The organism is Aliifodinibius sp. S!AR15-10 (assembly GCF_031569985.1).
Lineage (GTDB): Bacteria > Bacteroidota > Rhodothermia > Balneolales > Balneolaceae > JAMQKA01.
Genome location: NZ_JAMQKA010000018.1, coordinates 1 through 57671, shown reverse-complemented (window position 1 = coordinate 57671; position 57671 = coordinate 1). Strand labels below are relative to the sequence as shown.

The 57671-nt window shown below is 45.6% G+C and carries 51 protein-coding genes and 3 tRNA genes (1 of these 54 running past the window's edge); 26 read left to right on the top strand and 28 right to left on the bottom strand.

The window, feature by feature from the left end; all coding sequences use genetic code 11:
- Positions 1-1284, top strand: partial view of a CHAT domain-containing protein gene (locus tag NC796_RS13335; RefSeq protein WP_310685063.1) — the final stretch only. The gene continues 1959 nt to the left of window position 1, outside the view; 1284 of the gene's 3243 nt are visible here — the last part of the coding sequence; its start codon lies off the left edge, out of view; the stop codon is at positions 1282-1284.
- A 61-nt stretch (positions 1285-1345) separates the two neighbouring features.
- On the opposite strand, the gene NC796_RS13330 is transcribed toward NC796_RS13335, so the two are convergent.
- Positions 1346-2077, bottom strand: coding sequence for a tetratricopeptide repeat protein (locus NC796_RS13330; RefSeq protein WP_310685062.1), 732 nt, complete (start codon positions 2075-2077; stop codon positions 1346-1348).
- Positions 2078-2510: 433 nt separating this feature from the next.
- Between NC796_RS13330 and NC796_RS13325 the strand changes: the two genes are divergently transcribed.
- The 3 genes from NC796_RS13325 to NC796_RS13315 all read left to right on the top strand — a co-directional run bounded on the left by NC796_RS13325 (position 2511) and on the right by NC796_RS13315 (position 5796).
- Positions 2511-3956, top strand: coding sequence for a TlpA disulfide reductase family protein (locus NC796_RS13325; protein WP_310685061.1), 1446 nt, complete (start codon positions 2511-2513; stop codon positions 3954-3956).
- A 59-nt stretch (positions 3957-4015) separates the two neighbouring features.
- Complete coding sequence (locus NC796_RS13320) at positions 4016-5119, top strand: glycoside hydrolase family 3 N-terminal domain-containing protein (protein WP_310685059.1); 1104 nt, start codon at positions 4016-4018, stop codon at positions 5117-5119.
- A gap of 92 nt (positions 5120-5211) precedes the next feature.
- The gene (locus tag NC796_RS13315; RefSeq protein ID WP_310685057.1) at positions 5212-5796 is read left to right on the top strand and encodes a DinB family protein; all 585 of its coding nucleotides are present in this window, start codon (positions 5212-5214) and stop codon (positions 5794-5796) included.
- A 19-nt stretch (positions 5797-5815) separates the two neighbouring features.
- On the opposite strand, the gene NC796_RS13310 is transcribed toward NC796_RS13315, so the two are convergent.
- Positions 5816-6775: a N(4)-(beta-N-acetylglucosaminyl)-L-asparaginase gene (locus NC796_RS13310; protein ID WP_310685055.1), complete on the bottom strand. Its 960-nt coding sequence runs from the start codon at positions 6773-6775 to the stop codon at positions 5816-5818.
- Positions 6776-7004: 229 nt separating this feature from the next.
- Positions 7005-7463 (bottom strand): sterol desaturase family protein, encoded by a 459-nt coding sequence (locus NC796_RS13305; protein ID WP_310685054.1) that lies wholly within the window; start codon positions 7461-7463, stop codon positions 7005-7007.
- A gap of 204 nt (positions 7464-7667) precedes the next feature.
- On the opposite strand from NC796_RS13305, the gene NC796_RS13300 reads away from it, so the two are divergent.
- Together NC796_RS13300 and NC796_RS13295 are read left to right on the top strand one after the other, a co-directional pair.
- Positions 7668-8366 carry a TetR/AcrR family transcriptional regulator gene (locus NC796_RS13300; protein ID WP_310685053.1) on the top strand — a complete coding sequence of 233 codons (699 nt, stop codon included), beginning with the start codon at positions 7668-7670 and terminating at the stop codon, positions 8364-8366.
- Positions 8366-9688, top strand: coding sequence for an AarF/ABC1/UbiB kinase family protein (locus NC796_RS13295; RefSeq protein ID WP_310685052.1), 1323 nt, complete (start codon positions 8366-8368; stop codon positions 9686-9688). The genes NC796_RS13300 and NC796_RS13295 overlap by 1 nt, the downstream gene beginning before the upstream one ends.
- Positions 9689-10518: 830 nt before the next feature.
- Here the strand turns inward: NC796_RS13295 and hflC are convergent.
- From hflC to NC796_RS13270, 5 genes are all read right to left on the bottom strand, one after another.
- Entirely contained in the window at positions 10519-11466 is a 948-nt protein-coding gene (gene hflC / locus NC796_RS13290) for a protease modulator HflC (protein ID WP_310685051.1), read from the bottom strand.
- 18 nt (positions 11467-11484) lie between these two features.
- Complete coding sequence (hflK, locus tag NC796_RS13285) at positions 11485-12531, bottom strand: FtsH protease activity modulator HflK (protein WP_310685050.1); 1047 nt, start codon at positions 12529-12531, stop codon at positions 11485-11487.
- A 65-nt stretch (positions 12532-12596) separates the two neighbouring features.
- Entirely contained in the window at positions 12597-15131 is a 2535-nt protein-coding gene (locus tag NC796_RS13280; RefSeq protein ID WP_310685049.1) for a PP2C family protein-serine/threonine phosphatase, read from the bottom strand.
- 295 nt (positions 15132-15426) lie between these two features.
- Positions 15427-15876, bottom strand: coding sequence for a BrxA/BrxB family bacilliredoxin (locus tag NC796_RS13275; RefSeq protein WP_310685047.1), 450 nt, complete (start codon positions 15874-15876; stop codon positions 15427-15429).
- Between the two features lie 120 nt (positions 15877-15996).
- The gene (locus tag NC796_RS13270; RefSeq protein ID WP_310685046.1) at positions 15997-16605 is read right to left on the bottom strand and encodes a superoxide dismutase; all 609 of its coding nucleotides are present in this window, start codon (positions 16603-16605) and stop codon (positions 15997-15999) included.
- Positions 16606-16845: 240 nt separating this feature from the next.
- Between NC796_RS13270 and sthA the strand changes: the two genes are divergently transcribed.
- The 3 genes from sthA to NC796_RS13255 all read left to right on the top strand — a co-directional run bounded on the left by sthA (position 16846) and on the right by NC796_RS13255 (position 20023).
- Positions 16846-18306 carry a Si-specific NAD(P)(+) transhydrogenase gene (sthA, locus tag NC796_RS13265; RefSeq protein WP_310685045.1) on the top strand — a complete coding sequence of 487 codons (1461 nt, stop codon included), beginning with the start codon at positions 16846-16848 and terminating at the stop codon, positions 18304-18306.
- A gap of 277 nt (positions 18307-18583) precedes the next feature.
- Positions 18584-19039 (top strand): hypothetical protein, encoded by a 456-nt coding sequence (locus NC796_RS13260; protein WP_310685044.1) that lies wholly within the window; start codon positions 18584-18586, stop codon positions 19037-19039.
- A 12-nt stretch (positions 19040-19051) separates the two neighbouring features.
- Positions 19052-20023 (top strand): hypothetical protein, encoded by a 972-nt coding sequence (locus NC796_RS13255; RefSeq protein ID WP_310685042.1) that lies wholly within the window; start codon positions 19052-19054, stop codon positions 20021-20023.
- Positions 20024-20031: 8 nt separating this feature from the next.
- On the opposite strand, the gene NC796_RS13250 is transcribed toward NC796_RS13255, so the two are convergent.
- Both NC796_RS13250 and aspS read right to left on the bottom strand, forming a co-directional pair.
- Complete coding sequence (locus NC796_RS13250; protein ID WP_310685040.1) at positions 20032-20742, bottom strand: DUF429 domain-containing protein; 711 nt, start codon at positions 20740-20742, stop codon at positions 20032-20034.
- Positions 20743-20752: 10 nt separating this feature from the next.
- Complete coding sequence (aspS, locus tag NC796_RS13245) at positions 20753-22537, bottom strand: aspartate--tRNA ligase (protein ID WP_310685038.1); 1785 nt, start codon at positions 22535-22537, stop codon at positions 20753-20755.
- 393 nt (positions 22538-22930) lie between these two features.
- Here aspS and NC796_RS13240 point away from each other — a divergent pair, with 393 nt between their 5' ends.
- Entirely contained in the window at positions 22931-23587 is a 657-nt protein-coding gene (locus NC796_RS13240; RefSeq protein WP_310685037.1) for a response regulator transcription factor, read from the top strand.
- A gap of 457 nt (positions 23588-24044) precedes the next feature.
- On the opposite strand, the gene NC796_RS13235 is transcribed toward NC796_RS13240, so the two are convergent.
- The 3 genes from NC796_RS13235 to NC796_RS13225 all read right to left on the bottom strand — a co-directional run bounded on the left by NC796_RS13235 (position 24045) and on the right by NC796_RS13225 (position 27288).
- Positions 24045-25829, bottom strand: coding sequence for an ABC transporter ATP-binding protein (locus tag NC796_RS13235; RefSeq protein ID WP_310685035.1), 1785 nt, complete (start codon positions 25827-25829; stop codon positions 24045-24047).
- 166 nt (positions 25830-25995) lie between these two features.
- Positions 25996-26673, bottom strand: a complete 678-nt coding sequence (locus tag NC796_RS13230) for a Fic family protein (RefSeq protein WP_310685033.1) — start codon at positions 26671-26673, stop codon at positions 25996-25998.
- Positions 26674-26694: 21 nt separating this feature from the next.
- Positions 26695-27288 carry a type II toxin-antitoxin system antitoxin SocA domain-containing protein gene (locus tag NC796_RS13225; protein ID WP_310685031.1) on the bottom strand — a complete coding sequence of 198 codons (594 nt, stop codon included), beginning with the start codon at positions 27286-27288 and terminating at the stop codon, positions 26695-26697.
- Between the two features lie 193 nt (positions 27289-27481).
- Between NC796_RS13225 and NC796_RS13220 the strand changes: the two genes are divergently transcribed.
- Complete coding sequence (locus NC796_RS13220; RefSeq protein WP_310685029.1) at positions 27482-28435, top strand: DUF5677 domain-containing protein; 954 nt, start codon at positions 27482-27484, stop codon at positions 28433-28435.
- 93 nt (positions 28436-28528) lie between these two features.
- Here NC796_RS13220 and NC796_RS13215 read toward each other — a convergent pair.
- Positions 28529-28602: transfer RNA gene (locus NC796_RS13215), tRNA-Met, on the bottom strand.
- A 798-nt stretch (positions 28603-29400) separates the two neighbouring features.
- Between NC796_RS13215 and proS the strand changes: the two genes are divergently transcribed.
- The 7 genes from proS to NC796_RS13180 all read left to right on the top strand — a co-directional run bounded on the left by proS (position 29401) and on the right by NC796_RS13180 (position 36307).
- Positions 29401-30867: a proline--tRNA ligase gene (proS, locus tag NC796_RS13210; RefSeq protein WP_310685027.1), complete on the top strand. Its 1467-nt coding sequence runs from the start codon at positions 29401-29403 to the stop codon at positions 30865-30867.
- A gap of 22 nt (positions 30868-30889) precedes the next feature.
- On the top strand, positions 30890-31555 hold the full coding sequence (locus NC796_RS13205) for a hypothetical protein (RefSeq protein WP_310685026.1): 666 nt from the start codon (positions 30890-30892) through the stop codon (positions 31553-31555).
- Entirely contained in the window at positions 31552-33084 is a 1533-nt protein-coding gene (locus NC796_RS13200) for an NAD(P)H-hydrate epimerase (protein WP_310685025.1), read from the top strand. The genes NC796_RS13205 and NC796_RS13200 overlap by 4 nt, the downstream gene beginning before the upstream one ends.
- Positions 33081-33476, top strand: a complete 396-nt coding sequence (locus NC796_RS13195; RefSeq protein ID WP_310685023.1) for a VanZ family protein — start codon at positions 33081-33083, stop codon at positions 33474-33476. Before NC796_RS13200 ends, NC796_RS13195 begins: the two co-directional genes overlap by 4 nt.
- Before the next feature lie 131 nt (positions 33477-33607).
- Positions 33608-34264, top strand: coding sequence for an energy transducer TonB (locus NC796_RS13190; RefSeq protein ID WP_310685022.1), 657 nt, complete (start codon positions 33608-33610; stop codon positions 34262-34264).
- 502 nt (positions 34265-34766) lie between these two features.
- Positions 34767-35429, top strand: a complete 663-nt coding sequence (locus NC796_RS13185) for an energy transducer TonB (RefSeq protein WP_310685020.1) — start codon at positions 34767-34769, stop codon at positions 35427-35429.
- 218 nt (positions 35430-35647) lie between these two features.
- The gene (locus NC796_RS13180) at positions 35648-36307 is read left to right on the top strand and encodes an energy transducer TonB (protein WP_310685018.1); all 660 of its coding nucleotides are present in this window, start codon (positions 35648-35650) and stop codon (positions 36305-36307) included.
- Positions 36308-36388: 81 nt separating this feature from the next.
- On the opposite strand, the gene NC796_RS13175 is transcribed toward NC796_RS13180, so the two are convergent.
- Both NC796_RS13175 and NC796_RS13170 read right to left on the bottom strand, forming a co-directional pair.
- Positions 36389-36814 (bottom strand): NUDIX domain-containing protein, encoded by a 426-nt coding sequence (locus NC796_RS13175; RefSeq protein WP_310685016.1) that lies wholly within the window; start codon positions 36812-36814, stop codon positions 36389-36391.
- Between the two features lie 9 nt (positions 36815-36823).
- Positions 36824-37165 (bottom strand): DUF1844 domain-containing protein, encoded by a 342-nt coding sequence (locus NC796_RS13170; protein ID WP_310685014.1) that lies wholly within the window; start codon positions 37163-37165, stop codon positions 36824-36826.
- A 148-nt stretch (positions 37166-37313) separates the two neighbouring features.
- On the opposite strand from NC796_RS13170, the gene NC796_RS13165 reads away from it, so the two are divergent.
- Both NC796_RS13165 and serC read left to right on the top strand, forming a co-directional pair.
- Complete coding sequence (locus tag NC796_RS13165; protein ID WP_310685012.1) at positions 37314-38525, top strand: DUF1015 domain-containing protein; 1212 nt, start codon at positions 37314-37316, stop codon at positions 38523-38525.
- Positions 38526-38549: 24 nt separating this feature from the next.
- The gene (serC, locus tag NC796_RS13160) at positions 38550-39629 is read left to right on the top strand and encodes a 3-phosphoserine/phosphohydroxythreonine transaminase (protein WP_310685010.1); all 1080 of its coding nucleotides are present in this window, start codon (positions 38550-38552) and stop codon (positions 39627-39629) included.
- Between the two features lie 72 nt (positions 39630-39701).
- Here the strand turns inward: serC and NC796_RS13155 are convergent, their stop codons facing one another.
- A complete protein-coding gene (locus NC796_RS13155) occupies positions 39702-40319 on the bottom strand; it encodes a rhomboid family intramembrane serine protease (RefSeq protein WP_310685008.1) in 618 nt (205 codons plus the stop codon).
- 122 nt (positions 40320-40441) lie between these two features.
- Here NC796_RS13155 and NC796_RS13150 point away from each other — a divergent pair.
- From NC796_RS13150 to NC796_RS13130, 5 genes are all read left to right on the top strand, one after another.
- A tRNA-Thr gene (locus NC796_RS13150) sits at positions 40442-40513 on the top strand.
- A gap of 113 nt (positions 40514-40626) precedes the next feature.
- Positions 40627-40923, top strand: coding sequence for a hypothetical protein (locus NC796_RS13145; RefSeq protein ID WP_310685006.1), 297 nt, complete (start codon positions 40627-40629; stop codon positions 40921-40923).
- A 351-nt stretch (positions 40924-41274) separates the two neighbouring features.
- Positions 41275-41703: a gamma-glutamylcyclotransferase family protein gene (locus NC796_RS13140; protein WP_310685005.1), complete on the top strand. Its 429-nt coding sequence runs from the start codon at positions 41275-41277 to the stop codon at positions 41701-41703.
- A gap of 102 nt (positions 41704-41805) precedes the next feature.
- The gene (locus tag NC796_RS13135) at positions 41806-42474 is read left to right on the top strand and encodes a septal ring lytic transglycosylase RlpA family protein (RefSeq protein WP_310685004.1); all 669 of its coding nucleotides are present in this window, start codon (positions 41806-41808) and stop codon (positions 42472-42474) included.
- A gap of 423 nt (positions 42475-42897) precedes the next feature.
- Positions 42898-44376 (top strand): phytoene desaturase, encoded by a 1479-nt coding sequence (locus tag NC796_RS13130; protein WP_310685003.1) that lies wholly within the window; start codon positions 42898-42900, stop codon positions 44374-44376.
- A 67-nt stretch (positions 44377-44443) separates the two neighbouring features.
- On the opposite strand, the gene fsa is transcribed toward NC796_RS13130, so the two are convergent.
- Entirely contained in the window at positions 44444-45106 is a 663-nt protein-coding gene (gene fsa / locus NC796_RS13125; protein ID WP_310685002.1) for a fructose-6-phosphate aldolase, read from the bottom strand.
- Between the two features lie 183 nt (positions 45107-45289).
- Between fsa and NC796_RS13120 the strand changes: the two genes are divergently transcribed.
- Positions 45290-45607: a YtxH domain-containing protein gene (locus NC796_RS13120; RefSeq protein ID WP_310685001.1), complete on the top strand. Its 318-nt coding sequence runs from the start codon at positions 45290-45292 to the stop codon at positions 45605-45607.
- Between the two features lie 121 nt (positions 45608-45728).
- Here the strand turns inward: NC796_RS13120 and rpoC are convergent, their stop codons facing one another.
- The 10 genes from rpoC to NC796_RS13070 form a co-directional block, all read right to left on the bottom strand.
- The gene (rpoC, locus tag NC796_RS13115; protein WP_310685000.1) at positions 45729-50063 is read right to left on the bottom strand and encodes a DNA-directed RNA polymerase subunit beta'; all 4335 of its coding nucleotides are present in this window, start codon (positions 50061-50063) and stop codon (positions 45729-45731) included.
- A 51-nt stretch (positions 50064-50114) separates the two neighbouring features.
- Positions 50115-53930, bottom strand: a complete 3816-nt coding sequence (rpoB, locus tag NC796_RS13110) for a DNA-directed RNA polymerase subunit beta (RefSeq protein ID WP_409070377.1) — start codon at positions 53928-53930, stop codon at positions 50115-50117.
- Between the two features lie 177 nt (positions 53931-54107).
- On the bottom strand, positions 54108-54482 hold the full coding sequence (gene rplL, locus NC796_RS13105) for a 50S ribosomal protein L7/L12 (RefSeq protein ID WP_310684997.1): 375 nt from the start codon (positions 54480-54482) through the stop codon (positions 54108-54110).
- A gap of 52 nt (positions 54483-54534) precedes the next feature.
- On the bottom strand, positions 54535-55059 hold the full coding sequence (rplJ, locus tag NC796_RS13100; protein ID WP_310684996.1) for a 50S ribosomal protein L10: 525 nt from the start codon (positions 55057-55059) through the stop codon (positions 54535-54537).
- A 20-nt stretch (positions 55060-55079) separates the two neighbouring features.
- Positions 55080-55778 (bottom strand): 50S ribosomal protein L1, encoded by a 699-nt coding sequence (gene rplA / locus NC796_RS13095; protein ID WP_310684994.1) that lies wholly within the window; start codon positions 55776-55778, stop codon positions 55080-55082.
- Between the two features lie 15 nt (positions 55779-55793).
- Complete coding sequence (rplK, locus tag NC796_RS13090) at positions 55794-56225, bottom strand: 50S ribosomal protein L11 (protein ID WP_310684992.1); 432 nt, start codon at positions 56223-56225, stop codon at positions 55794-55796.
- 80 nt (positions 56226-56305) lie between these two features.
- Positions 56306-56872: a transcription termination/antitermination protein NusG gene (gene nusG / locus NC796_RS13085; protein ID WP_310684991.1), complete on the bottom strand. Its 567-nt coding sequence runs from the start codon at positions 56870-56872 to the stop codon at positions 56306-56308.
- Entirely contained in the window at positions 56869-57051 is a 183-nt protein-coding gene (gene secE, locus NC796_RS13080) for a preprotein translocase subunit SecE (RefSeq protein ID WP_310684990.1), read from the bottom strand. Before secE ends, nusG begins: the two co-directional genes overlap by 4 nt.
- A 27-nt stretch (positions 57052-57078) precedes the next feature.
- Positions 57079-57151 (bottom strand) — tRNA-Trp (locus NC796_RS13075).
- 104 nt (positions 57152-57255) lie between these two features.
- Positions 57256-57671 (bottom strand): EF-Tu/IF-2/RF-3 family GTPase (locus tag NC796_RS13070; RefSeq protein WP_409070376.1); only part of this gene is annotated, 416 nt, incomplete at its 5' end.

Here is a 57671-nt window from a genome sequence, read left to right as displayed (position 1 = left end):
GACCTTCAGAGCAGAATTGATCGACTGAATGCCCAAAAGCGGGCATTGGACCGCAAAATCACCCAGTATGCCGATCGACCAACTGTCAACATTGATCAAATTCAGCAGCGGCTGACCTCCAAAGATCTGATTATTCACATTACTGAACTCAAGAACACGTACTATTTTGCCCAAATTTCGCGGCGCAATGTAAAGTTCCAGAAAGTGGAATTAGACAAATCCACCCGCTCTCTTTTTGAACAGGCGATCCAGGAGCTCTCACAGGGCGAAACTGACCTTAACAAATTGTATCAAATCAGCGAAATACTTGAGCTTTCTAACATACCAAATGTTACCGAAAATGTAATTATGATTCCTGACAGCTACCTGTTTCAGTTGCCGATTGATATCTTGCCAGCAGAGGCTCCATCCCATAACTACAGTTACGGAGGGACGACCTACCAAATTGAACAGTTCAGAACGGAATACCTGACTTCACTCAATGAACTGGTGTATGGAACCGAAACCGAAAAATCATTCAATTGGGATTATGTGGGATTCGGTATTACCGACTTTAGTGATGACAGATCAAACTTAATGCCACTCCCGCATGCTGGAAAAGAGGTTACCCAGATATCCAGAGAGCTGACAAATCTTGAAGCCCACCGCACTATGCTGGAACAAAATTCGACTGAAGATGCCTTTAGACAAAACGCTCCCAAGGCACGTGTGCTCCACCTGGCTACTCACAGTAGAGTTTCTGAACAAGATCCCCTTTTCTCAACAATCTATATGAGCGCACCTGAAAATAAAAAAGACCAGGACCAGTTTAATGGACAAATTTTTGCTTACGAACTGTTTGAGATGAATTTATCCAATGAACTGATCATGCTAAATTCCTGTGAATCAGGGTCCGGTTCGTATCTGCAAGGCTCTGGCATTGTAGGCATTAGCCGGGCATTACGATATGCTGGTGCAGAAAGCCTGGTGCTCAATTTGTGGTCAGTAAATGATATGATGGCCTCAGACTTTGCCGTCGAATTTTATAAAGCTATAAATAAAGGGGACAGCAAATCTGAAGCGCTTAGAAAAGCAAAAATCCATTTCCTGAAACAGAAGAATGCAAATCCGCATTATTGGGGGCCTTACATGCTTATTGGCAGCAGCCGGCCGATCGTACAGCCGCAGCAATCTACTAACTTGTTGTTTGCCGGTGGATTCCTCCTTTATTTAGTGGTGATGGTGGGACTTTCATACACGGTTCAGCTAAGGAAGGATAGCCACGATCTCAAAGAAGCAGCATAAAAAAAGCCCGACCTTAACGGCCGGGCCTAATAAATAAAGTTAGACAATAATTGCAGCTGTTCTAGGCACTGGCTAAGGCGTCCAAGTAGTGCTTGGCCACCCGGCGATATGCTCCATCCAATTGATATGCATTTTGGATGGCCTGTTGCGCCTTGTCCAGTTGATTCATTTGGAAATATGCATTCCCGAGATACCAATACCCTTTCTCACGGGTCAGTATATCAACCTCTTTCTTCTCCACTACCTTCTGAAAATTCTGCGTAGCAAGCTGGTAATCCCCGCTATTATAGTACAAGGAGCCAATATTAAGATAAAGTTCAGCTGTCCAATTGGGACTGCTGGCATTTTGGACCTCTTGTTCCAGCAGGGTAATAGCTTCACTCGTGTTACCCCTGTTAGCAAGTGCCAGAGCGTTTTTCAGCACTTCCTGCTGGGAATCATTCCCAATCACACCATCCTCAGATCGATAATAATCCAATTCAATACTGGCTATTGGCTCTACGGTTTGCGACTGTGTATTGGGATAATTCACCACCGTTAACACTGCGACCAGGAGTATAACTACAGCGGCTGCTGCATAGCTCCACGAACGTTTCAGGCTGAAGACCTTGCTCTTTTTACGTTCAGATTCAATCACTGCCTTCGTGTTGGCAACGGTTTTAAGGTAATCGAGCTGATTGCCGTCCTGTATTAGCTCAGCCCACAATTCATCTACTTCTTCCCGAGAAAGCTGACCATTGATATATAGGTCAATTTTCTCTTCGAGTTCCTTATTTATGTGACTCTCAATCATCTGCTTGCGTCTTAAGGTTTACCTTTAATTCCCTAACTATAAAATATCAAATAATTAGCTGAAATATTATTTTATTAGGGATGTTTATTTACATATTTATTAGATCAGAAGAAAAAATATACTTCTAACAACTTTTATTTTGTAGAGTATATTAGTTTTTAAATCATCTCCTTGGAATATGATTATCTTATTTCTCCCAATTCTTGTACACAAGAGTGCCACACACTGGAACTGTTACAAAAAATATTGAAAAATTATTTTGTGCCCGACAGGATTCTTTCTACTGCCTGTGGAGAAAACTTAAAACGGGAAAAACAGTTCTAATAATTTTAAATCTACATAATGTTCAGTAAACAGTTGTTAACAACTGTTTACTGAACAAATATTTTTATTTCTTTAATTTGGCATACAGTCAAACAATTAGCCCAGTCGCATGAAAAGCTGTAAACTCTTGTTATTGACAGGATTCATCGTTGTATTCACCTCCTGTGCACAAACTGATCGATGTTCTATATCAGGTCAGATGGATTATGTCGGTTCTTCTGATATAATGCTGCAAAAACAACAGCTGCACTATAAATACAGTCCAACCACGCAGTATAGAATCCAGCCCCAATCCAATGGGCGATTTCAAGTCAACATACCGGTAGATTCAACAGAAGTTGTAAACTTTGTTATTGATGAGCAACGATACCCGGTCATTGCATCTCCGGGGGAACAGATTGAGCTCAATATCCAGCGGGCGTCATTTCCCAAATCCGTATCAGTCGACGGATATACCCAAGAGTGGGATAAGATGTACACAAGTTTCTTATCCACTGACAATAAAATTCTTCAATCGATTGAAAGAGGACTGCCCGCCTTCCGCAATGGTGAGCCAAATGACGTGTTGGAGCTGTATAAAAACCGTATATCTGTCGCCAAACGACATCTGGGAGACACACCACTTGAAATCTATTATCATAAAGCGATCGGGGAATATCTTGTGAAACGGCTTGAATCGATTAAATATCGGAGAGGACAAGATGGATTTGATCCCGAAAAAGAGCGACAACTCGTTCTGGAAAAGGCTAAGAAATATAACTTTTTTACTTTTGAAGTCCTTGCTAATCAACGGGCAGGGATTCGTGATTTCACCAATGCTTATGCCAACACTTTCGGAGTAGAGCAGCAGATTGAACAACAGTACGGGCAAGAATTAATGCAGTATGATATAAAACGGCTGGGATATTCTACGCTCGATTCTGCGCGAACATCGGTGTTGGATCATATTGAGGGACGAAAAGCCAAAGCCTATGCCCGGATGCACCTGGTAGCCGAACGAATTGGGGAAATGTCCCCCCAAGTGGCCGAAGCAAGTTATCGGGATTATTTGAATGAATACGAGGATTTTCAGGAATATACTGCCTTTCTCAGGGAATTTTATGGTGCAGTAAAAAGTGTCTCTCCAGGGCAGCCGGCCGCTGACTTCGCCCTGCCGAATCAATATGGAGAACTTGTTGAGATGGAGGATTTTGAAGGCAAATATGTGCTGCTTGATTTCTGGGCTCCCTGGTGCATTCCCTGCCTGGATGAATTTCCACACATGCGCGATCTTTACAAGAAATATTCCCGTGATAATTTCGAGATCGTCGCTATCTCAATAGAAGAGGACAGCCTTGTTTGGCGACGTGCAATCCAGCGATTTGAGAATCCCTGGGTGCAACTGTATGGTGGCAACGGATTTGAGCAACATACATTTAAAGAGTATCGAGGCGGGGGAATTCCATTCTATATACTGGTGAATCCAAAGGGAAATATTGAACGTTATAACGATGTGCGGCCTTCCTTTAATCTTGACCAGGTACTCGACAGCCTCATAACCCAACAGGGAACATAGCCATTGACTTATGCCTTCAAATGGTTAGCTTGTGATAAAATTTCATCCGGCACCTTTTTATGATGAGAACGCTTTTATCACTGGTCTTGGCAATTGTTACCTGTGTATCGGGATGTGCACAACCAGCACAAGAAGTCACATTCGAGGATAAAATCGGGCAAATGCTGATGGTGGGATTCCGGGGCACCGAGGTAGATGAGAAGAGCCCGATAGTTGCAGACATCAGAGAAGGGAACATTGGCGGCGTAATTCTTTTTGATTACGATGTTCCGACAGACAGTCCCCTTCGTAATATTCAGTCAGCAGAACAGGTAAAAAAACTGAACCACCAGCTTCAGAATGTCAGTTCCACTCCTCTTTTTATAGCGGTTGATCAAGAAGGAGGAAACGTGGCCCGGCTGAAGACCAAATTTGGGTTTCCCAAAACCGTTACCGCAGAATACCTTGGTTCGCTTAATAATGCCGACTCCACCCGCTTTTACGCACGATATCAATCAGAACTGCTCAACAAGCTGGGATTCAACCTGAATTTTGCCCCCGTTGTCGATCTAAATACCAATCCCAAAAATCCGATTATCGGGAAGCTGGAGCGCAGTTTTTCGGCGGACCCCGATGTGGTCACCAAACATGCCCGTATTGTTGTTGATGAACACCTAAATTCAGGTATAATCCCGGTGTTGAAGCATTTTCCAGGACACGGGAGCGCCTGGAACGACTCCCACAAAGGCATTGCCGATGTGACGGAGACCTGGGAACCTGTTGAGTTAAAACCCTATCAAAACTTAATCGCCAGCGATTCTATTCCGGCAGTAATGACAGCGCACGTCTTCAATGCAAAGCTGGATTCCACCTATCCCGCCACGCTCTCCAAGCCCGTGCTTTCCGGTGTTCTACGGGATAGCCTCAATTTCGGGGGAATTATTTTTTCTGATGACATGCAGATGAACGCAATCCGGTCGCAATATGGGCTACAGACTGCGCTTAAACAGGGCATTAATGCCGGACTCGACGTGCTGGTATTTGCCAATAACTCCATCTTTGAAGAGGACATTGCCCAGCGAGCAATATCCATTATAAACCGGCTGGTGGAAAATGGAGAAATTCCAAAAGAACGGATAGAAGAGTCCTACAAACGGATTATGGAAGTTAAACGTAAGATGTGAGATGTTGGAAGTGAACATCAACCTAAATTCAACTAGCTTGCCCGTATTTTTAGCTATTTTCAGGTCGTTAATTATGCATTAATCATTCAACTATGAGTGATTCTATAGGTGTTCAGCCATATACGTATCAGTGGTTTATAAACCAATTTACGCAGGCCAGGGATCGGTCGATCTCCTTTTGCCAACCCCTAAGTGAAGATATTTTCGTTCAACGTCCGGCCCCCGAAACCTGGAGTATTGCCGAGTGCTATAGTCATTTAAACGAATTTGGCAACCGGTATTTGAGCAATATACGCAGGGGTATGGAGTCAGCAGAAGAAGGGAAGCCATCCAAAAGTTTGGAGAGCGCATTTACTCCACGCCTTATTTGGAAGGGTGTGATTTGGCTGTTCGCTCCACCCTACAGGATGAAAATGAAAACAGTGAAACCGTTCACCCCAAAATCTGTGGCGCTGAAAAAAACGAACGTTTTGGATGAGTTCAATACGTTGCAAAACAACTTTATCGATGAACTTGAGCAGGCACGGATCAAGTCAGTTGACCTGGATAGCGTGAAGGTCTCGAATCCCCTGCTAACATTTATAAAAATGAGACTTGCCGAGTGTTTTGCCGTTGTTGAGGTCCACCAGCGTAGGCACCTGTGGCAGGCGGAACAAATCCTGGACAAACTCCAGTAGCTTTAGGTACCTTTACTTTTTAAAAGCGACTTTTACTCTTTACCAGCTCCTCGGTTTTCATATCGCGAATAGCATATGAATAGCCCGGTTGAATTGAATACCCGCCATACTCACCATTTTTGTTCAATGCAAGGAATCCAACCTGTCCCTCCATCTGTCCTCCGTTATTGCTCACAATCCGGTCAACGGCCTGTTTACATGCCTCGACTGGTGAAGATCCATGACGCATCAATTCAACCACCAGGTGACTGCCCGCAACCCGGATCACCTCTTCGCCAACGCCGGTTGCCGCTGCGGCCCCGATCTCCTTGTCCACGAAAAGTCCCGCACCGATTAGAGGCGAATCCCCAACCCGACCATGCATTTTCATCCCGATACCGCTGGTGGTGCAGGCGCCGGAGAGATTACCCTGTTCATCAAGTGCAAGAATACCTATCGTGTCATGATTGATATACTTGTCCCAGCTTGTAACAGGGAATTCCGGGTTTTTCTTCCAGCTCTCCCACACCTCTCGGGCGTGGTCGGTGAGCAGATTCTCTTTTTTGAATCCCTGTTTCATGGCAAACTGCCGTGCCCCTTCTCCAACCAACATGACGTGTGGGGAGCTTTCCAGAACTTTGCGAGCTACTGACACCGGGTGTTTGATATCCTGCAGGAAAGCCACCGACCCACAGCGCGACTCCTCGTTCATGATGCAGGCATCAAGCGTTACCTTGCCGGTGCGGTCCGGGTAGCCACCATAGCCTACGGAGTGATCAGCAGGGTCGGCTTCCGGAACACGGGCACCTGCTTCTACGGCATCCAGGGCTGTCCCTGCCTTTGAGAGAATATCCCACGCTGCACGATTCGCCTTTCGGTTGTCCCATGTTGAAATGACCACTGGTCCAACCACCTGCTCGCTTTTGCCAGAGAATGAAAACTTGCCAGCAGGTATCAACGCCCCGAGTAATGAAGTCCACAGAAATTTTTTACGATCCATATGTTAAATTCCTATTAATTATGGCTTCCACAAGAAAATTGTAAATCATTGACTTAGAAAATAGATATTACAAAATAAATGCACAGATATTTGGACTTAGCCGGTAATTCACTCAACAGCTCAACAATTCAACGTTTCAACACCAGATCCAAGGGAAATGAATCATACCTTTGACCTTCCGACCTTGGACTTCTCGACCTTAAAGCCCCTTTCATCAATAAATCAACAATTACCGATTATCACTTTTGTATTTGTCATACGGAAACAAGAACAAACCATACGGCTCCTGCCCCTCTTGGTCAACCGACTGGTGGTGACGCTGGTGCGCCCGGCGAATCAGCTGCATAATTTTGCTGTCACTTTTGAACGGCATAAACCGCTTATGTGCAAAAAGATCGTGGATGATAAAATACAGTACGCCGTAGACTGCAATGCCAGTACCGATGGAGAAGGACGCAGAGCCCAGTGGATCCTCCGATCCCCACACTATTAACCCGATGGACACCATAGCAAAAATGAGTGAAAACAGATCATTCATCTCAAACCAGCCGTGCGCGGGCCTGTGGTGAGACTCATGGATATCCCATAAAATCCCATGAAAAATAAAGCGATGCAGCACGTAGGAGGCGATCTCCATCCCGCAAAATCCCAGCATTACAAAACCGACAAACATTAAAATATCACCCATGATCATCACGTTTTTTATCCGTGTTAACCGGCAGAGACTATTATTTTATGCGATGTAAAACTTATCCATCATGAACCTAAATTCTGGAGAGTTTTGCAAAACTTTTGGATTTAATTGCTCGTAGAGATTGTTAGCAGGTATGCATCTGTACAATGCATAAATTTATTGTTGAAAATCATCATGTAAACCGGTGATACTAAAGTCATGGACAACTTTGATCCTGAGATATTTGAGATAAAGTTTACTATTGCGGACGCAGCTGCCAAGCAGTATGAAAAGCAGGGGAAAAATTTTACGCTCCATCGCGTTGCAGAAGAAGTCGACCTGGATGTAGCCAATATTTTTGAGTATTTCCCGAACAAAAAGGCGATTCTGCTATTTTATTATGAGGCGATCATCGTGCGCTACCTGCTGATGCTGCAAGAAATTGAGGGATTTGAGGATTACACGCTGGCGGAAAAGCTCTCCAACTTTGCCTACACCTCGTTCGATCTGTTTGGGGAACACGAGGAATTTGTTCGCCAAACTTTCCGGCCTTTGATTCTATGTTCGTACACAACCACCGAATTCGAAGCAAAATCCCGGCAACTCATTAAAGATTTTTTCACCAGTGATCCCCGAATTTCAATGAGCAGCTCCCTCCTGACAAACGACTACCTCTATAGTTTGCTTTACAAAAAATACACTGCACTAATCCGCTTCTGGCTGAAAGAGGAAAGTGAGGGCAAAGAGGTGAGCATGGAACTCACTGACAAATACACTGTGTTCTTGCAGGAGATCATGTACAACACGACGATCGATAAAGGCTTGGAACTGGCAAAATTCCTGTTCACCAATAATATATTCGGCAGAGGATTTGAATCGATCAAGAAACTGTTCCCCGAAATTGAAATACGAGATTAATGAGTGACGATTTTCCTTCATCTAAATTTGAGCGCGGCAAAATATTCGCAAAGACAGGCCTGAAGCTGGGCACCAATTATGCAAAAAGACATCTCAAAAAGGCGGCCGGTAGGAAAGAATCGAAAGAAGAGAGCAGCCGCTTTCACACCGAAAATGCGCGAGAGGTGTTTGATGAGTTCAGCAAGCTACGTGGGACGGCCCTCAAAATTGCGCAGTCGCTAAGCATGGACCAGGGGATGCTGCCCGAGGAGTTTACCGAAGTTATGGGTGAAGCACAGTACAGCGTGCCGCCGATTAACAAAGCGCTCGCACGGTCGATCATCAAAAAGCAGCTCGGCAGTTACCCGGAACAGGTGTTCTCCTCGTTCAACACCTCAGCCCTGGCGGCAGCCTCAATAGGACAGGTTCACAAGGCCCGACTCAAAGACGGGCGGGATGTGGCGGTAAAAATTCAATATCCCAACGTCCGGGAGACGATCCAGTCGGATCTCGGCATGGCTAAAATCCTGATCAAACGGTTTGTCAAAAAGGGCGCCGATCTCGACGACTATTTTGAGGAGGTTGAATCGACGCTGATGGAGGAGACCGACTATATTCAGGAAGGCCAACAGATCGAAGCATTCAGAAAACGATTTTCGAACGGTGCGGTTGTCACTCCAGAGTGGATTGAAGAACTTTCCACGCAGAAAGTATTAACGATGACGTTTATAGAGGGAAAACACCTGAAGGAATTTCTGCAGACCTCCCCCTCCCAGGAAGAACGTAATCATTTCGGACAATTGTTGTGGGATTTCTTCCACGACCAGGTGGTGCAGCGCGATACGGTCCATGCCGATACTCATCCCGGCAATTTCCTTTTTACCGAAGATGGTCGCCTTGGTGTCATTGACTTCGGATGCGTCAAAAAGTTTCCACTGGAGTTTTCCAACAAGTACCTTCGTCTGCTCCCCATTCACATGGAAGATGATATTGATAAAATCAGAAAACTTTTTATCGACCTTGAGATAACAAAAGAGAACCCGGATGACCCGGAAAAAGAAGAACGCTTCTTCAAATTCTGCATGAATTACGGCCGGGCATTTGCCCAACCCTACAAAAATGACCGGTTTGATTTTGGGGATCCGGAATTCAAGGCGCTGATCAACCGGTTTGCCAAGGAGCCGCCTATCATGAATGAGCCGCGCGGTTCCAAGCACTTCATCTACAGCACGAGGGTGCATCTTGGGCTCTACAATCTTTTGATGAAGCTGGGAGCAGTCGTCGATACCCGAGAAAGTCGCAAAAAAGCCTTGGAAGTTTTAGAGGAAATAGAAGAGAATTAGTTATTGGTCATGAGAAGCCTTTGTGTCATCCTGAACTTGTTTCAGGATCTCGCAAGGTCCACAGCCGTTGTTTCAGTTAAACATTTGAACAACACCACTTGTCCTCAAGAGATAGTCACTTTCCCCTAAACGCGTTATTGACTCCAATCTCGTTCTGTGCCTTTGGTTTAGAACGACAGTGGCCGATGATCTTGCATGTAAGATCATTTAATTTCACATTTCACCCATTGGAATCAGGATGGACAGGATTAAAGGATTTTCTGGATTCTTTCTCAGTAAACATTGCCATCCCTGCAGATCCTCTAATCCTGTAAATCCCGGTTCTTATTTTCCCCCGATGGTCGCGCAATCCCTTTTTCAACCACTACCCTTCCAGTGCCAAAAACCGGTCGCTGACCGGCATGTAGCAGCATTCCGGTTAGCCCGAGGACTATTCCACCAACTGCTCGCTTCCGTCCGCTCTGCGCGGAAGCCCCTCTGACGCTCCGCGTCTCTGTGGCACCATAGGTTATACTGGACGCGGAGCAACGTCCCAATAGGTCCCAACGCAGAGCATCGGGACCAAGCGTGGGATTATTAATAAGAAATCATATATCGAACTGACGTTAAATCAAGCAAAACGTTGCGCAGCATTCAAAAAATGGTGCGCGCCATTGATATCAACGATGCGCAACGTTGAGTGAAGAGTTGCGCAACGTTTAACCAAATCATGCGCATGATTTCCTCTGGTTTATCGCACCTTTTACTTAAAGGGGCATTATCTCCCTGGCTATTTTTTGCGGAGCGGCGCTCTGCATTACATTGTTATTTAAGCAATTGTTAATTGAGATTTAATTACCCATATCCTGCAGGAACTGGAAGAAATCGCTGTTTGTGGAAATTACGATCGAGGTTTTGTCATCGAAGGTATTGCGGTATGCCTCCATTGAGCGGACAAAGCTGTAGAGCTGGCGCGCCTGTGGTGATTTGTCATACGCATTGGCATATACGGCAGCCGCCTCCGCATCTGCAGCACCGCGAATCTCTTCCGCCCGTCGGAAGGCTTCCGACTGAATCTCCTTCAGCTCGCGCTCTTTTTCACCATTGATGCGGGAGGCTTCTCCCTGCCCTTCTGATCGGAATTTCTCTGCAATGCGCTGCCGTTCACTGACCATACGGTCGTATACGGTCTGGCGGACATCTTCCACATAATTAATGCGCTTAAATCGGAAGTCTAGCACCGCCAGCCCCAGATCACTGGCCCGTTTGTTGGCCAACTGCTGGATGGCGGTTTGTATGGAGTCGCGCCCCACTGAAATATCCTCAAGCGAATCCTCCACAACCTCCGAAATAATGCCCTCCTGTATCGGCTCACGGTTGGTGGAGCGAACCAGCTCAACCAAATCATGTGAAGCGATGGCGTTACGGGTCTCCCCGTCAAGGATATCATCCAGGCGGGATTGCGCGCCGCGTTCATCTCTTAGCCGTTTAAAGAACTGCAATGGATCCGTTATCTGCCAGCGGGCGTAAGTGTCCACAAAGATGAACTTCTTGTCCTTGGTGGGTACCTGGTTACGGTCGCCGTCCCACTCCAGGTATCGCTTGTCGAAATAATGAGCTTCCTGAATAAAGGGAATTTTCATCTTCATGCCCGGCTCGGTTTTTACTTCCCCCACCGGTGCGCCAAACTGTGTTAACACTACCTGTTCTGTTTCATCTACGATATAAAAGCCGTCCATGGCTACCAATACAAGGATTACCAAGACAACGATAACTGAAATTCTTGTGAAATTTTTCATGACTTAATTTCTACTTAATTAATTTCCTGAATTATTTGAACCTGAACCGCCGGAAGAGTTCCCTGCCTGCTGTGCCTGCAGATTTCTAACTCCACTGCCATTCATCTGCATCTGCAGCAGGGGCAACACACCGTTCCCGTTTTGATCGGTCACCACTTTATTGCCGATCTTCGGCAAAATTTCTTCCAGTGTTTCCAGGTACAGCCGCTGCTTCGTCACTTCAGGAGCTTTGAGATATTCTGCATACAGATCATTGAACCGAGCGACCTCACCGCGTGCTCGGTTCACACGATCTACCGCATACCCCTCGGCTTTCTGGATTGTCTCCTGGGCCTGTCCGCGCGCTCGTGGAATCACCCGGTTGTAGGCTGATTTAGCTTCGTTAATCAGCGTTTCACGTTGTTGTTGTGCTTCATTGACGTCGTTAAAGGAGGGCTTCACGCGTTCAGGCGGATTCACATCCTGCAATACCACCTGCTCTATTCTTATACCGTTTTCGTATTCTTCACAAATTGACTGAATGAGCACTTCCGCACGGGTCGCGACCTCCGCACGTCCCACGGTAAGTACTTCGTTCACGGTACGATCGCCCACAATCTGACGAATTGCCGCCTCCGAGGCATCACGCAAGGTTTGCTCCGGATTTCTTATTTTGAATAAAAACTGGAACGGGTCGTCCACGCGGTATTGTACTACCCACTCCACATCGGCCAGGTTGAGGTCGCCAGTAAGCATCAGTGACTCATCCCTGTAGCCCTCTTTTTGATATGTGGATTGCACCCCGGCACTTATCGTCCGATAGCCGAATTCAAGCTTCAGCTGGCGTTCTATCGGCACTAACTGTACCTCTTCCACAAAAGGAATCTTAAAATTAAGACCGGGTTCAGTGGTTCGGGTAAATTCACCAAATCGCATAACCACGCCGACCTCCTCCGGATCCACCGTGAAGAAGGATGTGAATGCAAGTACAAAAGCGATTACACCGAGGAGAATAAGCCTCAGGTGACCGCTTAACTTTTTCAATTGATCGGGCATTTCGGGCCCGGAAAATGGTTGATCTGCCATCGATTAGTTCTGATTAATTTAGGTTAAATTTGTAGCTACCAACGTACGGGCTCTGCGTGTCGGACTCAAACTTTAAGGCAGATAATTGTCGTATCGTCAGCTAGCTGATAATCGCTGAATTTTTGGATTTTACGTTTTATATCTAGTGCTATCTCATTACTCGTTCTGTTGTCTGTGTCAAGAGATTCCACCAGTCCAATCAAATTTTCATATCCAAACCGGTTGCCTTCCGGGTCGACCGCCTCAGGGAGACCATCAGAATAGAACAGGAGAAAATCATCTTTTTGCAATGTGGTTTCAAGTGCTTGGTAGAGCACGTGATCTCGCAGTCCCAAGGGAAATTTGGGATTAGGCGTAGCTAAAAACTCAGCTTTCCCATCTCTTTTCAACAGCGGAAGACAGTGACCGGCATTGGCAACAGTCAACTTCTTGGACGCGGGATTATACTGTGCGATGATACAGGTGATAAACGTTTGGGGATCGGTCCTGTGGTAGAGTGTTGGGGCCACCTCGCGCAAAATAGATGCCGGATGATCATTCGATAACCTTGAAAGTAGCAGTCCGCTGGTAAAGACAGCGTGCATCGCCGCTTTCATCGCCTTACCTGATACATCCACAATCGTCATAGTAAGCCCCACCGATTCGGGAGTGCTGTTGCGACTTACAACATAATCAAAATAGTCACCACCGACCTCAAAAGAAGGCAAGAAGAAACCATAGACATCTATCCCCTTAACTGATGGAGGCTGTAGCGGCATTAGTTTAAACTGGCTTTCACGGGCAATTTCAATCTCTTTCTCTACCCGCAGATGATTGGCAATCCGCTCTTGGTATTCCGGTATATAGCCTCCCATTTCCGAAACAGAGGTCCCGTAGCGGTAAGAGGCCACCCCATAGAGGAATGGGAAACCAAGTATAAAGAACTGAACCCACGCGATGTATCCCATATCCATGCTTTCTGCCCCCAGGTATGGAAGCGTAAAGATGGTAACGGCAAAAATCCACCAACCGACTGAAACGGTCAGCAAACCGGCTCGCTCGAATGCATAAATGAGTGCTGGGGCCAGGGCGGTAAAGATTACAATTCGGTACCATATGGTGCTGGTTGTACCAAGCAGTGCGCCCGATCCACCCAGCAAAAGTCCCATTAGCAGGCCGGTGACCAGGTAAAATATTTTTTTATTGGGAATTCTCTTCCGTAAAAAACCGACAGTCACACCCACATGCCCCAGTGCCACCAGCCAGGCGTTAACCCAGCCCGCCATATTGATTGTGAGGAGCCGGGGCGTCAAACTTGGCTCCGTAAAGCCAAACTGGCTGTCCGATTGGTAAAACAGGATTCCCATTACGTAGAGCGCCAGGGCAAATCCACCTAGTAGCACGCCTCCCAACGCAAAGCCGCGAAGCAGTCCGTCGCCGGTTTCCCGGAAGAAAAAACGATACCTCCAAAAAGCATCAATCAGGTGCAGTTGTCTGTCATTGTTTTCACGCGCCGTTGCCTCCCAGCCTATATACGCCAGTGCACCATACAAACCTGTAACCGCCCCAAAGAGCAAAAAATTGAAGAGCAGCACAGTGAACAGGTCATCTGTCAAATAGGAATCGTAGGTATTAATCAGGAAAAGAACTCTCCAGATAAAAATGGCCAGTGTTATGGTTACAAATACAAAGAGTGCTCGTTTCCACTCAACCTGCCCTTTGTTGATGTGCCTGATCCCTTTAAAAAAGACCAGTCCGACCAGTAAGCCCACAGTCAGATAAAGTATGATATAATACCTGTTGTCAAGCGAATACGCTTTTACCAGGTCTTCCGGCTCATTTTGATTAGCCGCTCTGAATGAAATTAGGGAAGCGCCATATTTGATCTGTGTTCCGTATTGCCCGTTGTGCTCCCTTATTTTAGGCTGAATTTCCAATGTCAATTCATCGGGAACCGAAGATACATTATTAATTTTTTGCCAGACAAAGGAGGTATTATTTCCCACATTCGTTTCCGAAAAGTTGAGCGGGCGATTGTTGATACCCGGTTCAGTTGCAGTGATTGAGGTATCCTGGATATCGACACTTCTCAGGCGATACTCAGCCAGGTCATAAGCAAAAATATCTGTGACTATTTGTTGAGCCACCCCCAGCAGGGAATCACCCGGAATAAATGTGGGATTATTAGCCAGGTTGGTTTCTGCTCGACGAACCTGCCCGTTATCATCAAACCTGAGTTTAATGCGTCCAATTCGACTAAACAGGTCGCTCTGCGAGATTGACAGCGTCCCCTCCTGCTCCTCCATACTGCTGCCGATTGTGACCAGCCAACTATTTAAAAAAAGTGATTTATTCAGCTCCTTCGGAGATGGCAGATCTTCATTGACAGAATCTTCCAGGGCTTCATAATAATTCAGATGCTGTGAACGCGTGGTAAGCAGATTAAGACTGTCCGTTGAAAAGCCGAGTTCGCGGGCCAGCTCAACGGTTTTGCTCTCTATTGTGGAACGGCTCAGGTGGATGGGGTTGCCAGCGTTAAAGTCCACTGCCGGACGCAGCAAAAAAAATAGAGCAAATCCCAGGATGCCCACCAAGATCCAATATACCAGACGTTGCCCCATTTTTATTTTATGCGTGATTAATTCTTAAACCGGTTCCCAACTTATATCATATCATAATGTCGGTGAAGCATAAGCAATACTTACATTCGGACAAGACAAATCTAAACACCGAAATACATTGATTAGCTTGCATGAATAGAGACTACGAGTAAAAACGCTTTTTGTTACTCAAAGAGTTGTGTAGGAAGGCAGAAAGGAGCGGAGATTTTTAATTACCCCCAGGCTAATACTAAAATAAAGTAAGGACACCCACTTAAGTGTGCCCTTACTCAACAATAAGATATCAAATCGTTTCTCAACCCTCTTTTGCTTCTTCAGCAAAAGATTTGAAAACCATTTTCAGATCCCCGGCAATCTCGTGTTTTGTTCGCCCCTCAATGCGGTGGCGCGGTATCATTGCCTTGATTTCCCCATCCTTAAAATAGGCAAACGCTGGTGAGGACGGTGGATACTCGCTAAAATATTCACGGGCGCGAGCGGTTGCTTCCTTATCCTGTCCGGCAAAAACGGTAACCATATGATCCGGTTTTACATTGCTTTCATCCAGCGCAATCTTCACACCGGGCCGGGCATTACCTGCCGCACAACCACAAACTGAATTAATGACCATTAACATGGTTCCTTCATCATAATCTTTCATTGCACGATCTACATCGTCGGGGGTTTTCAATTCCTCTATGCCCAAGTCCGTGAGTTCTTCGCGCATCCAATTGGTATCGGGACCTACTCCAAATCCGAATTGCATAACTGTAAACTTTTATTAAGGGATGACTGATTCACTTCAAATATAAGAAATATATAAAGAATGTGCGACGTACATCAATCGCACGCCGCACAAATCAATTAATGCACGCTGACCAATTAATTAGGTGGCGTCATTGTAGTACTCATTAACCTGATCCCAGTTAATGAGATTCCAGAAATTATTGACGTACTTTCCACGCTCGTTCTGGTAGTTCAGGTAGTACGCATGTTCCCAAACATCAACGCCGAGAATTGGAGTCAGACCGTCCATGTAGGGACTATTTTGATTCGCGGTAGACAGAACCTGCAATTCGCCATCTTCGTCTACACACAACCAACCCCAACCTGAGCCAAACTGACCTGTGGCGGCATTGTTAAATTCATCTTTGAAATCATCAAAGCTTCCGAACGCGTCGTCGATCGCATCGGCAATATCTCCAGTGGGATCTCCACCGCCATTCGGAGAAAGAATCGTCCAGAAGAGTTTGTGATTGGCAAATCCACCGCCGTTGTTAATAACAGCCTGGCGCTTTGCTTCGGGGACTTCATCAATACGTTCTAACACTTCTTCAATAGGCAGGTTAGCAAATTTGTGCCCTTCAAGTGCAGCATTCACCTTGTTTGTATAGCCCTGATGGTGCTTGGTATGGTGAATTTTCATTGTTCTCTCATCGATATGAGGCTCGAGAGCATCATAATCGTACGGTAGGTCAGGAAGTTCAAAAGCCATAATAATGTATAAAAATTTTTATTTAACGATTTGTTTAAAATAAATTCCAAACAGAGTTAACTCTTTGGCCAGCAACGTTCTAATTGTTCCGTTGCAGAGCATGTATATAATCATTTTTTAAAACAAAATCGTTCCGAAAAAGTATTAACAATGGTTTAATAAAACCAATGCAGCATTGCTTCATCTTTTCTGCTATTTTAACGTGAATTTGAATGTTCTTAGCTTTAAAAATTTAGAGGTATGTCTCACGATTACGATGTCATTATAGTTGGAAGTGGCCCTGCCGGCTATTCATGTGCTATGCAAAGCTCCAAGTTTAACAAAAAGGTGCTGGTTGTTGAAGCACATGACAACTACTTGGGCGGCACCTGGATCAATTCAGGCACGGTGCCAAGCAAGGCGCTGCGGGAGTCTGCGAACACCATCAAGAAATTTGATACCCAGTTCGGCAGCAAAGATACCCGTAAGCCGTATGAGCGGTTCCGTATGGAAGACCTGCTTCAGTACAAAAACGAAGTATTGGAGCAAGAGAATAAGAAAGTAAAGAATGACCTTATCAAAAATGAGGTGGATGTGGCCCGGGGCTTCGGACGCATTGCCGATCAGCACACCGTTGAGGTAGAAACCCCGATCGGTACCACGGAAAGCTACACCTGCGAGCGAATTCTGTTGTGCACCGGCAGCAGCCCGATCTATCCCACCAAGTTCGAGGTAGACAATGACAAGGTGCTGGATTATAAATCCATCTTTGAGCTCACGCACATTCCCAAGCGACTGGCCATCATCGGCATTGGAGTTAATGCCCTGGAGTATGCCACCACCTTTGCAGCCCTGGGTACACGCGTCACCATGCTGAGTGAAAACATCAAGCACCTCACCTTTCTGGACGATGAGATAAAAGAACACCTGAACATGGCCCTGGACGACCAGGGGATTACCGTTAAAACCGGGGTAGAAGTGGAAGAGGTGGACTACAACTCGATCAGGACCTGTGTGGAAGTTCGATTCCGCAACCTCGAGGGTGACAAGCGACTGCAGGTTATTGAGACCGAGCACGCGCTGTATATGGGGGGGAGCAAACCCAACACTGCCGACATCGGCCTTAAAAACGTGAATATAGAACTCACCGACGAAGGATACATCCCGGTGGATGACACTTATAAAACAAATGTAGAAAGTATCTACGCCGCCGGCGACATCATCGGATTTCCGCGGCTGGCCTCGGCCTCTTTCACCCAGGGACGCCTGGCGGCCTGTAACATGTTTGATATTCCCGCCCGTGACATCCCCCAGCAAATTCCGTTCGGAATCTATACCATGCCGGAAATCTCGCACATTGGGCTCACCGAGCAAGAGGCCACAGAACGCGGCCTGGATGTGACCGTTGGACGGGCCTACTTCAAAAATATTGCCAAAGCAGATATGATGGGTGATGCCAGTGGAATTTTAAAGCTCGTTTTCAACACCGATACCTTCAAAATGGTTGGCATTCACATTATCGGCGATCAGGCGTGCAACCTTATTCACCTGGGGCAGGCTGTGATGGCACTGGACGGCGATATCCGGTATTTCATCCGTAATGTCATGAACTATCCAACCCTGAGTGAAGCCTACCGACGAGCGGCGTTCAACGGCGTGAACCGCGTGTACAAAGCAGGTGTTAAGTACAAGAAAATCCTGGAAGATACTGATGACGGGTAAACCAAAGTATTATTAATCTGACATATTCTATTCCCCTTGGTGCGGGAACAGTTTTACGCTCCTGAGCCAAGGGGAAATCCCTCCTTCATATCCATCAGCAGCTGAAATAATGGGTTTCAGTACTCTTTTTACACTCCTGCACCCTATGTTATTCCTAGATTAAATTTTTCCAGCGTATTTCAAAAAGCCGGGGAATAACTTATTTTACTGTTTCCAATTGAGGAGAGTGCTGGAAATCAAATAATAATTTGCCATGGAGAGAGAGATTATATCAAAAATGAAGAGAACACTACTGGTAGTGTTCCTGATCAATGCGATCTTGGTAAGTACCCACAAAGGTGAGTTCTGGCCATTCAGTATTTTCCCTATGTTTTCGCAGGCCGGCAACCCATGGTCGCGCGGTTTAGTGATTGAGGTCGACGATATGAACAGGAAAGATCTGTGGGAGACGAAATCGCTGTCCAGCATCGATGATCGCGTTGTAGCACTTAGGGAACACGGGATAGATGATATCGACTATGCCAACTTTATTTCGAAAACCAAGAATTGGGACGAAGAACGCATCCAGGCCCTGCGCAACCTGTTCCAGATAGAACAACAAGGAGATGCCAAATGGCTGGCCTCCCGCGTCACCGGGCATCTTACGGAACAGGATTCTGTGGTTGTTAAAGTCATCCCGATGTTCTTGGTAACCAGTGACACGACCTATAAAAATCCAGATCTGTTCAAGTAGGAGAGTTTCATCATGTTACGATCATTTTTCGACAGGCTAAGCTCAAATCTTTTTGAACCACCGGCTCCCAATACTATTGGCACCAAAATATATTATCGCCTTTTTGAGCTGTTTACAGTTACGTACACCATTATTTACGCTTGGCAGTGGGGATTTTACACCCTGCGCCTAAGCGATGTGGTGCTCCCGCTGGGACTTGCCCAATATATCAATGTTGAGATCTTTCTCGGTACCTATTTTCCACTTATTAATGCCGGCCTTATTACGCTTTTCGTTGTTATGGCTCTCTTTTTTGACAGATCGAAGTGGCTGTACGGAGTGGCCTTCATCCTATTTCACCTGCATTACGTGACCCGCTACAGCCAGGGTGAAATTCCCCATAGCCAAAATATGGTGGGCTTCTGCCTGCTGGGTTTGGGTATCGGCAGCGTATTTTTTAAGGAAAAACGCCATTCGTTACAGTTTGGACTGGGATTCGTCGTCTTTTTCCTTGGTCTGGGATATACTACGGCAGCTTATTCCAAGCTTATCGCTACTGGCATTACGTGGGTAGACGGCAATCACCTGTGGTTATGGATGGCAGAAAAAAGTGTTGATGTCCTCTCCGATGAAGGAGCTTTCAGCTATAACTGGATCCAGGAAATTGCACTCCAAAACCGATTGTTTGCCACCCTTTTCTTGACAATGGGACTCCTGACAGAATTTTTTGCCTTCTTGGTGTGGTGGAAACCGTTCCGAACCTACATGTTTATTGCCATCATAGGCTTGCATATGGGCATTCATTCCACCATGAACATCCTGTTTCTCTCCTACACAATTGGATTATTTATCATTGGTCTGCCTTGGTATAAGGTTATTAACTGGACCATCGATCATTACCAAATTAATGTGGAAGGCTACATCAGCCGGCTGAAGGAGATCAGGAACAAGGTTCAACTATTTACTACGCATCATAGCAGAAGGGATATCTCCCACGATCTCTAATAAAATAATTAGACGTAATGGATCGCCATTGGAAGGCCTGTGGAGTCTTTCGGTGGATCCTCCGGCAGGGTTTTGACAGGCTTGTCAAGAGATCGAAATGCAAATAAGGCAAGAGCCATGGCATCTACGATGTCATCCTCTTCCACCTGGTTGCGTCGGTATTCCTCCTTAATATCGCGAAAAAAGTCATCGGCAAATTTACTCTGTTCTTTCAACAAGCCGAGGCGGTGGCGAAGTCCTTTTTTGGTCTGCTTCTTTTGCAGAATAGAATTCCCGCCATTCAGCTTTTGGAATATCAGCTCCGGGTGACTTTCAAACACCTTCTCACGGAGTGACTCATCATTTTGCAAGAGCTGGTCCACGGCCTTTATGTTGGGCGTAATGTTCCACGCCTGGATCGAGATCTTTTTCCCTGTTGTCTCATAACTCTCCATCGAAGCCTCGGCGTAAGTCGGCGCGTGCAGGGCTGACCTGATCGGTGGATTGAACACACTTGCCTTGTAGTCGGGTCCCAGCACGTTGCGCAACTCCTCGTCGCATTCACGCACATATTGATCTTCCGTCAAGCCGATCGGTACATCGATGAATATGCGGTCGTACTCCTCGAACGTCTCTTTAAGCTCTTGGTTTGATTCCAGCAGCCAATAACCCGCATGTACATCATCCAGGCTGATTGCGATCCAACCAGCTTTGCAACCGTCAATTCCTATTGTCTTCAATACGTTCTACCTAATTTTGTTGTTTGATATCTTCTTGAAGTCGAATGTGCAGATCATCCAGCTGTTCGGGGTCCACATAATCCGGGCTGCCATCCATCAGGTTCTGTGCCTTCTGGTTTTTGGGGAAGGCGATCACATCGCGCAGGCTGTTGCCCCCGGAAAGCAACATAATGATCCGATCAACACCAAGTGCAATACCACCGTGTGGCGGGGCGCCATATTTAAACGCCTCAAGCAGGAAGCCAAACCGCTTTTCCGCTTCCTTCTCATCGATGCCCAGCAGACGGAACATCTTTTTCTGAACCTCCCGGTTATGGATACGTATCGATCCCCCGCCAATTTCGTAGCCGTTGAGCACAAGATCATAAGCACGTGAGCTCACCGATGACGGATCGGAATCCATCTTCTCCAGGTCTTCGTTTTTGGGAGAGGTGAACGGGTGGTGCAAGGCGTGGTAACGCTGGGTGTCTTCATCCCACGCCACCAGCGGGAAGTCGGTAACCCAAAGCATATTGTACTCAGACTCATCGATCAGGCCATGCTCTTTGCCCATCATCAGGCGGAGTTCCCCGAGCTGTTCATAAACGGTAGGCTTGGGTCCGGCCAGGATCAGGACGATATCGCCCATTCCTGCGCCCGCCTTTTCGTTCATCGCATCAATTGTCTCATCTTTGAGGAATTTCCCGACACTACATTTTGTGCCTTCCTCCTCATTCTGCTTGATATAGACGAGCCCGGCAGAACCAATTTCATTCTGAACCCGTTCGGTCAGGCGATCGAGCTCACCGCGGCCCATCGTGCCCTGCCCCGGCACCTTGATGCCCAGCACGCCACCACCATTTTGAACAGTTTTTGAGAAAATCTTGAACTCCGAATCGGCAACCAGCTCAGAGAAATCGACAAATTTCAGCCCGAATCGCGTATCAGGCTTATCGGTACCATACGTTTTGATCGCTTCTTCATAGGTCATCCTTGGAAATGGCGCCGAAACCTCTTTATCCATGGTATCCTTGATCAGCCTCTGCATCAAGCCCTCGGTCATCTCCATGATATCGTCTTCATCTACAAACGACATCTCCACATCCACCTGGGTAAACTCCGGCTGGCGGTCGGCCCGCAGATCTTCATCGCGGAAACACTTCACAATCTGGAAGTAACGGTCGTAACCAGAAACCATCAGCAGCTGCTTGTAGGTCTGCGGACTCTGTGGCAAAGCAAAAAACTTGCCTGGATTTACCCGGCTGGGCACCAGATAGTCGCGTGCTCCCTCGGGCGTACTCTTCATAAGGAAAGGTGTTTCCACTTCGGCAAAATCGGCTTCATGGAAATAGCTGCGTATAGAGTGATAAGCGTCGGAGCGCAGCATCATGTTCTTCTGTACTTCCGGACGGCGCAGATCCAGGTACCGATGCTTCAGGCGAAGTTCCTCCCCTGTCTCCACCCCGTCCTTGATCTCAAACGGAGGTGTTTCCGCTTCGGAATAAATTTTGATCTCATCTACAAACACTTCCACTCGGCCGGTCGCTATATCCGGATTCACTGTATCATCCGAGCGCTTTTCCACATGACCTTTTATTCCAAGCACATACTCACTTCTGATATCCTCGGCGATGGCATGAGCCTCGCTATCCTCTTCCTTAAAAACAATCTGTGTAATGCCATACCGATCGCGCAGATCTATAAAAATAACTCCACCAAGATCGCGCCGTGCTGAGACCCATCCATTCAATGTTACCTGGTCTCCAATGTTCTGCTCGGACAATTCACCGCATGTGTGCGTACGTTTCAAACTCATAAACTGTTGTTCAATATTTCCCTTTCCATTTAAAAGGCTGAAAATAAGTAATATGAAAACCAATCGCTTAATGATTATTCAAAAGAACTTTTGTTCGAATAATACCGTTGACCTTATTGCGCTACTGCTAACGTTGGAATACGGATGAAGTGCCCGGCACGGTATAACATCCTGAGGTGTTTGCAAACTTTTTGTATTTTATAATTATTATTGAACAGGCAGAAAAGGCAAAATCATAATGTTGTGCACGATATTATGATCATTTAATTGTGCCCTTTTGCACTTGCTTATATGAGAGAAAAATTTACTTTGAATAAAGAGAAATTTTCATCTCAGCGCTTACGAATTGGTCATCAAATAATGTAGGCGGGCGATAAAACAGGCGGGGTTTTAATGCAACAGATTGATGTATTGGTCGCTGACGACCATGAGATACTCCGATTTGGGGTAACCAAGTATTTAGCTTCATCAGAAGACATTAATATTGTAGGTGAGGCTTCTACGGGAGAAGAATGTTTAGCACTTTTCAAGCAGCATCATCCTGATGTCTGTGTCTTGGACATAAGTATGCCGGAAAAAGATGGTATCGAAACCGCCAAGGAGCTGCGCCAAATTGACTCTAAGGTGAAAATCCTGATCCTGTCAATGCATATTGACAAAGAGATACTGGACAAGGTGCTGGAGGCCGACATCAACGGGTACCTGCTAAAAAACACCGAAAAAGCTGATCTTCTGCAGGCAATCCGTTCCGTTATGAAGGGACAGCAGGTATTCAGCGACCCGATCTCCAAACTGATCACCAACTCCTATCTTAATAAATCGGAAAGTGCCGAGAAAGAGCTCGATGATCTGAATATCACCAAGAGAGAGCGCGAAATCCTGAGTCTTATCGTCGATGGGTATACCAGCCAGGAAATTGCAAAAAAGCTGTATATCAGCCCCCGAACAGTGGATACCCACCGGTTTAATGTGATGCAAAAACTGGATATTAAAAACACTGCTGGGCTGGTACGCTTTGCTATTCAGAATAATCTGGTATCTCCCGAGTAAGGGAAACCAACATTTTTATCAAATTACGTAATTTTACGTATCCAAATTACGGCCTTTTATCTATTGATGGGTACCCCTGTGACAATTATGTTAAAAGTGCAAATGGGGTAATAGCCGTCTGTAGATGATATTTAGCAGCCCATCCTTGATTGGAGGGCTGCTAATTTTTTGTACCCACCTCAGAGCCTTGTTTTCTATTACTTTACAGTAGACAACATTTATTCTTTTTCACCGTCAAATATTCGGATTTTTGCCAGTGTTCTGTCCCCATGCACAACCACTTTTCATGATATTTGGACAAAATTACGGAATTCTACGTATCCAAATTACGACCATCTATCTATTGATGGGTACCCTCGTGACAATTATGTTAGAAGTGCAAATGGGGTAATAGCCGTCTGTAGATGATATTTAGCAGCCCATCCTTGATTGGAGGGCTGCTAATTTTTTGTACCTGTCAGAAAGTTTCATCCGCCCTTTCACGAAACTGGAGCTCATAAAGGTGTTTGTACAACCCATCTTCCATGATCAAATCTTCATGCTTTCCATCCTGAATAATACGTCCTGCATCCAGGACCAGTATCCTGTCGGCATTGCGTACGGTTGAGAGCCTGTGAGCAATGATGAATGTCGTCCTGTTGTGCATCAGTCGCTCCAACGCCTCTTGCACCTGGGCTTCGGATTCTGAATCGAGCGAAGAGGTCGCCTCATCCAACAAAAGTATTCTGGGATTTTTTAACAGGGCCCGCGCTATTGCCAACCGCTGTCGTTGTCCCCCACTGAGCTTTACACCCTTTTCCCCGATCATGGCATCCAGCCCTTCCGGGAGATCTTCAATATATTCCCATGCATTGGCATCGCGGGCAGCACGTTCAATTTCCCCATCTGAAGCGTCGAGATTCCCGTAGCGTATATTTTCACGGATGGACGTACCAAACAGGTGCACATCCTGCGGGACAATTGCGATCTGTTCGCGCAGGCTTTTTTTCTGTACCGTTTTAATATCAATACCATCAATGAGGATCTGTCCTTCCTGTGGATCAAAAAATCGCGGAATCAGATTTACGAGCGTTGTCTTTCCGGCCCCGCTGGGGCCTACAACGGCAACCATCTGCCCGGTCTTGGCCTCAAACGTAATATCCTGCAACACCGCGCGGTCGCCTTCATAGGCAAAGGTCACATTACGGAAAGAGACTGTTCCTTTCACTTGGGGAAGCGGGCGGGCATGACCCTGATCCTGCACCTCCGGTCTCTCGTCAAGCAGCTCGAATATTCGATCCGAGGCTCCCACGGCCGAGTTTATGGTTGTGTAGAGGCGAGACATCTGGCTGATGGAACGAGCGATTGCAAAAGCGTAAAATATGAACGCCACCAGATCACCCGGTGAGAGGCGGCCTGCCAGTACTTCCTTTCCCCCGTACCAAAAAATGATCACCAGTGCTGCCATAAACATCCCTCCGACAGTGGACCAAAACAGGCTGCTGAGCACGATTTTTTTGCGTGACGTTTGGAACAGGTTCTCCACGGAATCGGCGTAGCGGTCGACCTCATAGGGTTCCCGCGCAAATGCTTTGACGATCCGGATTGCGCCCAGGGCATCTTCGGCGATGGCGGTTGAGTTGGCCAGGTCGTCCTGCACGCCCCGTGCCAATACACGAATTTTATTCCCAAAATAACGGGTCATAATGGTAACGAACGGCACGGTGACAAACACGATCAGGCTCAATCGCCAATTGAGGTAGACCATCAGTGCTACCGAACCCAACAGGGAAAACGTGGTGGTGATGGAACTTGGCACCGCATTAGTTAGGGCCGAGCGTATGGAGGCGACGTCGTTCGTAAGTCGTGATGTTATTTCGCCCAGGCGCTTGTTGGAGAAGAACCGGAATCCCAGCCGGTGCAGGTGTTCATAGAGCTGCTTGCGTAGATCCGTTACAACGCGTTCGCCCACCCATTCCAGCCAGTAGTTGCTGCCAAAGGAAAGAAAAGCCTGCAGGATAAACAATCCCATCAGGATGACGGTAATGAGATTGAGCAGGGCGTTGTCGCCTGTTTGAAAAACCGCATCCAGCAGCGCTTTCAGTCCCAACGGAACCGAAAGTCCCACCCCCGAGGCAAAAAGCGCCAGCACGGTAGCCACATAGAACTTTGTCCGGTACGGCTTGCTGAGCCGAAATATTCTTTTCAGGGCTGCCCAGAGCGACTTCCTGGATGCGCGGGTTTGCGATGTCTCCTTATTCATGTGAAATGTTGTTAATGACCGGCTGATAAGAAGCTAATCATTTCCGGGGAGAAATCATTCGGGGGGATGGGCAAAACCGGCAGGCAGAATATCTATTTTTTAAAAGATGGAGCGGCATAATATTAGGGCTTTCTACTTTCTTTGAAAGCTCTAAAAAAATATACCCTTATTCTTGATCCTCATCAGAAATCTGGCGAATAAATTTTTCGCATTTGTTTTTCCACCATTCGAAATGCTTCGGTATCTGTGTTTTATGCACTAGATTCAGCTTTTTTAAAAAGGAACTTTGTTTCTGCAAGTTTCTCCAATCAATATATAAGCCAAATCTTAACAGATAAATATTTACAAATAATCTAGCTACTCTCCCATTGCCATCATAGAAGGGATGAGTTTTAACAAATCTTTGGTAAAATTTAAGTGCATTCTCAACCGGATCTACAGGAGTATCCTCATGCAGAAATTTAAAAGCTTTTTTTAAGTCTCTTTTTATATTAGATGGTTGGGTTCCTGTGAATTTAGGCTGTAATTCTCCACGTTTTTGTCCTCCAAAAAATACATGTCCATCATTTGGATCATGGGGATCTCTAAATTGACCATTATTTGATATAATATCTTGAAAAATAAAACCGTGAAAAACCTCACATAGCTTAAAACAATTTGATGTATTTAATTCAAATTTTCCTGATTTGAGAGATTCGGTTATATAGGGAATTAAATCATTATCAAGTAGTTCATACTTTGTTCTAGCCGCAGCATTTGCTTTTTCTACTTCCTTAAGCGAATACTTATCAGGGAATACCTGAATAAGTTCTCTAAGTTGAGCTAATTCTGAACTTACACCCAAAAAATCATCAATTAACTAGCATTAAAAAGGTGCTTTACTAGAAGCTTCTTGAAATTTTTCTTTGTAATCTTGGATTGAATCAAATGTTATCTCTGCTGCTTCATCATCTTCATCCATATCAAATACGAAAGCATAATGGCTATTTGTTTTAGGTGGATAATATTTGTTGTTCGTACCTAAAGGAAAATTTTTAGCAAATGACTCTTTGCTATAATAATCTATTATGTCCTTATCACTAATTTTATCAAAAACAGAATCACTCTTATTTATCCAAGGATCCTCTGAATGAGTTGTCTTTGATAATGTTATAGCATTATATGGCATATAGCTCTCAAGAATAAAATCTATAAAATGTTTCTCATTCTCTTGAATATATTCATAATTCGGACTCTCAGGAATTGGTTTACTACCATACTCCTTATACTTATGATAGATACTTTTATTAACCGGACCAAATTTCCAAGCATGGAAGCTATCATTTTTGGGGAATAAGTTTTGCCCTCCCACCAATGACCAAACTTTTATATAATAAAGGAGTTTTTGCAGCTTCATTGGTGTAATCTCTCCCTTGTATTTATTTAAGATATAAGAAGCTACGTTATTTAAAGTTTGCATATATTTGGCTTTTAGCTCCAATTATTGGGGTCGGAAAACGCCACTAAACTTAATAATATTATAATATATTAGAAAAATTAGTTACTTCAACAGTTATTGAGCCCTCTTATACTATATCGCTTTAAATTAGCTCTTTATGGAGTGTATTGTTTATTATGGATTAAGTGAATTACAATAACCTAATTAAGAGAAAATGGGTACTGAACCAGTCGAAGAAATTCTACCTGGAAATTGGGGGAAGGGATCAAATCTTTTAGAACTGTTGAAGGATTTTGAAAACCTGATGAATGAATGCGTTAATTATGGTACACATATTTACAAATGGATTAATGTTTCATTCGAGAATGAAAAAGATTATCCGATTGCTATAATTCTGCTAGTTAGGCATCTACTGGAAGTATCACTTTCAATTGCAAATCTAACCAGGGATTCCTTAATAGACCCTGCAAAAATACAGTTACGTTCACTTTTTGAGACATTTCTTCTGATCAAATATCTAACTGAAAAGGATTTTAAAAAAAGGTCTTATGCTTACTTAACTACTCATTATATAAAACGGAAAAAGTTACACGAAAAATTTAATCCTAAGACAGAAGTAGGAAAACAGTTTAAATCTGAAATGCAAGGTACAATTTTAAAAGATCTAAAAGTTCATGAAGAATTCGATTTAGATCAGGCAAGCAAGAATTTAGAACATCTACTAAATAAAAGAGAAGGTTTTAAAGAAGCTTATCAAGAGTATAACCGAATAAAAAAAGAATATGGGAAAACACACAGTAGCATGACTTTCTTTTCACTCTACTCAGAGATAATGAATCTTGAATCTTTGAGTAAAGATCTCAATTTACATGAACATTACGAATTAATTTTTAGAGATGCGTCCAAAAAAGTACATGCCTCAGATGTAATTACTGGATATTTATCCTCAGATTCGTCTGGACAAAATTATATTCGGTCCTTAAAAGATCCTACTGACGCTCAATATGTCACTTTTTTTACGATACTATATCTTAAAATCACCTTTGAACTTTTGATAAAAAAATTTAGACAAGATAAGTCTGTACATTATATGGTCTGGTTTAAGGAAAATATTGAAACTAAGTTCAATCAATTGGCTGAAGAGGAGTTGATATCAATCGATGTGTGACTTATTAACTCTCTTTGTTGTACTATTGTTGTACCAACTATAAATAAATATCCCTAACGCATTGATTGCCAATACATTAGGGATATTATCCAGTAGCGTGGGGCGGAATCGAACCGCCGACCTCCGGGTTATGAATCCGACGCTCTCACCAACTGAGCTACCACGCCATCTAATAGTCAAACTGTCAATAAATTTGTCGGCGGGGAATCGAACCGCCGTCCGCCAGCCGGCGGATAGGAATCCGACGCTCTCACGTCGTGTCTTGTTATTGGTTATTCGTTATTTGTGTATCGGTTATTTGGTAACCTTTACCTTAACCAACAACCAATAATTAGAAACAGAATTGCTTCCATACTTACCTTTTAACTGGAAACGCCCTGTTCCGTTCAAGAGTTGCCAAATATACGATTTTATATCAGAAAATTTAAACCCCAATTTGCGTTTTTTCCACTCCTTTTGTTCTCAGTCTTTTTTACCGCACATTTCTTTTTGCGTATCACTGTTGTCCGGTAAATTGTCCTACTTCTCTTACTGTTCGTTTTTTCATTGAAGAAAAAACGAACCTAAAAAATTCATCGGCTCAGGTAAACTTGACCTGAAAGGCTCCTCGTTCCGCTAAAAAAATCACAGATTTTTTCTTTACGCTCCCCTCGGCTCCTTTCCGGGCGGTCAACTTTACCAAGGCCGGACTCCAGAGGCTGGTCTATTGTATGAAGCCCGTTTATAAAGAGGTTCATTATAAATTTCTTTTAAAAAAAGGCCATTTGGTGAATTTAAACTCCATCTTTTGCTTGAAAGATATTTTCCCCGGACACTAATGATTGCGTATTGTGTAGGATGGCTCTAATCCAATACGCAGTACGCAATACGTAATAAATCACCCCATTCACTTTGACCCTCCTCATTTTCGCGTTATTTTAGCGCTTCTAATTAATCCGCAAATAACACTGATGTAAGCGTTTCTCATGGCTAAGAAGATCACAAACAGAGAAGAAGATTATTCACAATGGTATCAAGATGTAATCCGTGAAGCCAAGCTGGCGGACCACTCCCCGGTGCGGGGCTCTATGGTCATCCGTCCCAACGGGTTTGCATTGTGGGAAAATATGAAGGAAGCACTTGATACCATGTTCAAGGAAACCGGCCATGAAAACGCCTACTTCCCCCTCTTTATCCCGAAATCTTTCCTCTCAAAGGAGGCCCAGCACGTGGAAGGCTTTGCCAAAGAGTGCGCCGTGGTGACCCACAGCCGGCTCATGAGCGTGGACGGCGGCGTGGAGGTCGACCCCGAATCAAAGCTCGAGGAGGAACTGATTGTGCGCCCGACCTCCGAAACGATCATCTGGGATTCCTACCGTAACTGGATCCAGTCCTACCGCGACCTGCCGATCCTGATCAACCAGTGGGCCAATGTGGTGCGCTGGGAGATGCGGACGCGGCTGTTCCTGCGCACAATGGAATTTCTCTGGCAAGAGGGTCACACAGCGCACGCCAGCAAGGAAGAGGCGATCGAGGAAACCGAGCAGATGCTGGAGGTCTATCGCTCATTTGCGGAAGATTACATGGCGATGCCGGTCATTAAAGGGGTTAAAACGGAATCCGAACGATTTGCCGGGGCAGTTGAGACCTACTGCATTGAAGCCCTGATGCAGGATGACAAAGCCCTGCAGGCGGGTACTTCACACTTCCTGGGCCAAAATTTTGCCAAGGCATTCGATGTGAAGTTCCAGGACCAGGATGGCGAGCACAAGTTTGTGTGGGCCACCAGCTGGGGCGTCTCCACGCGGCTCATCGGCGGGTTGATTATGACGCACTCCGATGACCACGGCCTCGTTCTGCCGCCGAAGCTCGCTCCCACACAGGTGGTGATTGTGCCGATCTGGAGAGATGACGAGCAGAAGGCCAATGTACTGGAGTATGCTGACACTATTAAAAAGGAACTCACGGACCTGGATATCAGCGTCAAGCTGGATGACCGCGAGAATTACAATCCCGGGTGGAAATTCAACGAGCATGAAACGGCCGGCATCCCGCTGCGCGTTGTGGTGGGGCCACGTGATCTTAAGAATAATAACGTGGAGCTGGCACGCCGCGATACGCTGGACAAAAACATCGTGGACCGCGAGGGGCTTGCCGAACGTATTGACAATCTGCTTGATGAAATTCAGCAGGACCTGTTTGATGCTGCCAAAGAGCGAAGAGAGCAGAAAACTAACACGGTTGAAACCTATGACGAATTCAAGCAGGTGCTGGACGACGAAGGCGGCTTCATCTATGCCCACTGGGATGGAACGGCAGAAACCGAAGAACAAATTAAAGAAGAAACCAAGGCCACCATCCGTTGTATTCCCCTGGAAGACGGCGAACCGGGGGAATGCATGGTGACCGGCAAGCCTTCGGAACAGCGCGTTCTTTTTGCCCGGGCCTACTGATTTTTCACAAATGAGATGATCTATGCCGACACAAGGAGTCTATTCATCCCGTGTTCACAGGGTTGCACGATGGATCTCCGATTTGGCAAATCCCCTGTTCGTTCCTCCGATTGTTTTTATCGTGATTGGAGTATTGAATAATATCTCAACGGCAGAACTGGGATGGCTGACTCTGCTCTCATTATGTTTCTACACCTTTATTCCATTGGTCACGGCACTGGCCTTGTTAAAAAGTGGGCATATTGAGTCGCTGGACATCCCGCGACGGGAATCCCGAAACCTGCTGTATCTGCTGGGGATTGCCAGTGCAGCGGTGGGCAGCCTGGCGTTGGGCATCTTTTTCTATCCCCACCGCCCATTTTTAACACTCATTTCCGGAATTTTCTGTATCAATCCCGTGATCGGCTACCTGCTGAATCGGAGGTGGAAAGTAAGCATTCACTCAGCTTCAATATCCAGCGGAGGCATCATCCTGCTGTTCTTCTATTTATGGGAGCTGGGGATAACACAATCAACGGCCATTGTTTTTTCATTAATTTTGCTTTTGATAATTTTACCGGTGATGATGTGGTCCCGCTTTTACCTGGAGGTCCACACCATGCCCGAACTGATTGGCGGGGCAACAGCGGGCATCTTTTTCACCACTGTTGAAATCTTGTTAACCTTTTACTTTTGGCAGCCATTATGAAAGCATTATCTGTTCCTCATCACTATTACCTTTGTACTGCTGAACAGTCTCAGCAGATGGATAAGGCCACTATTGAACAGTTTGGCATCGATGGCTTTACCCTGATGGAGGTTGCCGGGAGCTCGACTGCCAAAGATTTGCTCACTGAATTACCGGCTGATTCACACGGACTTTACATCTGTGGAAAAGGGAACAACGCAGGAGATGCCCTCGTTGTAGCGCGATATTTAATTCAACACGGCCATGACGCCACGCTCCTTTTTATAAGTGGCACTGAAGATCTATCTGCCGACACCGAAAAGAATTTTGACCTGCTCCGCAAAATTACTGAAAATGATTCGGCAGCTGCTTCGGTCTCAATCCTGGAAAGCTGGGCAGAATTTGAAGATATAAATGGTGTTGCATACGATTTTATCGTCGACGGCATGCTCGGTACCGGTCTCAATAGCGATCTGCGTGGCGATTACGTCAAAGCGGTCGCATGGACTAACGAGACGGATCTCCCAGTTTATTCGATCGATATTCCCACAGGTTTGCATTCCGATTCCGGGCATATCATGGGCGATGCCATCCAGGCAGAGAAAACGTACACCTTTGGCACAAAGAAGCGGGGATTTTACCTGGAAGACGGGTACAGCTGCACGGGTAAAATTTTACTCTGCGAGCTGCCTTTTCCCAATTATTTAAAGTCATGCAACACTTTTTTACTGGACCGCTCATGGGTAAAGGAGCCTCAGTACCCGCCAGCCAAACACAAATATGATGCCGGTGTTCTATACATTATTGCTGGATCAGAAGGGCTGACGGGAGCTGCAATCCTGGCCGCCAGAAGTGCCTGGGCTGAAGGCGTGGGCGCAGTAATACTGGTCTGCCCCCGCGGTATTCTTCCTATTTTTGAAAACAACCTGCCACAAATAATCAAAAAGCCGGTGGGCATGAAGGATGACACTTGCCTGAAGGAAGAACATCTTGAACAGATCGTGCAAATAATTGAAGAAAGGCCTGGAGATGTTCTGCTTGGCCCCGGCATTGGCAGGGAACCGGATACCCTCGCTTTTTGCACCTCATTTTTTGCACAATACAAGGGCAACCTCCTAATCGACGCAGACGCCCTGTGGTGCCTTGCTCAGCAAGAGGACTGGCAAAAACCGGCCGATGCTGCTTCATGGATTGTCACCCCCCATCCCGGAGAGCTGTCTAAATTAACGAAAGACCCATTTTCTGACGGATCTCAGCGGCTTGATGTAGTTCGGAAACTGAGCAAAGAAAAAGATATTACACTTGTTTCTAAGGGATTTCCTTCTATCATTGGAACACGAACGGGTAAATGCGTTTTAACCGGTTATGATACCCGGATGTTTGCACGTGCGGGATTTGGAGATGTTCTGGCCGGCAAAATCGGAGCTTACTGGACACTCGGCAATCCCGCTGCCAAAAGTGCGGTCCTGGGCCTACTAAACGGCTATGACAAGATTTACCGCGATAAAACAACAACCCACAGATCCCCTGAGCCAAACGATCTGATATGATCAAACTTATTACCGGCTACTTGAGAAGTCATCCAAAATTAATACTGCTGGGACTCTTCGGAATCACAATTTCTGCCCTGTTGCTCACCCTGATACCCGCCGACTATCTTGGGCACAACGAAATCTGGTCGTACGACAAACTCGGGCATTTTCTGCTTTTCGGGTCTTGGACGTTTCTGCTTGGGCTATACTCCATGGTTAAGGACTACAAGCACACCAATTTATGGAAGATATTTTCCCTCGGTGTTTTGTTTGGTGGTGCAATCGAAATATTACAGCACGTGCTGCCTGTAAACCGTAATGGGGATATTCTCGACTTCTGTGTGGACGCCCTGGGAGCGGTAGGTGCTGTAATATTACTAAAATTTATTACCCACCAGTCCGATAAATAGTTTTTGCAACCATATCTGCATAATTATTGAACGTTATTAAAAATTATTGCAATTCAACTTGCATGACAGCGATAAATTGATATCTTACAGAAGTTTTACGTGAAAGTAGCAATCTAAATCAGCTGAGTATTATGTCCCATAGAAAAAATCCTGATGCTGATTTAAAGAAGTACTATACAGTATTTCTTGAAATCGGCTTAATAGTAACACTCGTCGTATCTCTTGCGGCCGTCAAGATAGATTTCCGACAGGAAGTTAAAGATGTCGATCTCACAAAAGAGCAAGAAGTTGTTGAGATGGAAGAAATTGTGCAAACCAAGCAAATTGAGAAGCCACCACCCCCTCCGCGTCCACCGGTACCTGTTGAGGTTCCCAATGATGAAATTGTAGAGGACCAGGTTCTGGATATCAATGCCGAATTGGATCTCGATGCTCCACTAGACATGCCTCCGCCACCACCTGACCAGGAAGAAGATAATGAAGAAGATTTCTTCGTAGTGGTTGAAAACATGCCAGAACTCATTGGTGGTCTTGCTGGCCTGCAACAGAAAGTTCGTTATCCTGAAATGGCCAGGAAAGCTGGTATTGAAGGACGCGTCATTATTCAGTTCATCGTAAACGAGCAGGGGAAAGTTGAAGATCCCCGAGTTGTTCGTGGCATTGGTGGCGGATGTGACGAAGAGGCACTCCGGGCTGTGAAAGAGGCCAGCTTCAAGCCTGGACGGCAGCGCGGTAACCCTGTACGAGTTCAGTACAGCTTGCCTATCGTGTTTAAGCTTCAGAACTAGAACTAGCGACAGTCACTTTTTTACTTTGGTGCAGTCTTTTTACAGGACTGCACCTTTTTATTTCCTATCCCCCCCTTTCATTATCTAAACAACCTACCAGTCCCAGTCCCGCTCATACATACCGATAATCGAACGGTATATTAACTCATTGTTAAGAAGTACCCCGCCCTGGTCTATCTTCATATAAAATTTATATTCCGGCCTTTTCTTCGGACATCTCAGAGTAGATAAGGCTTTTACAACCGTCACAGATGGCTAAATAAGCTGATAGAGAACACCTATATACCCGATTTTAAAATGATATCAATATTGTAATTATTTCTGCTTAACTTGGGTACGTACAAAAGAAAATTAATTATTTAAAAGAAATTTTATAATAATTTAAGTTGACATTGGTAATATACCGAAATAATTTAGGTGTAGTTCTGTTAAGGCAGAGCGAAACTTAAAATCCCTAAAACAATCATCCCAATCACAATCCCAACAAACGCTAAATCATAACATGCGACTAGATCGTAAAAATCCCGAAGCTGATCTTCGTAAGTATTACCAAGTGTTCCTACAAGGTTCACTTGTAGTAGTACTGCTTGTATTCTTTGCAGCCACAAAAATCGATTTTCGTGGTGAGAAGGAAAACCTGGATCTGACAACCGAACAGGAGGTTGTTAAAATGGAGGAGATCGTGCAAACCAAGCACATCGAGAAACCACCTCCCCCTCCGCGACCACCTGTACCGGTGGAAGTCCCCAATGACGAGATCGTTGAGGATCAGGTCCTGGACATCAACGCTGAACTTCAATTGGACAGTAAACTCGAAATGCCTGCGCCACCATCCGAAAGCACTGAAGAGGAAGAAGACTTCTTTGTTGTGGTGGAGCAAATGCCCGAACTCAAAGGCGGGTTGGCTTCAATCCAGAAATGTGTCAACTATCCCAAAACGGCACAAAGAGCTGGAATTGAAGGCCGGGTTATCGTACAGTTTATTGTCAATGAAAACGGCACTGTTGACGACCCACAAATTGTCAGAGGCATTGGTGCCGGAGCTGATGAAGAGGCTATTCGCTGTGTTAAAAACGCGGAATTCGTTCCCGGACAGCAGCGAGGAAACCCCGTCAGAGTTCAATTTTCTGTGCCCGTAATCTATAACCTGACGAGTAAACTCTAACAAATTTCAAACATTATTTTCCCCTAACACTCAACAATCCCTAGTTGAGTTATAAATCCCTAAAGCGTAACCGATGGTATCGGTTACGCTTTTTTATTTAGATGGAACTTTCATCCTTTTATACTGTTTTATTAGTGTAAGCTAAATACATATATTAAAATAGATATTAGTGTATAAGCATAGAATGATAACTTAATTTCCTGAAATTGGAGGTTCTTATGCGGAATGAACGCAAAAAGCCAAAGTCTGATTTAAGAAAATATTATACCATTTTCCTCGAAGGTGGATTAATTGTAGTACTTGTTATCTTTTTAGTAGCAATGAAACTCGACTTCCGTGGTCAACAACAAAATGTTGACCTGACAAAGGAGCAGGAGGTTGTTCAGATGGAACAGATAGAACAAACTGAACACGAAGAAAAACCACCTCCTCCTCCCCGTCCCCAAGTGCCTGTAGAAGTTCCCAACGATGAGGTTGTTGAAGACCAGAATATTGATATAAGTGCGGATCTGAATCTACAGGATAAATTAGAAATGCCCCCTCCCCCCGACGATAGCCAAGAGGAGGAAGAAGAGGACTTTTTCGTAGTTGTAGAACAGATGCCGACGCTTAAAGGTGGATTAGCTAAACTGCAGGGTTGCGTTAATTACCCTGAGATGGCCCGTAAGGCAGGCATTGAAGGACGTGTAATCGTCCAATTTATTGTGAACGAGCAGGGTAATGTTGAAGAACCTAGAGTGGTACGCGGCATTGGTGGTGGCGCAGATAAAGAGGCTCTTCGCTGTGTTAAACAATCCGAATTTGAACCGGGCCGTCAGCGCGGAAACCCTGTTCGAGTTCAGTACAGCTTACCAGTAGTATTCAAGCTGCAGAACTAATTCCAGAATCTTCAACTAAATTTGAAAGGCGTGATTCAATTTGAATCACGCCTTTTTTGATCATTATATCTTATAAGCTGGTTACTTGCCGAAATGCCAGTTTTCAAATGACCCCAGCACTTCACGAAGATTCTGATATCCCACTTTTTCTATTGCCTCTTCCAGGGGAAACCACGCCAGCTTGGTAATATCTTCTTCCGTTTCGGGCTCCAAGTCCTCTTCCTTACCAGCTTCCATGGCATACCAGTGGGTTGTTTTACCAATATATTCTTCAGCCTCCTCGTACTCGTGGTAAGTCGTAATTAATTTTTGGCGTATTTCTGGCAGCCGGCATCCCACTTCTTCCGAAACCTCGCGCTGCGCACACTCTTTGATAGATTCTTCCCCCTCCAGCTTCCCTTTTGGAAGGTCCCAAACCCCACGCCTGTATATTAACAACACCAGTATGCTATCATTTTCTACCTTATAAAGCACGCCCCCGGCCGCCGTCACAGGTACTATTTGCATATTGCTTATTTATTCTTCCTCGCTGTTCGAATTTGATGCTTCTTTCCCATCTTCTTTTTTCTTCTCTTCCGCATAGTTCATGCGCAAATTGTTCAGCGTTTGATCCAGGTACTTCTTCAACTCCTTGGGTAGATTTCCCTCGGTAAACTGCTTTAGCATCAACAGCGTGTCGATGGCAAACTTGGCAGACTTCATCTCTCGCTCTACCCTGTCGGTCGAGGGATTCTTGATCTTTCCCATCCCCATCATGGCTATCTGCTGATGCTGCTGTACCAACATCATGAATAGTAACTGATTTTGCTGATCATCAGATAAATTTTCGTTATTGAAATCTAAATCTTGTAGGTCCATATCTCCTTTTTTAGGTTTCTATTGGATAGAAAATAACGGCTTTTCACCTATTTTGTAAGAGTTCATTATTTAATGATTTTGTTCTTTATAAATTGATCTGTCCAACGTAAGTTTACGCCTTTATTTCTCAGCATAATAAACCAATACAATGGCCATAATACACCCGTTTAAAGCCTGGCGACCCCGCCGGGAAAAATTAAATGAAGTAGCTTGCGTTCCCTACGATGTTATTAATACCGAAGAAGCCCAATCACTGGCAGAGGGCAAACCGGACAGTTTTTTACATGTTATACGTCCTGAGATCGATCTGCCCGAGGGAACCAAGTATAATGAGGACAGCGTTTACGAAAAAGGAGCTGAAAACCTGGCGCGGATTCTAGACTCTGACTTGATGACCCAGGAGGAGGAAGAATCGGTTTATATTTATCGCCTGATCCGTGAAGGGCGCTCGCAAACGGGGCTGTTCACTTGCGTTTCTGTTGACGATTATGACAATGAAGTGATTCTTAAGCACGAGCTCACGCGGCCCGACAAGGAAGATGATCGCACACTGCACATCCTGACACAGTCGGCCCACGCCGAACCGGTCATGATGACTTTTAAAGATACCAAAGGCATTGCATCTACCATTGAAGATGTGATGGACTCTGAGGAGCCGCTATACGACTTTACGGCGGCTGACGACATCCAACACACCATCTGGAAGGTACCTGATGCGAAAGAGCTGATTTCCGATTTTGAGGATATCCCCCATCTCTACATAGCCGACGGGCATCACCGCTGCAAAAGTGCTTCTCGTGCGGCCGCTGAGATGAAGAAGGCGAATCCCAATTACAGCGGCGAAGAGGAGTTTAACTTCTTTCCCGCCGTGCTCTTCCCGATGGATGAGATGAAAATATTGGCCTATAACCGTATTATCTATTCTGTCCCGGATGATTTTCTATCGGAATTGAAAGATAAGTTTGAACTCACCGAAAATGCCGAGCCAAGTCCTTCTGAAAAGGGCTCGATCTCCATCTATTATGACGGAACCTGGTATGGTATGGAGCTGCCACAAAAACCAGATGCAAACAGCGTTGAGAAACTGGATGTACATCGGCTACAGGAAGCTATTTTGGAACCCATGCTCGATATAACCGACCAGCGGCGTGATGAAAACATCTCGTTTGTTGGGGGTATTCGAGGCACAGAAGAGCTCGAGCGACTGGTCGACTCCGGAAAGGCTGACCTGGCTATCAGCATGTATCCCACGGACATTGCGGAACTGGTGGAGGTTTCTGACGAAGGACTTTTAATGCCTCCAAAATCAACGTGGTTTGAACCTAAGCTGAGATCTGGTTTACTTATTCACACTTTCTAACAATCTAATTTGATCACAAAAACAATGACACGAGTACACAACTTTAGCGCAGGACCTGCAGCACTTCCCCTGGAAGTTATTAAACACGCTCAACAAGAGCTTACCGACTACAAAGAGACTGGGCGCTCCATCATGGAATTGAGTCACCGAAGCGCCCATTATGAAGAGATCGATCAACAAGCAAAAGCACGGCTGCGCAACCTGTTGGGACTTGGAGACAAGTTTGAAATTATGTTCTTGCAGGGTGGGGCAAGCAGCCAGTTTATGATGGCTCCCTACAACTTCCTGGGCAAAGACCAGACGGCTGATTATATCGATACCGGCCGATGGTCTGCCAAGGCGATCAAGGAAGCGGAAATTTTCGGGAATGTGCACGTTCCATTCAGCAGTGCCGAAGGGAACTACGACCGCGTACCCACGCAAGATGAGCTGAAATTCAGCGATAATCCACAGTATGTGCACTTTACTTCCAACAATACGGTTGCTGGTACCCAATTCCCTGTCGAACCTGACACGAACGGCGTACCCTTGGTCTGTGATGCCTCTTCTGACTTCCTTTCGCGACCAATCGACGTGGATAAGTATGGTATCATTTACGCCGGGGCCCAAAAGAATGTTGGTCCTGCAGGGGTTACAGTGGTTATCATTAAAAAAGACTTCCTCGCACAGGCAAACACCGAGAACGTTCCCACAATACTGCAGTACGGCACGCATACCGGCAAAATCTTTAACACTCCGCCCACATTTAATGTTTACATGGTGAACCTGGTGCTAAAGTGGATTGAAGGTAAAGGCGGACTTTCCGGGTTTAAATCATTCAATGAGAAAAAAGCAAAAAAGGTATATGATGCCATTGACGCTGATGATTTCTACCGTGGCGCTGTCGATAAAGAGTCTCGCTCACTGATGAATGTGACCTTCCGTCTGCCTTCTGAAGAGCTTGAGCAAAAGTTCGTGGATGAAGCGGTCAAACACGACCTCTACTCCCTGAAGGGCCACCGAAGTGTTGGTGGAATTCGTGCAAGCATCTACAATGCCTGCCCAATGGAATCAGTTGATACGCTGGTTGACTTTATGAACGACTTCCGTTCCAACAACGGGTAAATAAACGTTAAAAAGGTTCGAGCAAAAGTGTAGCCTGCTTCATTGCAGGCTACACTTTTTCATTTTCCCTCCCTAAAGCAATCCAAATACGGTGAGTATGTGATCCACCGTGTTGGGTACAAATATCAGCAGGTAGAGCATTCCCCATATGGAGCCAGCCGTGTGCGCCTCATGGTTGATTTTGCCTACATCTTTTTTGCTCTCGTACATGCTGTAAATCAAGTACAGAATTCCGAACACAAACGCGGGAATAGGAACCGGAATTAAAAAAAGGTAGATGCTTTCCAGTGGAAAGAGCAGGATAAAGGCGAATAGCACACTCCCCACCGCCCCTGAAGCACCCAGGGTGGCATAGTTGGGATTGTCTCTATACTTAATCAGCGATGGAATGCCCGATACTATCAGTCCCGAAAGAAACAACCCGGCAAAATAAGTCGGACCGATCACCCGCTCCATCACCTGCCCAAAGAAATAGAGCGTAAACATGTTGATAAACAGGTGCGTAAAATTGGCGTGCAGGAACCCGGATGTCAGCAACTCATACCAGGTATTTTCCCTGACAACGCGATAGGGTTTTAGAAAACCTTTATCAATGATATTCGGATTCCAGTACAAGGCCAATAATGAGACAACAACATTTACCGCAATCAGGATAAATGTAACCGAACCTAAAAAATCGTAATTCTGCATGCGAAATATTTTATTTTAAAAGCGAAAATAGAGAACTGCCAAATACTTCGCTAATTTTGATTTAAATTGTCAGCGCCACTTGCTTGCAGAGTAAGACAATGCTTATATTTGCACTCGCACAAGCCGAAGTAGCTCAGTGGTAGAGCAACGCTCTCGTAAAGCGTAGGTCGTCGGTTCAAATCCGATCTTCGGCTCTCTCTTCGCTTTTCCCTTCTTTTCTCTGCCCTTTTAAAGAACGCTGGTCACCGCTATCATTGTTTATAAATGATAGGTACCAAATGTTCACACATCTATAGGGAGGTCCGTTATGTATCAGGATTTAGCCGAAGCCATTGAAGATATCCAACAGAAAGGATATACCCACCTTTTTGAGGTTCATGACAATGCTTTGCGGTGTAAAGAGACAGAAGAAGAATATCCGAGTGCAAAGCTCCGCATCGTCTCCACGTATAAATTTGACCGGGGCACCGACCCCGGGGACGATTCAAGCCTGTACTTAATAGAAACCGATTCGGGAGTTAAAGGCTATATCGTGGGTGGGGCAACAATGTACCGTGACCGGGAAAAAGCCGAATTCCTGGATCAACTGCTGCAGAAAAAATAATTTAAAAAAATACATTTAGCTATTGCATATCATTCAAAAAAGGTTGTAATATAATGCTTAATCATCGTTTGAGATGAGGGTCGTAAATTCTATCAAAATAGGTAGATAGCATGACCACAACCTGATACTTTTGGAGTTTACAATGGATAAGAAATCCAAAAAACCATCCAAAACTCAACCTAAAGCTCCTGCCACAAAGAAGCCCGAGGTTAAGCATAAAACTGACAAGAAGTAATTCTTGATTAATCCGTTCGATTTGCAAATTGATCGAAGTGAGAGTTCCTTTTAAATTGGACACCGGCTATCCTTGTAATGGGGTAGCCGGTGTTTCTGTATTAAAAAATGGAGATTATGAGTTTAGCACCTGAGGAAGAATACCTATTTGTCTATGGCTCTTTACAAAGTGGAGCCAATCACCCGGCCCATAAGGTGTTGACAGAATATGCATATTTGATCTGTAATGCCGAGTTCGAGGGTCATCTTTTTCTGGTGGCAGACTATCCCGGGGTCGTTGCCGGCAACCATTCCCCAAATAATATAAAAGGGGAACTTTATCACCTGAAAAGGCCTACAAAGGTATTTCAAAAACTGGATCCCTATGAAGGATATAACCCCCATGAACCAGAAAATAGCCTGTATATTCGCCAAAAATGTGATGTCCATTGCCCAAACCGTACTCCAGAGACTATCTCGGCATGGATCTATCTTTATAATCGACCGACCGAAAATTTGACTCGGATCCCATCGGGAGATTACCTCTCTTACGTCCAAAAAGGATGACGTTCTGCAGCTCCAGGCAAATTCTATATGTTTATTTCTCTGCAGATTATTATTATTTCTGTCAATAATTTTTTTTTAGAAAAGCTAATTAAATACCTCGTTTTGATTAAGTCTACATACCTTTTGTTCGTGGTACCGGCAATGCTGTTCCTGAGTTCATGTGGCATAACCTCTCGTGTTACAAAACCTCCTGCCGGGCCCGCACCTGCTAAAATGAACAATGCGATTGAGTCTGGCGTGGCCAGCTGGTACGGACCCAATTTTCATGGAAAGATGACGGCCAACGGGGAAATATATGACATGAACACACTGACAGCTGCTCACCGGACACTGCCTTTCAATACTTTTGTGCGTGTCGAAAATATTGACAATAACAAATCCGTGGTCGTACGGGTAAACGATAGGGGACCTTTTAAAGACAACCGTATTATAGACCTGTCAAGGAAAGCAGCCAGAGAAATTGAGATGATCGGCCCTGGCACAGCAAACGTCCAATTGTTTCTTGTTGAAGGCAGTGTTGAGGAAGGCAAGGATCTGAAAACCTCGACTTTCACGGTACAGTTGGGCTCATACGAAGAGAAAGAACGAGCCCACAAGGTATCAAGAGAAATTGACGGATCCCGGATTGAAGAATTCAAATTAAACAATGGCCAGCGTGTGTACCGCGTTTTCTATGGCATTTTTACTGATAAGGATGAGGCTCAAAAAGAGCAGCGCAGGCTCGAACGCAATGGCTATAACGGTTATGTAAAACAGCTGGAGAACTCGTAGATAAACTGAGAAGATACCCTGGGGTCCCGTCTAATTAAATTAAGACATTCTACAATATTTGAATGCGTTATCCATTCCAGACGAAAGAAAATAAAATTTAAACTGCACTGATTCACATTTCCCTACTATACTTTTTGAAAAGCCTTCATACACTTTTTTGTAAAGTATAACTATTCTTTTCCAAAAAGCGTTAGTACAATTATTTAAAAAGCCTTAGTACATTTTTAGGAAAAGACCTACTATACTTTTAAAAACATTAGTATAAATTTTTGCTTTATTAAGCAAAGCTTCCTCAAATACAGCTATAGACACTCATATCCTTTTTTTTACTGGTGATCCATATTATAGTTGCCAATATTGGAATTCTGAACGCCCTTTTATGGTTACTTGGTCGATATAGAAACCAAAATTTATCAAGATCCCATGGCAGAGAAAGTAATTATAATTGGCAGTGGTTTTGGGGGACTGGCTACCGCTTCACGCTTGCTGTCCAAAGGTTACGAAGTTGAAATTTTTGAAAAAAGAGACAAACCGGGCGGCAGAGCCTACGTCTATGAAATTGACGGATTTACTTTTGACGGGGGACCGACTGTTATCACTGCTCCATTCCTGTTTGATGAAATTTTTGAAGCTGCCGGTAGGAATCGAGAAGACTACATAGAGTTTGTGCCGTGCGACCCATTTTATCGAATTTTTAACCACGAAGGGCGAACCTTTGATTACAATGGGAATCACGAATTTGTACTTAATGAAATCGCAAAATGGAATCCTGCGGACAGAGGTGGATACACTAAATTCCTGGAGAGTACCAAAGCGATCTTTAAAAAAGGTTTTGTAGAACTGGCAGATCAGCCCTTCCTGAATATCTGGGATATGGTCAAGGTGGCTCCTGACCTGATAAAACTGAAATCCTACAAGACGGTATACAGTTACGTATCACAGTACATCGAAAATGACTTCCTCCGCCGGTGTTTCTCCTTTCATCCCCTGTTGGTCGGCGGCAATCCCTTTGATACCACCTCAATCTACGCTATGATCCATTACCTTGAACGAGAATGGGGAGTCCACTACGCTTTAGGGGGGACCGGATCCATTGTCAATGGCATGGTAAAACTTATAAAAGAGCAGGGAGGTACATTTCACCTGAATGCGGAAGTGGATGAAATTCTGATCCAAAATAAACGGGCAAAAGGGGTGCTTCTGAAGAATGGAAAAGAATATACTGCTGACCATGTCGTCTCCAATGCGGATGTGGCCTTCACCTACCGGTATATGATTCCAGAGTCCAAAAGACCCACTTATTCCAACAAAAAAATTGAGAACCTAAAATACAGCATGTCTCTTTTTGTGATATACTTCGGGACCAAACGGCGCTACCTGGACTCCGATCTGGCTCATCACAATATCATCCTGGGAGAACGATACCGGGGACTCCTGGAAGATATATTCCACGATAAAAAACTGTCTGAGGACTTTTCTCTATACCTCCATATGCCCACTAAGACCGACCCGTCCCTGGCTCCTGATGGATGCGAGGCGTTCTATGTCCTTTCCCCGGTCCCACACCTTGGAGGAGACACTGATTGGCAGGCAACGGCCTCTCAATACCGCGATGGCATCATGAATTTCCTTGAAGAGAACTACCTCCCCAATTTGCAGGAAAATATTATTGCCGAGCACCATATCGATCCCCTTCATTTCAAGAACACGCTTAACAGTTACAAGGGATCGGCCTTTTCCGTAGAACCCATTCTTACGCAGTCTGCGTGGTTTCGACCTCATAATAAATCAGAGGATGTGGAGAACCTGTTTTTTGTAGGAGCAGGCACGCATCCCGGGGCTGGACTGCCCGGTGTACTTTCCTCGGCCAAAATAGCTCAAAAACTTGTGGGAAAGTCTTAAAATTAGAAATGCCAGACCCCTATAGAGCTATAGAGCCTGGCATAAAATAAGTCTTAGCAGAACTTAATTACTTGGCTTTGACTTCCTCCTGGAGTGCATCCCAGTCGGCCAGGAACTTGTCGAGGCCACGGTCGGTAAGTGGATGCTCCAGCAACTGCTCAATCACGCTCAACGGCATAGTGGCAACATCTGCACCAAGGCGCATAGCCTCTAGGACATGCATCGGGTGACGAATGCTTGCCGCCAAAATTTCGGTTTCAAAACCATAGTTGTCATAGATGGTAACCACATCTTCAATTAGTTGCATGCCATCTGAAGATATGTCATCGATACGCCCAATAAAGGGTGAGATGTAGGTAGCACCAGCTTTTGCCGCAATTACAGCCTGCGTCGCCGAAAAGCACAGCGTACAATTGATCTTAATGCCTTCACCGGAAAGTGTCTTTATCGCTTTGATTCCCTCTTTAATAAGGGGCACTTTCACAACAACATTATCAGCAATCGCTGCCAGGTGACGACCTTCGGCTACAATATCTTCATACTTTGTAGAGACCACTTCAGCTGAGACATCTCCACTAACGATATTGCATATTTTAGCAATGTGGCCTTCAAAATCTTCAACCCCGATTTTGGCGCACAAACTCGGGTTGGTTGTAACTCCGTCCAAGACTCCCAAGTCATTAGCTTCACTAATTTCATCCAAATCCGCAGTGTCAATAAAAAATTTCATAACAGGATTATTTTTGTATTGCATTCCTTTGTTTTAGTCTACCCTAAAGATAAAAAAATATTACTGAAACTTTAATATGTATCTAGCATGTTGCATATTAACACTAGGTAAACATTTTACCTATTTTACATCAATATTATCTATTGACAAAAGCTTAACTGTTAAGAAAGGATTTGATAAAGTATGAGCCGATCTAAAGACTTTACTCTTGGACTACTTTCGGGTGCACTCGTTGGGTCCGTGATAGCTCTTTTGTACGCTCCGGATAAAGGAAGCAATACCCGAAATGTTATCTCATATCGACTAAGTAATTACGTCGATGAACTTACTCACCTGATAGAACGGCTTTCGGAAGAAAAGCATGCGATATCCGAAGCCAAACGCAAAGGTGATGAGGTAGTTGAGGATGCCCGTCAACGTGCAGAAGACCTGATCAAGGAGGCCGAACACCTGTTAGATTCTATTGAGGAGACCAAGGAAGAGGAGAAAAAGGAATCATAATAGCGCTACCACCTCTGTGAAATCTTGATACACTTTCCTTAAATTTCCGACAGCCCATTTAAAAAGAAAAAGCCCGACTTTTCTTGAAGCCGGGCTTTTTAAATTTAATTCTACAGAGAGGCTATGACTCTTCCTCTTCCACGTTTGCTGCTTTCGCAGCTTCCTCTCCATTTTCGGCGTCGGCGCCGAGTTCTTCAAAGACTCGTGCCACTTCTTCTTCGCCTTCATCCAGTTCTTTCCTGGAACCGACGATAAGATCTTCATACTTACGAAGACCTGTACCGGCAGGTACTTTGTGGCCAACCACAACATTTTCCTTAAGACCCATCAAGTAGTCCTTCTTAGCCTCAATAGATGCCTGTGTAAGGACTTTGGTGGTCTCCTGGAATGAAGCGGCTGAGAGCCAGCTTTCAGTTGAGAGTGCTGCACGTGTAATACCGAGCAAGATCGGCTTCGAAATTGCCGGTTCGGCCTCTCGGGTCTCCAGCTCCTCTACACCTTCCTTAATCAGTTCGTTATTAATTTCACGAACTTCTCTTCGATCAAGAATTCGGCCTTGTTTGAGATCGCTTCCGCCCGGGTTGGTTACCACGAATTTACCAATGAGCTCATCATTCCTATTGTTCAGCTCAAATCGGTCAACTTTATCTCCTTCAAGATACATGGTATCACCGGGATCGGTTACCTCAACCTTCTGCATCATCGTTCGTACAATGACCTCAATGTGCTTGTCATTGATACGAACACCCTGCAATCGGTAAACCTCCTGAATCTCATTCACCAGGTAAGACTGAACCGCATATGGTCCGAGGATATTGAGGATCTCTTCGGCAGGTACTGTACCGTCGGAAAGCTGCTGGCCGGCTTCTACATAATCATTCTCCTGCACCAGAATGTGCTTGGACAGGGAAATCAGGTATGTTTTTTCATCCGTACCGTCTTTACTTTCAACGATAACTTCCTGCTTACCACGCTTGCGACCACCCATGCGAACGATACCGTCAATTTCGGAGACAGCAGCAGGTTCGCTTGGTGAACGAGCTTCAAACAGCTCGGTAACACGCGGCAGACCAGCAGTAATATCTTTCGATTTTGCCGTCGCACGTGGAATCTTGGCAAGCACTTTACCAGCCTGAACCTCTTCACCGTCATCAACAGTGATGTGGGTATCAACCGGCAGTGTCTTCTCAATAACGCGATCGCCATCGCCTTTAACCATAAGGGTAGGTACCAGCGAACGATCTTTGGAATCGATAATCACTTTCTCACGGTGACCGGTTTGTGAATCAGTCTCCTCTGAGTAGGTGATATCTTCCATGATATCTTTGTACTCAACAACACCATCAATTTCCGAATAGATGTTGGCGTTGTATGGATCCCACTTACAAAGCGGAACACCCTTCGGCACGGTATCACCCTCTTCAACGAGGAGTTCAGAGCCATAAGGCACGTTGTACGTCGTAAGAACTTTGCCTTCCTCGTCGAGAATCTTAATCTCTCCGGCACGACTCAGTACAATATTCTGTACCTCTTCGCCATCATCGTACTCTACGATACGTACGTTCTCAAATTCGACTTTCCCTTCGAACTTGGTCTTGTGCTGCGATTCTGACTCCATGCGGGAAGCGGTACCACCAACGTGGAATGTACGCAACGTAAGCTGTGTACCGGGCTCACCAATAGACTGAGCTGCGATAACACCCACAGCCTCACCGGTTTGAACCATGGTTCCACGGGAGAGGTCACGGCCGTAGCATTTTGCACATACACCACGTTCGCTTTCACAAGTCAGTACTGAACGAATCTCAACCTCTTCAATTGAGGTTTCAGCAATGCTCTTCGCTACCGATTCATCAATAAGCTGGTTCGCTTCACAGATCAGATCATCTGAGATTGGATCGTAAATATCGTGGAGCGAAACGCGACCGAGGATACGATCTTCGAGGCTCTCGATGACATCCTCGTTATCTTTCAACGCTTTCATCTTAATGCCACGAAGCGTACCGCAGTCCTCTTCGTTAATGATGATATCCTGCGATACATCCACAAGACGACGGGTTAGGTAACCGGCATCAGCGGTCTTAAGTGCCGTATCGGCCAGACCCTTACGCGCACCGTGTGTTGAGATAAAGTATTCGAGCACCGTCAATCCCTCTTTGAAACTTGAGAGAATCGGGTTCTCGATAACCTCGTTACCGGACTGCTGCGAACTTTTCTGCGGCTTGGCCATCAGTCCACGCATACCGCCGAGCTGTCGAATCTGCTCTTTGGAACCACGTGCACCGGAATCAGCCATCATAAATACCGGGTTGAATCCTTCTCGATCAGCAGTCAATGCGTTAAACAGAGACTCTGATACCCGGTTGGTCGTGCTGGTCCATTTATCAATAACCTGGTTATACCGTTCATTATCGGTAATAAAACCCATCTCATAGCGGTCGGTAATGTCCGAAACTTCGCTCTGGGCTTTGTCGATAAGTTCCATCTTTTCATCAGGAATTACGATATCCTCCAGGTTAAAAGACAGGCCACCGGTCGTTGCCTTTTCAAAACCCATCTTCTTCATCTTGTCAAGGAAGGAAGCTGTGCGGGCTGTTCCAACTTCGCTGTGGATATCCCCGATCAGCTTTCTAAGCTCCTTCTTGCCAAGCGTTTTGTTAATGAATTTAATTTCCGGAGGCAGAATAACATTAAACAATACCCGGCCTGTGGTCGTCTTGATGATCTCATACTCCGTATCATCACCTTCACCTGAAACAGGAACCCGGACATTGATCTTTGCGTGCATGTCAATCTTGTCCTGATCCCATGCTACCAGCACTTCATCGGTGTTGGCAAAAGTCTTGCCCTCCCCACGCTGATCATTCGCCATCTTGGTCAGGTAGTAAATACCCAATACCATATCCTGCGACGGAACTGCAATAGGTCCACCACTTGCAGGACTCAAGATGTTATGCGAACCAAGCATCAGCACGGATGCCTCAAGGATTGAGTCGTGACTCAACGGCACGTGCACAGCCATCTGGTCACCGTCAAAGTCAGCATTAAAAGCAGTACAGGAGAGCGGGTGCAATCGCACGGCTTTTTCCTCGATGAGTACCGGCTGATAGGCCTGGATACCCAGTCGGTGCAATGTTGGTGCACGGTTCAGCAGTACAGGGTGTCCGTCGATCACATTTTCAAGGACTTCCCAAACCACTTGGTCGCGTCGGTCAACAACCTTTTTCGCGCTTTTAACCGTCTTCACATACCCGCGCTCAATGAGTCGGCGAATAATAAATGGCTTGTAAAGCTCAACAGCCATCTCTTTCGGCAGACCACACTCATGCATTTTGAGCTCTGGTCCAACCACGATTACAGAACGACCGGAGTAGTCAACCCGCTTACCAAGCAGGTTCTGACGGAATCGTCCGCTCTTGCCCTTCAGCATATCACTGAGAGACTTCAACGGCCGGTTGTTATTACGAACCGCGTTGGATTTTCTTGAGTTATCATAAAGCGAATCGACCGCTTCCTGCAGCATACGCTTCTCATTCCGCAGAATCACATCCGGCGCTTTGATATCAATCAGTCGCTTCAGGCGGTTGTTTCGGATGATTACACGTCGATACAGGTCATTTAGATCTGAAGTCGCAAATCGTCCACCTTCAAGCGGTACCAGTGGACGCAGTTCCGGAGGAATGACAGGAATAACACGCTGTACCATCCACTCAGGTCGATTCTCCGTGTGCTGGTTAGCGGCACGGAAAGATTCGATCACCTGCAGTCGTTTCAGTTTCTTTTTCTTCCGCATCTGGGAGGTCTCATTACGAACCTCGTAACGCAGTCGATAGGCAAGGCTGTCCAAGTCTAGACCTGCTAGCAGATCTTCAATTGCATCGGCGCCTTCCTTACAGATGAATTTATCTTCATCCTCATCATCCAGTTCATACTGATCGTCTGGGAGCTGATCAAGAATATCATAGTATTCCTCTTCAGTGACAAGATCGCCCCGTTTGTAACCGAGATCTCTTGCAAGACCCGGATTCATGATTACATGTGTTTCATAATAAACGACCTTTTCAAGATTCTTGGATGAGTATCCAAGCAGATATGCCAGTTTGTTTGGCAGTGACTTGAAGTACCAGATGTGCACTACCGGCACGGTCAGGGAGATATGTCCCATACGCTCGCGACGGACAGCCTTTCGGGTTACTTCAACACCGCAGCGGTCACAAATGATACCCTTGTAACGGATACGCTTGTACTTGCCGCAGTGGCATTCGTAATCTTTGACCGGACCAAAGATCTTTTCACAGAAAAGACCGTCCATCTCCGGTTTAAAGGTACGATAGTTGATTGTTTCGGGAGTCAAGACTTCCCCGTGTGAACGGGACAGAATCGTCTCCGGTGATGCCAGAGAGATTCCAATATTACTGAAGTCTTTCGTGACCGTTAATGTATTTGTAGTCGGCAAGGATGTACCTCCGGATTAACTTTTATTAACAGTACAAATTCTTTATTCAATTTAGTCTATGTGTATTTCAAGGCCGAGGCCCATCAGTTCGCGCAACAATACCTTGAATGATTCTGGTACGTCGCCATCAGGGAGGTTTTCACCTTTAACAATAGCCTCATACACTCTTGAGCGGCCTTTAACATCATCACTTTTAACAGTGAGCATCTCTTTGAGGATGTTGGACGCTCCATAAGCGTAGAGTGCCCAAACCTCCATCTCACCAAGACGCTGACCACCAAATTGTGCTTTACCACCCAGCGGCTGCTGAGTAATTAGTGAGTATGGCCCAATAGAACGGGCGTGCATCTTGTCTTCAACAAGGTGATTCAGCTTCAGCATGTAGATGTAACCTACCGTTGTCTTCTGGTCGAAGGATTCGCCTGTACGACCATCGTAGAGTGTTACACGGCCATCTTTCGGCAATCCTGCCTCTTCCAGTTTATCCTGTACCTGATCGTAAGAGGCACCGTCGAATATTGGTGAAGCAAACTTAACACCGAGCTTCTTGCCTGCCCAGCCAAGAATGGTCTCATAAATCTGGCCGAGGTTCATTCGGGAAGGTACGCCCAATGGGTTCAGCAGAATATCTACCGGGGTCCCATCTTTCATATAAGGCATATCTTCAACCGGAACTACTTTTGCAACCACACCTTTGTTACCGTGGCGGCCGGCCATCTTGTCGCCAACTTGCATCTTACGCTTTTTGGCGACATAGACTTTAGCGTTCTGGATAATTCCAGGAGGAAGATCATCACCCACCTGAATCTGGTATTTCCGACGCTTTGCTTCCGTATCAATCTCTTTACGGATTTCTCGGTAATTCTTAAACAGTAATCTTACGTGTTCCACGAGATCTTCATCCGTAGCCCAGTCAATGTTTTCATTGATGATTACGGGATCAATCTCTTCAAAATCAGATTTACGATACTTCTCACCTTTTGGAATGAGCTCTACACCATTCAGATCATAAACGCCGGGAGAAGTCTTGTCACGCAGCAAGGTATAGAGCTTGTCGTACATCTTGCTGTTTAGCTCTTTAACCTTTTCAGCATGACGCTCATTCTCCTGCTCAACCATCTTTTTCTCCTCTTTACGGGAGATCTGTTCATCACGTTTACGGCTGAACAGCTTAGTGTTGATCACCGTACCGGAAACGCCCGGTGGTGTCTTCAGTGAGGCATCTTTCACATCACCGGCTTTGTCACCAAAGATGGCGCGAAGCAGTTTCTCTTCAGGAGTTGGATCAGTTTCCCCTTTAGGCGTAATCTTACCTACCAGAATGTCGCCCGGGTTTACCTTAGCGCCAACCCGTATAATACCCTGTTCATCAAGATCTTTGGTAGCATCTTCACTTACGTTAGGAATTTCTCGGGTAAGCTCCTCTTCCCCACGCTTGGTATCACGTACTTGTTGTTCAAACTCTTGGATATGTAGCGAGGTATAAACGTCATCCTGAACGATGCGTTCACTCACTACAATAGCATCCTCAAAGTTATAACCTCTCCAGGGCATGAAAGCGACAAGCAGGTTACGTCCGAGGGCAAGCTCTCCACCGTCGGTGGCACAGCCGTCAGCCAGGGTATCCCCCTTCTTAACCTTGTCGCCTTGACTTACAATCGGGCGCTGGTTAATCGTGGTGTCCTGGTTGGTGCGTTCAAACTTTTTGAGCTCATAGCTCTTGATACCTTCATCAAAATGGCAGGTTTGCTCCATCTCCGTCCGCTCATACTTCACTCGGATCTCTTCAGAGCTGACATAAACCACTTCCCCGTCGGCTTCTGCGGCGATAATAGCGCGGGAGTCCTTAGCAGCACGATGTTCAAGACCAGTTCCGACAATTGGGGATTCAGGTCGCAGCAACGGTACAGCCTGGCGCTGCATGTTTGATCCCATGAGCGCACGGTTTGCATCGTTGTGCTCAATAAACGGAATCAGGGCCGCGGCCAGAGACGTAATTTGGTTCGTAGAAACGTCCATATACCCGATCTGATCAGGCTTGGCCAGTTGATAGTTACCATCCCGGAAACGGGAGAAGACGTTCTCATTGGCAAAAATACCCTCATCATTCAATGGAGCGTTCGCCTGTGCAATAACAGTTTCATCTTCCTGCTCCGCCGAGAGATACTCTATTTCATCGGTGACCTGTTGCTCCTCGACTTTGCGATATGGTGTCTCTATAAAGCCGAAGTCATTAACCTTGGCATGCACACAAAGTGAGGAAATCAAACCAATGTTCGGGCCTTCAGGCGTTTCAATTGGGCAGAGACGTCCATAGTGCGTGTAGTGAACGTCACGAACCTCGAAACCAGCACGTTCACGTGTAAGGCCTCCAGGTCCCAATGCCGACATACGACGCTTGTGCGTCAACTCGGCAAGCGGGTTGGTTTGATCCATAAACTGTGAAAGCTGGTTCGTGCCGAAGAAGGTGTTGATCACACTGGAGATCGTGCGTGCATTTACCAAATCTTGCGGCGTCAGCTGCTCAGCATCGCGAGAGTTCATTCGCTCCTTGATCGTGCGAGACATTCGGGCAAGTCCGATAGAGAACTGCTGCCCAAGCTGCTCACCTACGGTACGAACCCGTCGGTTACTCAGGTGATCGATGTCATCAACCTGTGACTTCATGTTTTTCAGGCGGATAACCTCTTTAACAATCGCTACGATATCTTCCTTCACGAGGTAGCGGGTATCCATATCCACATCCAGCTTCAGGCGCTTATTCAGCCGGTAACGACCAACCTCACCCAGATCATACTTCTTATCACTGAAGAACAACCGCTCCAGGATCTGGCGTGCCGTTTCAGCATCCGGCATCTCACCGGTTCGGATCTGGCGATAAATTTCAGCCAGGGCTGTCTCATCATCATGTGCGGGATCTTTGCGCAAGGTATTCATGATCACGTTACGCTCGGAATCCTCGGGAGCCAGGTTCTGAACCCGGACACTCTCAACTTCCGCTTCTTCAAGCGTTGCAAAATCCTCTTCCTCCAGCTCGTGATCACGTTCCAGAAGCACCTTACGGCTTTTTGCTTCTGTTACCTCACCGGTTTCCTCGTCAACAACCTCTTCCAACACTTCGACTGAAATTTCTGAAGCCAGGCGTTTTCCAACGCAGTTTTCCATAAACTTCTCTTCGTCACTGCAGTCAACGCGTTCAGAAAGTTCAAATAGGCTGAAAATTTCATCGTCATCAGAATAACCGAGTGCCCTAAGAAGCGTGGTGGCGGGCACTTTTTTCTTCCGGTCAATATAGGCCCAAAGGACATCTCGGATGTCAGTAGAAAACTCAATCCAGGAACCCTTGAACGGGATAACGCGTGCATTATAAAGCTGCGTGCCGTTCGGGTGTACATTCTGCCCGAAAAACACACCAGGTGACCTGTGAAGTTGACTCACAATTACTCGTTCCGCCCCATTGATAATGAATGTACCACGTTCGGTCATCCACGGGAGATCACCCAGAAACACTTCCTGCTCGATTGTTTCTGTGGCCTCATCCTCATCATCTACAGCGGAGAGGCGGAGTTTTGCCTTCAACGGCACGGCATAAGACAGACCGCGCTCCTGGCACTCCTTAATATTGTATTTGGGTGTATCCACCGAATAGTGGAGAAATTCGAGAATATGTGTTTCTCTCGAATCCTGGATAGGAAAATTTTCATTGAATATTTTTTGCAGACCCTGATTTTTCCGATCTTCAGGAGCAACATCCAGTTGGGTAAAATTATTGAACGACTTGAGCTGGATATCAAGAAAATCGGGATAATCCAGTACATGTTCAGTTTCAGCAAAAGAAAGACGATCGGTGAACGGGACCTTCTTCATGGAATTGTTCGTACTCAAAGGAACCTCTCCTTTAAATTAATGTGATAGTGACGAGCATGTAATAGCAACAAGGGCTAAAAGGGAATAAGGATTAAATGCACATACGATTGAGACGCCAATAGCCAATACCGATTATAACGATATTGGCTACGGCTAAATTGTATGTACAATACAAACTTACTTAAGCTCGACTTCTGCGCCGGCATCTTCAAGCTTTGACTTGATTTCTTCAGCCTCAGCTTTTGCGATACCTTCTTTAACTGCATTAGGAGCATTGTCAACCAGCTCTTTAGCCTCTTTCAGGCCAAGACCGGTAATGCCGCGAACTTCCTTAATAACGGCAATCTTCTTCTGACCGGCAGATTTCAGAACAACATCAAATTCTGTTTGTTCTTCTTCTCCGCCGCCTTCTCCACCAGCTCCGCCGGCAACTGCAACTGCAGCCTGAGCAGGCTTGATGTCATATTCTTCTTCAAGAACTTGTGCCAGTTCGTTTGCTTCCTTTACAGTTAGGTTAACTAGTTGTTCAGCTAATTCTTTAACGTCAGCCATTTTGATTCTCCGAATTGATCTTTATGAATTAAAATTCTTAGGTAATGATTGTTTAGTTTTCGCCTTTTTCGGCGATGGATTCAACAGCGCCGGCGACCTTCTTGCCGGGAGCCTGGAGCGCACTAACAACATTGGATACAGGAGCGAGCAGGAGACCAACAATATCTCCGATAACTTCGCTCTTGGATTTCATTGCTGCTAAAGTTTCGAGCTTATCTTCCCCGTAAAAGTCGCCATCAATAATGGCTGCTTTAAACTGGGGCTTTTTATGCTCTTCTTTGAACTTCTTAATTACTTTAGCAGGTGCGGCAAGCTCTTCTTCCACAAAGGCAAATCCATTTTGCTCGACCAAATGAGGGTACAAGTCATCATAACCTCCAACCTCATCCATCGCGCGTTTAACCAAGGTATTTTTGTATACCTTGTATTTAATGTCTCCTTTGTAGAATTCGCTACGCAGCTCATTGATTTCAGCAACCGACATCCCGGAATAATTCGTTATATACAGTGCATTTGAATTATTCAGATCTTCGGTTATCTCTTCAACTACTGCCTTTTTCTGTGCTAATGTTGGCATTGCTATCTACCTCTAATTTCTTACACTGAAATTACGGATGAACGACTCAGAGTAATACTGGGGCCCATTGTAGAACTCATATATACGCCCCGAAAATACAGTCCTTTGGCCGATGCCGGTCGTAACCTATGCACCTTTCTCAGGAATTCTATTGCATTTTCTCTAAGCTCGTTTGGCTCAAAGCTTACCTTTCCAATTGAAGCGTGCAGAATGCCATACTTATCTACACGAAATTCAATTTTTCCAGCTTTCACTTCTTTAATTGCCTCCGCAACATCTTCTGTAACGGTTCCACTCTTGGGGTTAGGCATCAAGCCTCTCGGTCCTAAAACTTTACCGAGTCGACCGATCTTACCCATGACATCAGGAGTGGCAACAATTACATCGATGTCGGTCCAACCTTCTTCGATTTTCGTTATGTATTCATCGAGACCTACGTGATCTGCCCCGGCTTCTTCTGCCTCTTCTTGCTTGGCTTCACTTACCAGAGCTAACACACGAACCTCTTTACCCGTACCGTGCGGCAGGGAAACGGAACCGCGCACCATCTGATCGGCATGCCGGGGATCAACCCCGAGCTTGATATCCATATCAACAGATGCGTCGAAATTCACTTTCGAGGTCTTTTTCACCAGATCACATGCCTCTTCCAGAGTATATTCTAAATCCGGATCTATGAGCTCAGCGGCCTCGCGATACTTTTTTCCTCGTTTTGCCATTATACTATCGTTCCTTTATTTGTCTCTTAAAACTCGCAGTCCCATACTTCGGGCGGTACCCGCAATCATCTCGGCACCAGCCTCAACGTCGTGGGCATTAAGATCTTCCATCTTCTGCTCTGCTATATCCTTGCATTGCGTCCATGTGACCTCACCTACTTTAGTTCGGTTGGGCTCACCGGATCCGGTTTTGACACCGGTTGCCTGCTTAAGGAGTACAGCTGCAGGTGGAGTTTTAGTTTTAAACGTAAACGACTTATCTACGAAGACCGTAATCTCAACCGGAATAATAGTACCGGCATCTTCTTGCGTAGCAGCGTTAAACGCTTTACAAAACTCCATGATGTTGATCCCTGCCTGACCTAATGCAGGACCGACCGGAGGTGCAGGGTTTGCCTGACCACCACGGATCTGAAGCTTTAAGACAGTATCAACTTGTTTTGCCATTTCTGTTAATTAAATCGTAATAGATTAACTTTTCGATTTGCCGCGTAATAGCTCACTTTGCATCAAGTGACGTTTCGGTTTTAGGTCGCAGGTTCTACCTGGTTCACATCGACCTCAACCGGGGTCTTTCGACCGAAAATACTTACCATAACTCTTAGTTTGAGCTTATCGGTGTTTACCTCTTGGACGGTCCCGTCAAAATCCTTGAACGGCCCGTCAATGACCTTCACGAGGTCACCTTCATTATAGGGGATCTCAATTTTACCCCCCTGCTCCATCATCTCTTCATTATCTTTCACCCGACCCAGGATTCGTTTTACTTCTTGCTTTCTGAGTGGATTGGGCTTTTTATCATTTTTTCCACTTTTCAAAAATCCCAGTGTAGAAGGCGCTCCCTGAACAAGATTATTTACCTCTTCATCATAGATCGTGTGAAGCAGCAAGTAGCCTGGAAAGAAATTCTTCTCCCTGGTCCTTTTTTTGCCTGAACGTATTTCAATAACAGTTTCTGTAGGGATCAATATCTCATTAATCTTATCTTCCATTCCCTGCAGTTCAATTTCTCGCTCCAGGTAACGCTTGACCTTTTTTTCATGCCCGGAGAAACAGCGTACTACATACCAGTCGTATTGTTTTTCAGCGGTCATTGATAAATTGCCCCTAATATGGTGCTATATAATTGGTCTACTACGAAGATAAATACGGAAATCAGAACCGTAAACACCATCACTATGACAGTGTTATCAACCAGCTCCTTCTGGCTCGGCCAAGAGACTTTTTTCATCTCCTTCCGAACACCTTCTAAAAATTCCTTAATCTTGTCCATGATTGTTTTTTAATCATTCAAAACTTGCACGGGTGGAAGGACTTGAACCCACAACCTGCGGTTTTGGAGACCGCTGCTCTGCCAATTGAGCTACACCCGTAGATACACCAAGAGAGTAGATTCAACAGACAGAACCTATTCTCTCCACGTGTAATTTCGCTAAGAGGGCTGTCATCATAAGGATGACCCTCCCGGATTCATTAGTCATTCAATAATTTCACTTACCACGCCGGCTCCCACGGTGCGCCCGCCCTCGCGGATCGCAAACCGAAGCCCTTCTTCCATCGCTACCGGCTGGATCAGGGTCACCGTCATGCTGACGTTGTCGCCCGGCATCACCATCTCTACCCCGTCGGGCAGCTCACAGGATCCGGTCACATCGGTCGTACGGAAGTAAAACTGCGGGCGGTAGCCTTTGAAAAACGGCGTGTGACGGCCGCCTTCGTCTTTGCTCAGCACATACACCTCACACTCAAACTTCTTGTGTGGGGTGATCGAGCCCGGCTTACACAGCACCATACCGCGCTGCAGGTCCTCCTTGTCGATCCCGCGCAGCAGGATCCCGGCGTTGTCCCCGGCCTGCCCCTCATCGAGCATCCGACGGAACATCTCAATGCCGG

Excerpts from the sequence above, each read along its gene's own strand:
- NC796_RS13330 (WP_310685062.1), bottom strand. The coding sequence starts at position 2,077 with ATGATTGAGAGTCACATAAATAAGGAACTCGAAGAGAAAATTGACCTA.
- NC796_RS13325 (WP_310685061.1), top strand. The coding sequence starts at position 2,511 with ATGAAAAGCTGTAAACTCTTGTTATTGACAGGATTCATCGTTGTATTC.
- NC796_RS13320 (WP_310685059.1), top strand. The coding sequence starts at position 4,016 with ATGATGAGAACGCTTTTATCACTGGTCTTGGCAATTGTTACCTGTGTA.
- NC796_RS13315 (WP_310685057.1), top strand. The coding sequence starts at position 5,212 with ATGAGTGATTCTATAGGTGTTCAGCCATATACGTATCAGTGGTTTATA.
- NC796_RS13310 (WP_310685055.1), bottom strand. The coding sequence starts at position 6,775 with ATGGATCGTAAAAAATTTCTGTGGACTTCATTACTCGGGGCGTTGATA.
- NC796_RS13305 (WP_310685054.1), bottom strand. The coding sequence starts at position 7,463 with ATGGGTGATATTTTAATGTTTGTCGGTTTTGTAATGCTGGGATTTTGC.
- NC796_RS13300 (WP_310685053.1), top strand. The coding sequence starts at position 7,668 with ATGGACAACTTTGATCCTGAGATATTTGAGATAAAGTTTACTATTGCG.
- NC796_RS13295 (WP_310685052.1), top strand. The coding sequence starts at position 8,366 with ATGAGTGACGATTTTCCTTCATCTAAATTTGAGCGCGGCAAAATATTC.
- hflC (WP_310685051.1), bottom strand. The coding sequence starts at position 11,466 with ATGAAAAATTTCACAAGAATTTCAGTTATCGTTGTCTTGGTAATCCTT.
- hflK (WP_310685050.1), bottom strand. The coding sequence starts at position 12,531 with ATGGCAGATCAACCATTTTCCGGGCCCGAAATGCCCGATCAATTGAAA.
- NC796_RS13280 (WP_310685049.1), bottom strand. The coding sequence starts at position 15,131 with ATGGGGCAACGTCTGGTATATTGGATCTTGGTGGGCATCCTGGGATTT.
- NC796_RS13275 (WP_310685047.1), bottom strand. The coding sequence starts at position 15,876 with ATGCAATTCGGATTTGGAGTAGGTCCCGATACCAATTGGATGCGCGAA.
- NC796_RS13270 (WP_310685046.1), bottom strand. The coding sequence starts at position 16,605 with ATGGCTTTTGAACTTCCTGACCTACCGTACGATTATGATGCTCTCGAG.
- sthA (WP_310685045.1), top strand. The coding sequence starts at position 16,846 with ATGTCTCACGATTACGATGTCATTATAGTTGGAAGTGGCCCTGCCGGC.
- NC796_RS13260 (WP_310685044.1), top strand. The coding sequence starts at position 18,584 with ATGAAGAGAACACTACTGGTAGTGTTCCTGATCAATGCGATCTTGGTA.
- NC796_RS13255 (WP_310685042.1), top strand. The coding sequence starts at position 19,052 with ATGTTACGATCATTTTTCGACAGGCTAAGCTCAAATCTTTTTGAACCA.
- aspS (WP_310685038.1), bottom strand. The coding sequence starts at position 22,537 with ATGAGTTTGAAACGTACGCACACATGCGGTGAATTGTCCGAGCAGAAC.
- NC796_RS13240 (WP_310685037.1), top strand. The coding sequence starts at position 22,931 with ATGCAACAGATTGATGTATTGGTCGCTGACGACCATGAGATACTCCGA.
- NC796_RS13235 (WP_310685035.1), bottom strand. The coding sequence starts at position 25,829 with ATGAATAAGGAGACATCGCAAACCCGCGCATCCAGGAAGTCGCTCTGG.
- NC796_RS13225 (WP_310685031.1), bottom strand. The coding sequence starts at position 27,288 with ATGCAAACTTTAAATAACGTAGCTTCTTATATCTTAAATAAATACAAG.
- NC796_RS13220 (WP_310685029.1), top strand. The coding sequence starts at position 27,482 with ATGGGTACTGAACCAGTCGAAGAAATTCTACCTGGAAATTGGGGGAAG.
- proS (WP_310685027.1), top strand. The coding sequence starts at position 29,401 with ATGGCTAAGAAGATCACAAACAGAGAAGAAGATTATTCACAATGGTAT.
- NC796_RS13205 (WP_310685026.1), top strand. The coding sequence starts at position 30,890 with ATGCCGACACAAGGAGTCTATTCATCCCGTGTTCACAGGGTTGCACGA.
- NC796_RS13200 (WP_310685025.1), top strand. The coding sequence starts at position 31,552 with ATGAAAGCATTATCTGTTCCTCATCACTATTACCTTTGTACTGCTGAA.
- NC796_RS13195 (WP_310685023.1), top strand. The coding sequence starts at position 33,081 with ATGATCAAACTTATTACCGGCTACTTGAGAAGTCATCCAAAATTAATA.
- NC796_RS13190 (WP_310685022.1), top strand. The coding sequence starts at position 33,608 with ATGTCCCATAGAAAAAATCCTGATGCTGATTTAAAGAAGTACTATACA.
- NC796_RS13185 (WP_310685020.1), top strand. The coding sequence starts at position 34,767 with ATGCGACTAGATCGTAAAAATCCCGAAGCTGATCTTCGTAAGTATTAC.
- NC796_RS13180 (WP_310685018.1), top strand. The coding sequence starts at position 35,648 with ATGCGGAATGAACGCAAAAAGCCAAAGTCTGATTTAAGAAAATATTAT.
- NC796_RS13175 (WP_310685016.1), bottom strand. The coding sequence starts at position 36,814 with ATGCAAATAGTACCTGTGACGGCGGCCGGGGGCGTGCTTTATAAGGTA.
- NC796_RS13170 (WP_310685014.1), bottom strand. The coding sequence starts at position 37,165 with ATGGACCTACAAGATTTAGATTTCAATAACGAAAATTTATCTGATGAT.
- NC796_RS13165 (WP_310685012.1), top strand. The coding sequence starts at position 37,314 with ATGGCCATAATACACCCGTTTAAAGCCTGGCGACCCCGCCGGGAAAAA.
- serC (WP_310685010.1), top strand. The coding sequence starts at position 38,550 with ATGACACGAGTACACAACTTTAGCGCAGGACCTGCAGCACTTCCCCTG.
- NC796_RS13155 (WP_310685008.1), bottom strand. The coding sequence starts at position 40,319 with ATGCAGAATTACGATTTTTTAGGTTCGGTTACATTTATCCTGATTGCG.
- NC796_RS13145 (WP_310685006.1), top strand. The coding sequence starts at position 40,627 with ATGTATCAGGATTTAGCCGAAGCCATTGAAGATATCCAACAGAAAGGA.
- NC796_RS13140 (WP_310685005.1), top strand. The coding sequence starts at position 41,275 with ATGAGTTTAGCACCTGAGGAAGAATACCTATTTGTCTATGGCTCTTTA.
- NC796_RS13130 (WP_310685003.1), top strand. The coding sequence starts at position 42,898 with ATGGCAGAGAAAGTAATTATAATTGGCAGTGGTTTTGGGGGACTGGCT.
- fsa (WP_310685002.1), bottom strand. The coding sequence starts at position 45,106 with ATGAAATTTTTTATTGACACTGCGGATTTGGATGAAATTAGTGAAGCT.
- NC796_RS13120 (WP_310685001.1), top strand. The coding sequence starts at position 45,290 with ATGAGCCGATCTAAAGACTTTACTCTTGGACTACTTTCGGGTGCACTC.
- rpoB (WP_409070377.1), bottom strand. The coding sequence starts at position 53,930 with ATGAAGAAGGTCCCGTTCACCGATCGTCTTTCTTTTGCTGAAACTGAA.
- rplL (WP_310684997.1), bottom strand. The coding sequence starts at position 54,482 with ATGGCTGACGTTAAAGAATTAGCTGAACAACTAGTTAACCTAACTGTA.
- rplJ (WP_310684996.1), bottom strand. The coding sequence starts at position 55,059 with ATGCCAACATTAGCACAGAAAAAGGCAGTAGTTGAAGAGATAACCGAA.
- rplA (WP_310684994.1), bottom strand. The coding sequence starts at position 55,778 with ATGGCAAAACGAGGAAAAAAGTATCGCGAGGCCGCTGAGCTCATAGAT.
- rplK (WP_310684992.1), bottom strand. The coding sequence starts at position 56,225 with ATGGCAAAACAAGTTGATACTGTCTTAAAGCTTCAGATCCGTGGTGGT.
- nusG (WP_310684991.1), bottom strand. The coding sequence starts at position 56,872 with ATGACCGCTGAAAAACAATACGACTGGTATGTAGTACGCTGTTTCTCC.
- secE (WP_310684990.1), bottom strand. The coding sequence starts at position 57,051 with ATGGACAAGATTAAGGAATTTTTAGAAGGTGTTCGGAAGGAGATGAAA.